At 28.8% G+C, this 43,657-nt stretch carries 36 protein-coding genes, 1 pseudogene, 1 riboswitch and 2 other annotated features; of the genes and pseudogenes, 9 read left to right on the forward strand and 28 right to left on the reverse strand.

The annotated features are described in order from the left end of the window. Positions 1-198: 198 nt before the first annotated feature. The 10 genes from I4V51_RS13765 to purR form a co-directional block, all read right to left on the reverse strand. Positions 199-1,212, reverse strand: a complete 1,014-nt coding sequence (locus tag I4V51_RS13765; RefSeq protein ID WP_195989011.1) for a peptidylprolyl isomerase — start codon at positions 1,210-1,212, stop codon at positions 199-201. 84 nt (positions 1,213-1,296) lie between these two features. Beyond that, a complete protein-coding gene (gene mfd / locus I4V51_RS13770; RefSeq protein ID WP_195989047.1) occupies positions 1,297-4,821 on the reverse strand; it encodes a transcription-repair coupling factor in 3,525 nt (1,174 codons plus the stop codon). A gap of 24 nt (positions 4,822-4,845) precedes the next feature. Beyond that, positions 4,846-5,421 (reverse strand): aminoacyl-tRNA hydrolase, encoded by a 576-nt coding sequence (gene pth / locus I4V51_RS13775; RefSeq protein ID WP_195989012.1) that lies wholly within the window; start codon positions 5,419-5,421, stop codon positions 4,846-4,848. A 202-nt stretch (positions 5,422-5,623) separates the two neighbouring features. Next, a complete protein-coding gene (locus I4V51_RS13780) occupies positions 5,624-6,760 on the reverse strand; it encodes a S1C family serine protease (RefSeq protein WP_195989013.1) in 1,137 nt (378 codons plus the stop codon). Positions 6,761-6,859: 99 nt separating this feature from the next. Continuing rightward, complete coding sequence (locus tag I4V51_RS13785) at positions 6,860-8,269, reverse strand: HAMP domain-containing sensor histidine kinase (protein ID WP_195989014.1); 1,410 nt, start codon at positions 8,267-8,269, stop codon at positions 6,860-6,862. Next, a complete protein-coding gene (locus I4V51_RS13790; RefSeq protein WP_195989015.1) occupies positions 8,270-8,956 on the reverse strand; it encodes a response regulator transcription factor in 687 nt (228 codons plus the stop codon). It abuts the gene before it with no gap. Between the two features lie 138 nt (positions 8,957-9,094). Next, the gene (locus I4V51_RS13795; protein WP_195989016.1) at positions 9,095-10,054 is read right to left on the reverse strand and encodes a ribose-phosphate diphosphokinase; all 960 of its coding nucleotides are present in this window, start codon (positions 10,052-10,054) and stop codon (positions 9,095-9,097) included. A 64-nt stretch (positions 10,055-10,118) separates the two neighbouring features. Then, the gene (glmU, locus tag I4V51_RS13800; RefSeq protein WP_195989017.1) at positions 10,119-11,492 is read right to left on the reverse strand and encodes a bifunctional UDP-N-acetylglucosamine diphosphorylase/glucosamine-1-phosphate N-acetyltransferase GlmU; all 1,374 of its coding nucleotides are present in this window, start codon (positions 11,490-11,492) and stop codon (positions 10,119-10,121) included. A gap of 165 nt (positions 11,493-11,657) precedes the next feature. Then, positions 11,658-11,939: a septation regulator SpoVG gene (gene spoVG / locus I4V51_RS13805; protein ID WP_195989018.1), complete on the reverse strand. Its 282-nt coding sequence runs from the start codon at positions 11,937-11,939 to the stop codon at positions 11,658-11,660. 120 nt (positions 11,940-12,059) lie between these two features. Next, on the reverse strand, positions 12,060-12,875 hold the full coding sequence (gene purR, locus I4V51_RS13810) for a pur operon repressor (protein ID WP_195989019.1): 816 nt from the start codon (positions 12,873-12,875) through the stop codon (positions 12,060-12,062). Positions 12,876-13,276: 401 nt separating this feature from the next. On the opposite strand from purR, the gene murC reads away from it, so the two are divergent. Together murC and I4V51_RS13820 are read left to right on the forward strand one after the other, a co-directional pair. Continuing rightward, on the forward strand, positions 13,277-14,656 hold the full coding sequence (gene murC, locus I4V51_RS13815; protein WP_195989020.1) for a UDP-N-acetylmuramate--L-alanine ligase: 1,380 nt from the start codon (positions 13,277-13,279) through the stop codon (positions 14,654-14,656). Between the two features lie 17 nt (positions 14,657-14,673). Further along, positions 14,674-15,492, forward strand: coding sequence for a purine-nucleoside phosphorylase (locus tag I4V51_RS13820; RefSeq protein WP_195989021.1), 819 nt, complete (start codon positions 14,674-14,676; stop codon positions 15,490-15,492). Positions 15,493-15,624: 132 nt separating this feature from the next. Here I4V51_RS13820 and I4V51_RS13825 read toward each other — a convergent pair whose 3' ends face one another. From I4V51_RS13825 to I4V51_RS13840, 4 genes are all read right to left on the reverse strand, one after another. Next, positions 15,625-16,635, reverse strand: coding sequence for a radical SAM protein (locus I4V51_RS13825; RefSeq protein WP_195989022.1), 1,011 nt, complete (start codon positions 16,633-16,635; stop codon positions 15,625-15,627). Between the two features lie 177 nt (positions 16,636-16,812). Beyond that, a complete protein-coding gene (locus I4V51_RS13830; RefSeq protein WP_195989023.1) occupies positions 16,813-17,085 on the reverse strand; it encodes a CD3324 family protein in 273 nt (90 codons plus the stop codon). A gap of 213 nt (positions 17,086-17,298) precedes the next feature. After that, positions 17,299-17,976 carry a DUF5680 domain-containing protein gene (locus tag I4V51_RS13835; protein WP_195989024.1) on the reverse strand — a complete coding sequence of 226 codons (678 nt, stop codon included), beginning with the start codon at positions 17,974-17,976 and terminating at the stop codon, positions 17,299-17,301. 247 nt (positions 17,977-18,223) lie between these two features. Further along, positions 18,224-19,300, reverse strand: coding sequence for a Xaa-Pro peptidase family protein (locus tag I4V51_RS13840; RefSeq protein WP_195989025.1), 1,077 nt, complete (start codon positions 19,298-19,300; stop codon positions 18,224-18,226). A 194-nt stretch (positions 19,301-19,494) separates the two neighbouring features. Between I4V51_RS13840 and I4V51_RS13845 the strand changes: the two genes are divergently transcribed. Continuing rightward, complete coding sequence (locus I4V51_RS13845) at positions 19,495-20,193, forward strand: metallophosphoesterase family protein (protein ID WP_195989026.1); 699 nt, start codon at positions 19,495-19,497, stop codon at positions 20,191-20,193. 175 nt (positions 20,194-20,368) lie between these two features. Here the strand turns inward: I4V51_RS13845 and I4V51_RS13850 are convergent, their stop codons facing one another. Continuing rightward, positions 20,369-21,076, reverse strand: a complete 708-nt coding sequence (locus I4V51_RS13850; protein WP_195989027.1) for a cytochrome b5 domain-containing protein — start codon at positions 21,074-21,076, stop codon at positions 20,369-20,371. A 98-nt stretch (positions 21,077-21,174) separates the two neighbouring features. After that, positions 21,175-21,466, forward strand: a binding site (T-box leader). Between the two features lie 79 nt (positions 21,467-21,545). Here I4V51_RS13850 and asnS point away from each other — a divergent pair. Beyond that, positions 21,546-22,940: an asparagine--tRNA ligase gene (asnS, locus tag I4V51_RS13855; RefSeq protein ID WP_195989028.1), complete on the forward strand. Its 1,395-nt coding sequence runs from the start codon at positions 21,546-21,548 to the stop codon at positions 22,938-22,940. A 295-nt stretch (positions 22,941-23,235) separates the two neighbouring features. Here the strand turns inward: asnS and nrdG are convergent, their stop codons facing one another. The 4 genes from nrdG to nrdD form a co-directional block, all read right to left on the reverse strand. Continuing rightward, a complete protein-coding gene (nrdG, locus tag I4V51_RS13860; RefSeq protein WP_195989029.1) occupies positions 23,236-23,748 on the reverse strand; it encodes an anaerobic ribonucleoside-triphosphate reductase activating protein in 513 nt (170 codons plus the stop codon). A 105-nt stretch (positions 23,749-23,853) separates the two neighbouring features. Next, a complete protein-coding gene (locus tag I4V51_RS13865; protein ID WP_195989030.1) occupies positions 23,854-25,776 on the reverse strand; it encodes an aconitate hydratase in 1,923 nt (640 codons plus the stop codon). A gap of 22 nt (positions 25,777-25,798) precedes the next feature. Then, entirely contained in the window at positions 25,799-26,953 is a 1,155-nt protein-coding gene (nifV, locus tag I4V51_RS13870) for a homocitrate synthase (RefSeq protein ID WP_195989031.1), read from the reverse strand. 313 nt (positions 26,954-27,266) lie between these two features. Next, positions 27,267-29,384: an anaerobic ribonucleoside-triphosphate reductase gene (gene nrdD, locus I4V51_RS13875; RefSeq protein WP_195989032.1), complete on the reverse strand. Its 2,118-nt coding sequence runs from the start codon at positions 29,382-29,384 to the stop codon at positions 27,267-27,269. Between the two features lie 215 nt (positions 29,385-29,599). Here nrdD and I4V51_RS13880 point away from each other — a divergent pair, with 215 nt between their 5' ends. The 4 genes from I4V51_RS13880 to thiT all read left to right on the forward strand — a co-directional run bounded on the left by I4V51_RS13880 (position 29,600) and on the right by thiT (position 32,019). Further along, entirely contained in the window at positions 29,600-30,445 is an 846-nt protein-coding gene (locus I4V51_RS13880) for a DegV family protein (RefSeq protein ID WP_195989033.1), read from the forward strand. A gap of 3 nt (positions 30,446-30,448) precedes the next feature. Further along, positions 30,449-30,904 carry a PadR family transcriptional regulator gene (locus I4V51_RS13885; RefSeq protein ID WP_195989034.1) on the forward strand — a complete coding sequence of 152 codons (456 nt, stop codon included), beginning with the start codon at positions 30,449-30,451 and terminating at the stop codon, positions 30,902-30,904. 86 nt (positions 30,905-30,990) lie between these two features. After that, on the forward strand, positions 30,991-31,194 hold the full coding sequence (locus I4V51_RS13890) for a hypothetical protein (protein WP_195989035.1): 204 nt from the start codon (positions 30,991-30,993) through the stop codon (positions 31,192-31,194). Positions 31,195-31,219: 25 nt separating this feature from the next. After that, a riboswitch (TPP riboswitch) is annotated at positions 31,220-31,320 on the forward strand. 51 nt (positions 31,321-31,371) lie between these two features. Next, entirely contained in the window at positions 31,372-32,019 is a 648-nt protein-coding gene (gene thiT, locus I4V51_RS13895) for an energy-coupled thiamine transporter ThiT (RefSeq protein ID WP_195989036.1), read from the forward strand. 39 nt (positions 32,020-32,058) lie between these two features. Here thiT and I4V51_RS13900 read toward each other — a convergent pair whose 3' ends face one another. The 9 genes and pseudogenes from I4V51_RS13900 to metG (I4V51_RS13940) all read right to left on the reverse strand — a co-directional run. Next, positions 32,059-32,247: a ferredoxin gene (locus I4V51_RS13900; protein ID WP_195989037.1), complete on the reverse strand. Its 189-nt coding sequence runs from the start codon at positions 32,245-32,247 to the stop codon at positions 32,059-32,061. 77 nt (positions 32,248-32,324) lie between these two features. Next, positions 32,325-33,149, reverse strand: coding sequence for a hypothetical protein (locus I4V51_RS13905; RefSeq protein WP_195989038.1), 825 nt, complete (start codon positions 33,147-33,149; stop codon positions 32,325-32,327). Positions 33,150-33,310: 161 nt separating this feature from the next. After that, positions 33,311-34,510, reverse strand: coding sequence for a hypothetical protein (locus tag I4V51_RS13910; RefSeq protein WP_195989039.1), 1,200 nt, complete (start codon positions 34,508-34,510; stop codon positions 33,311-33,313). 101 nt (positions 34,511-34,611) lie between these two features. After that, positions 34,612-35,454, reverse strand: a complete 843-nt coding sequence (rsmA, locus tag I4V51_RS13915; protein ID WP_195989040.1) for a 16S rRNA (adenine(1518)-N(6)/adenine(1519)-N(6))-dimethyltransferase RsmA — start codon at positions 35,452-35,454, stop codon at positions 34,612-34,614. Continuing rightward, positions 35,455-36,009: a ribonuclease M5 gene (rnmV, locus tag I4V51_RS13920; protein WP_195989041.1), complete on the reverse strand. Its 555-nt coding sequence runs from the start codon at positions 36,007-36,009 to the stop codon at positions 35,455-35,457. A gap of 124 nt (positions 36,010-36,133) precedes the next feature. Further along, positions 36,134-37,183 (reverse strand): G5 and 3D domain-containing protein, encoded by a 1,050-nt coding sequence (locus tag I4V51_RS13925; protein ID WP_195989042.1) that lies wholly within the window; start codon positions 37,181-37,183, stop codon positions 36,134-36,136. A gap of 230 nt (positions 37,184-37,413) precedes the next feature. Next, the gene (locus I4V51_RS13930; RefSeq protein WP_195989043.1) at positions 37,414-38,199 is read right to left on the reverse strand and encodes a TatD family hydrolase; all 786 of its coding nucleotides are present in this window, start codon (positions 38,197-38,199) and stop codon (positions 37,414-37,416) included. Between the two features lie 324 nt (positions 38,200-38,523). Further along, positions 38,524-40,152: a methionine--tRNA ligase gene (gene metG, locus I4V51_RS13935; protein ID WP_195989044.1), complete on the reverse strand. Its 1,629-nt coding sequence runs from the start codon at positions 40,150-40,152 to the stop codon at positions 38,524-38,526. A gap of 229 nt (positions 40,153-40,381) precedes the next feature. Then, positions 40,382-42,331 (reverse strand): annotated as a pseudogene (metG, locus tag I4V51_RS13940) (methionine--tRNA ligase); the annotation flags it as partial. Between the two features lie 155 nt (positions 42,332-42,486). Continuing rightward, positions 42,487-42,722 (reverse strand) — a binding site (T-box leader). Positions 42,723-42,965: 243 nt separating this feature from the next. Between metG (I4V51_RS13940) and I4V51_RS13945 the strand changes: the two are divergent. Further along, positions 42,966-43,463, forward strand: coding sequence for an aromatic acid exporter family protein (locus I4V51_RS13945; protein WP_195989046.1), 498 nt, complete (start codon positions 42,966-42,968; stop codon positions 43,461-43,463). Positions 43,464-43,657: the final 194 nt, after the last annotated feature.

Here is a 43,657-nt window from a genome sequence, read left to right on the forward strand (position 1 = left end):
CTAAACTACTATTATCCATATTGGATACCTCCTTGTATTATAGTTGTGGTCGGCAAACCTACTATAATTTTACAACGGAGGTTTTTTTATTTCTACTCACCGCTAGAAGCTTTCCGGAACCACAGGTCGAACCTGTGGTATTCTAAATACAAAAAGGGTCAAGCAAAATCTAAATTTTGCTTGACCTTTAATTAATAATTATAATTTATCTTCATATAACTTAACATTTAAATCTTTTTTCCATTGTTCTAATGTTGAGTTGTATACTTCTTGTTGTTTTTGACTTAATAAAGTAGACTTTATATTATCTTTAACATCATCAAGTGAAGTTACTTTACTTTCAGTTTGAACACCTTCAACTTTAATTATATGATATCCAAACGAACTTTTAACAGGCGCTGAAATTTCACCATCTTTTAAAGTCTTAAATCCAGCTAAGAAATCTGTATCAAAACCTTCTTGTTCATTTGCAACATATCCCAAGTCTTCTGATAAAGGCTTAGTTCCTGTGGATTTATTAGCTTCATATTGTGAATATAAATCTTCAAAAGTAGCTTCTCCTGAATCAATTTTACTCTTAGCTGCTTTTGCTTCTTCTTCAGTTTCAAATAAAATATGTTTAGCATTTGCCCCTGGCTTAGTTGTATATTTATCAATATTATCATTATAATATTTTTGAACTTCTTCATCACTTACAGTTACATCTTTTGTTATAGCTTCTTTAACTTTATCAGTTTTAACCATATTTTCTATAAATGAATTAAATTTTTCATCAGTCATACCATAATATTCTAATGCTTGCTTTAATCCATCTTCTCCACCATATGCTTCTGTGAACTTTGCTTTTTCTTCTTCTATTGCAGTAGCCAATTCATCATCTGATGGAATATATCCAAGTTCAGTTCCCTTAGTTATTAAAACTTTATCATTAACTAATTGTTCTAATACTTGTGTTCTAGCAGTTTTTAACTTTTCTTTTAAACTATCATCCATAGTATTTTCATAATCTTTACCATATGTCTCTACTAAATAGTCTATGTCTGCTTGTAATTCACTATTAACATCAGCCATAGTAACTTTCTCATTTCCAACCTTTGCTAAAACAGTTTTTTGTATAGCTTCTGGAGTCTTTTCTATCATTTTACATCCTGTTATAGAAAAGGCCATTGCAGTTATAGCAGCTACCACTACTATATTTTTTATTTTTCTCAATTTGTTTCCCTCACTTTACTTAAATAATAATTTGTTATATAAATTAGTATATCAGTAATATCCTTTTTATTCAAATTTTACTGTCTATTTTTTACGTGAATTTTCAATTAATTCCTTAAGAAGCTCTTTATAAAAATTCAACATCTCTTCTTTCTTAAGAGAATTAATTCTTACAGCAAAAAATGGAGTTTCTCCAAAATATAATACTACCTTATCTTTATATTTTCTTAAAAGCACTTCATATATTTTATTAATATTCTTATATCCCTTTTGGAATTTAAATCTTACTTCCTTTTGATTTTCCTTTATTTCTTCAATCAAAATAACCTTAGCTAAACTTTTAATATATGCTATATCCATTAAGTTATAAACAGCTTCCGGAACAATTGAATATCTATCTTCTAACTCTTCTTTGATATCATTATAATCATTCATATTTTCAATTGCTGCTATTTTTTTATAAACCTCAATTTTTTGTATTTCATCTTCTATGTATGAAGATGGAATATATGCATCAATCTTAATATCAACTGTAGTCTCGATAGGTTCTTGCTCTATTTCCCCTTTTATTAACTTAACAGTATCTTCTAACATTCTACAATATAAATCATATCCTATAGCAGCCATATGACCATGTTGAGAGGATCCCATCATATTTCCTGCTCCCCTTATTTCTAAATCCCTCATAGCTATTTTAAATCCTGAGCCAAGCTCTGTAAAATCTTTTAAAGCCTTAAGCCTCTTTTCAGCAACTTCAGTTAATACCTTATCTTTAGTGTACATAAAGTATGCATAAGCTATTTTATTTGAACGCCCAACTCTTCCTCTTAGTTGATATAATTGAGATAATCCCATTTTATCCGCATTGTTTACTATCATTGTATTTACATTTGGTATATCGATACCTGTTTCTATTATAGTTGTGCATACTAAAACATCATATTCTTTTTGCATAAAGTTTATCATTTCAGCTTCAAGTTCTTTTTCTGTCATCTGACCATGTATAATTCCCACTTTACATTCTGGCACTAATTCCCTTATATAATTTGCCATACTTTGTATACTTTCTACCCTATTATATACAAAATAAACTTGCCCTTCTCTTCCTACTTCTCTTAATATTGCATCTCGAATAAGTTGATCATTTTGTTCTACAACATATGTTTGAATTGGATATCTTTCTTCTGGAGGAGTTTCTATAACTGATATATCTCTAACACCAGTAAGTGACATATGAAGAGTTCTTGGAATAGGTGTTGCACTTAATGTAAGCACATCTACATTTTTCTTTAAAGACTTAATTTTTTCTTTTTGTGCAACTCCAAATCTCTGCTCTTCATCAACTATTAATAATCCTAAATCCTTAAAAGAAATATCTTTTGATACTAGTCTATGAGTTCCAATTAATATATCTACGTTTCCTTCTTTTAAAGCCTGCAAAGTCGCCTTTTGTTGCTTTGCAGTTCTAAATCTACTTATCATATCTATTTTTACTGGAAAATCTGAAAATCTTTTTTTCAAATTTTTATAATGCTGTTCTGCTAATATAGTTGTTGGAACAAGAAAAGCAACTTGCTTTCCATCCATAACAGCTTTAAACGCAGCTCTTATAGCTACCTCGGTTTTACCATAACCTACATCTCCACAAAGCAATCTATCCATAGGCTTATCTGATTCCATATCATGCTTTATTTCCTCTAATGAAGATAATTGATCTGGTGTTTCTTCATATGGAAATTCGTCTTCAAATTGCATTTGCCACTCTGTATCTTTAGAATATTTATAACCTTTTAAAGCAGCTCTAGCCGCATATAACTTCACCAAATCTTCTGCAATCTCATTTATAGATTTTCTAACTTTTGCTTTTGCCTTCTGCCAATCATTACTACCAAGCTTATTTATTTTAGGTGTTTTTCCTTCACTTCCAATATATTTTTGAACTAAATCTAATTGATCAACTGGAACATAAAGTTTATCACCCTTATCATAAACAATATCTAGATAATCTCGCGTATTACCAGCTATATCAATTTGCTTAATTCCTTTAAACACACCTATCCCATGATTTGCATGTACAACGTAATCTCCTGGCTTTAATTCTGCAAAACTAGTGATTTTACCTACACCTTTTTTCTTATTTGTCTTTTTAGGTAATGACTTCTTAGCTTCACCAAATACTTCTTTATCAGATATTACACATACCTTTAAATCTGGGTATTCAAATCCCTTTATTAAATTTCCAAATGTAACTACCGCTTGACCTAACTCAATATTATCTACTTGATCTTTATAAACGCTTTCAACATCTCTTTCTCTAAGCGTTTTTACTAATCTCTCTCCTCTAGTTCTAGTCCCTGCTAGTATTAAAGTTCTAAACCCATTTGATTTTCTTACTTTTATATCTTCAATTAATAAATCTAATTGTCCATTATAATTATTAGATGTAATTTGATTTAATTCTACACTTGTGACTGGAAATAACATATCTGATTTCGAATCAAATGGGCTTAATGTAATAACATCAGTTCCTTCTAACTTTATGAACAATTCTTCCTTATCTATTAATAATTTATTTTGCGAAGGCAATATGTCCCCTCTTTGAAGAAATGCTAAATAATTTTCATTAAATTCATAGTATATACTTTGAATTTTACCCTCACATCTCTTTAAATCATCAATAATAAACGTATATCCATCTAAATAATCAAAAAGAGATTCCATGTCTTCATAAAAGAAAGGTAAATAGCTATCTACCGTTTCAAATGTTGAAGTTTCATTTAACATCTCTAAGTTCTTATTAATTATTCTCTTTATTTTATCAACTTGATCATTATTTTTATTATTGGATTTTTCAATTATAGAATCAAGTTCACTAATCATTTTATCATTTGCTCTGTTCTTCGCTTCTTCATCTACAATTACTTCTTTTGCCGGAAAAATTTCTATAGACTTAACCTTTTCAATACTTCTTTGAGATTCTATATTAAAAGTTCTAATAGAGTCTATTTCATCACCAAAAAGCTCAATTCTATACGGATAAACAGCTGTAGGAGGGAAAACATCTAATATCCCTCCTCTAAATGAAAATTCACCTTTTCCTTCTACTACTTCAACTCTTTCATATCCACATTCAATTAATTTTTTTGAAATATCTTTTAAATCTACTTCATCACCATTTTTTATAGTAATAATATAATTTAAGTACTTTTGTCTAGGTGTATATAATGCAGTTATAGCATCTACTGATGTAACTATTATTTTTTTGTCTTTATTATTAAGTATCTCTTTTATTACCTTTAATCTTGCCCACCTAAGATCTCCTGAAATTGCATCAACATTATAAAATACAACTTCCCTTATAGGTAAAAAATATACATTAGTAGAATAAAGACTTAAATCTTCATATAAGTTTTTAGCCTCAAGCTCATTATGTGTTAATACAACTAATGAATTATCTATTTCATTAAATATTCCATCTATTATATAGCTTTTCCCAGATTCCGATAACCCAGCTATATTTATTGGAAATCTTCTATTCTTTATACTATTTATTGCTGTAATAAACTTATCATTTTCTTGTAAGGGTTGTAATAGCCCTTGTAACCTCATTTTATCACCTTCCATAAATTCTCTTTAACTTTCTTTACATGCATTAAACCCATTTAATTTATTCATAGCTTCTTTAGTATCCGATTTCATCATTATGCTTACTGCATCAGCTGAAGCTTTTATTGTTTCCCTTAAAACTTCAATTTCATCTTCACTAAATTTTCCTAATACATGTGAAACTAAATTTCCTTTTGGTGCCCCTACACCAATCTTAATCCTCGGAAATACATCAGTGCCTAAGTTAGCTATAATGCTTTTTATTCCATTATGCCCACCATGGCTACCTTTTTCTCTAATTCTTAATCTGCCCACTTCTAAGCTAATATCATCATACATCACAATTACTTCTTCATTTGAAATTTTATAAAAGTTTATTACTTCTCTAATACTTTCTCCACTTAAGTTCATATACGTAGTTGGCTTTAATAATATTACCTTTTTTCCTTCTATAAACCCTTCACCAAATACACCTTTAAATTTTATCCTATTTAATTCTATATTATACTTATCAGCAATATAATCTACAGCCGCAAATCCTATATTGTGTCTTGTCCCATCGTATTCTTTTCCTGGATTTCCTAATCCAACTATTAAAAACATTTTTATTCCTCCGTTACTTTTAAAGTGACTATTTTATATTATACCATTTTTTTCAACAATGAAAGTTTTTTATTATTTATTATGAAACACACTGCTCACTTCTATTCGCAGGTGTAAGTTCGATTAACTAAATTAAAAAATTTAGATTCTCACTTATTAAAAAAATTAGACTAACTCTTTGTTAGAATTAGTCTAAAGCTTTTTATAACAATATTTTGATATCTACATTTTTCATTTCGCCTTCACTCAATACCTTACAATGTAATATATCATCTTTTTTCTTATCTTGTAGTAATTTTATTAAATCATCAACATTCACAATTTCATATCCATTTACTTCTATGATTATATCTGTAGGTTTAATACCAGCTAAATACGCATTTCCATTTTTATCCAACTCCTGTATGTAGAAACCACTAAAATTTCTAGTTTCATCTACTATTACCCCACCCTCATTTATTCCTAGAATCTTCTTAAATGTATTTGTTGAATTAATCATATCTTGAAGCTCTTCCATTTGCATTCCATAATAAAGTCCTTCTTCATTTCGTTCTTTAGTAATAGATAAATCTGCGATTCCAACTAATTCACCATTAGAGTTACAAATTGCACCACCAGTATTTTTCTCATTAATAGGAGCATTTATTTGTAAAAGCAATTGCTCTTTTCCATCCCCTAAAATTAACTTTTCATTTTTTGATGTAATAATTCCCGGTATCGAACTCCCTATATATTCATCTCCTATAGCATTTCCTAATACAACTATTCCTTGACCTTCTTTTATAGTCTTAGGTTCTGCCATTTTTATAGGTTGTAACTCTCCTTCAAATTCTATTTTTATTATTGCTAAATTTCTAGCTTCATTTTCAACTAATATTTGAGCTTCTATCGGCATTGCTGCTACAGATGATAACTTTACATATATATGTTTTTTCTCTTTAATAGCAGAATAATTGGTTAATATTATTCCACTTGAATCTATTATAACTCCTGTTGTATTTCCTTCAAAATAACTGTTTTTAACAAGTTTTTCTTCTGAATCACTAATACTAACTAATGATGGGGATACTTCCTTTATAACTTTTGTATAATCTAATATAACCATATCTGTACTTTTTTTAATTTCCTTAACCTGCTGGATAACCCCACCATACTTATTTTTGATATTTATATTAGATATAATTGCTCCTAAAAATCCTGCTATTACTACATACAGAATTATCTTAACACCAAACTTTACTCTTGCTTGAGTATTATTTTTCTTTTCAAAAATTATATTAGATATCCTACCTTGTGGAGTATTTGATACTTTTCCTTTTCTGTCTTCTCTATTATTCATATCTACCTCCGATTATTGAAATATTGTATATTTTAAAATTAATATTTCGAATAATATAGTAAAATCTAATTTTTGATATTAAAATTGCAACTTATTCCCTTAGTTGTTCCTTCGTAATGTAAAGATAAATCTTACCCCTCTATCCTCTACATTTTCTGCCCAGATATCTTGATTATGCTGTGATAATATTAATCTAACTATCGGTAAACCTAACCCCGTACTAATCTTATTAGTTCTTGACTTATCACTCTTATAAAATCTATCCCAAATATGGTTTAAATCTTGTTCTGAAAGAGTATTACCTGAGTTAAATATACTTACAAATATTTTTTCACCCTTTGTTGATATATTAACTTCTATTTGCCCATTATCATCACTATATTTAATTGCATTTTCAAGTAAATTAGTAACAACTTGAAGTATCCTATCTCTATCACCTATTGCAAAACATCTTTTTTCATGAAATGTTGCTTTAACATTTAATCCTTTTGCTTGTATTTTATTTTCTAAATTTAATATACACAAACTTATTGTCTGATTAATATCGAACTCTGAAATGCTCATATTAAATTTTCCAGATTCCATTGCTGATATATCTAATAAATCATTAACAAGTCTAGCTAATCTATCAACTTCATCATAAACAATCTTTAAATAATAATTTTCCTTATCTCTTGGTATAACCCCATCTAATATTCCTCCAATAAATCCTTTTATTGAAGTTATAGGCGAACGTAATTCATGAGAAACATTCGAAATAAATTCTTTTCTAATATTGTCCGACTCTTCTATAGATTGGGCCATACTATTAAATGATTGGGCCAATTCTCCTATTTCATTGTTCCCATTAACCTTTACTCTCTCTGCCACATTACCTTTTGCTAATCTTTTAGCAGCCTTGTTAATTTCTTCTATTGGTTGCACTAATAATAATTGAGCAAAATACTTTACAATAGCACCTGCAACTATTATTGCTAATATAATAGATATCCATATTATAATTACTGTATGTTTTTCATTTATAGGATCATTTTCAACCATTATTATATATCCATCTAATTGATCATTAGAATAAATAGGTTTTATAAATGCCCCTACTTTTGAATCATAAGTTTCTTTTATTAGAATTTTTCTATAAACAACATTTCCATCAGTCGGCATTTGGGTATCTGGTATGTCTATATTAGTATATTTAAGGTTACTATATTCACTATTAGATACCATATATACATATCCTAGCCTATCTACCACAATACCGTCCATATCATTAGTTAAACATGTTATCTTTAACAATCGATTCACTTCTTCATAACTACCTTCTTGATATTTCAAGTAACTTCCTACTGCTTCCGAAACAACATCTAACTGCTTATTTAGTGTATCTATAAGTTCATTATGACTAATTCTATAAAAACCAACTGTTAACACTAATCCTACAAGTATTAATAACCCCCCAGTTATTGAAGAAAAAGTAATTATTAGCTTTCGTACTATACTATTTTTCTTCACCTATCTCACCTCAAACTTATACCCAACACCCCAAACTGTTTGAAGTTCCCATTTTTCTCCGCCTTTAACCTTTTCTCTTAATCTTTTTATATGAACGTCTACAGTTCTTGAATCACCAGGATAATCATATCCCCAAACTTCATACATAAGTTGCTCTCTAGTAAAAACTTTATTAGGATTACTTGCCATAAAATGAAGTAATTCTAATTCCTTAGGAGCTAATTTTACGATATTTTCTTTATATGTTACCTCATATGCTCCAATATCAATTGTTAAATCTGAATATTTAATTACATCCTTTGATTGATTATCAACAACATATCTTCTTGTTACTGCTTTAACTCTTGCTAATAACTCCTTAGGATCGAATGGCTTTACCATATAATCATCTGCACCTAATTCTAATGCTAGCACTTTATCAAATACTTCGCCTTTAGCAGTTAACATTATTACTGGCACATCACTACTTTTTCTTATGTATTTAAGCACTTCAATTCCATCTTTTCCTGGTAGCATCACGTCTAGTATTACTAATCCAATATTTTCTGATGTTACAATATTACAAGCATCATTTCCATTAAAACACTTTTTAGTACTATACCCTCCACTTTTTAAATACATATCTATAAGTTCGTTTATATGAGCATCATCATCTACAATTAATATTTTTCCCAATTTATCATCCATCTTTTATTCACCTTCCTTAATTAATATTTTATACTATATTTAAAAAAACACTAATAAAGTTTTTATAAAATTTACATTTGTAACACAATATTTAAAAACATAAAAATAGACTGCTACTTATGTAGCAGTCATAAATCATTAATTTTCAAATAACTTACTTATTGGCTCATCGTCATATATTCTCTTAATTGCCTCTGCAAATAACGGTGCAACAGAAATAGACTTAAACTTCTCTAATCCTTCTTTTTCAGGAAGAGGAATAGTATTTAACATAACTAATTCTTCAATTGCAGAATTATTTATTCTTTCAAATGCCGGTCCTGATAATACTCCATGAGTACAGCACGCATAAACATTTTTCGCTCCTAATTCTTTTAAAGCATTTGCAGCATTTGCTATAGTTCCTGCAGTATCAATCATATCATCAATTAATATACATCTCTTACCATTAATATCTCCAATAATATTCATTATTTCTGATACATTTGCCTTTGGTCTCCTCTTATCAATTATTGCAATTGGTGCATTTAATTTATCTGCAAATTTTCTTGCTCTTGTAACACTTCCTAAATCTGGTGATACAACTACTACATCATCTTGATCACTAAATCCTTTTTCAACAAAGCTCTTAGCTAATATTGGTGAACCTAATAGATGGTCCACAGGTATGTTAAAGTATCCTTGTATTTGAGAAGCATGTAAATCCATTGTTAATACTCTATCTGCTCCTGCTGCTGTTAATATGTCTGCAACTAGTTTTGCCGTAATTGGATCTCTTGATTTTGCCTTTCTGTCTTGTCTAGCATATCCATAGTAAGGAATAACAGCTGTTATTCTACCAGCTGATGCTCTTTTGAATGCATCTATCATTATTAATAATTCCATTAAGTTATTATTAACTGGTGAGCTAGTTGATTGTACTATAAATACATCTACACCTCTTACTGTTTCATTAATATCTACAGATATTTCACCATCACTAAAAGTTGAAACCTTAGCATTTCCTAGTGGTATTCCTAATAAATCCGCAACCTCTTTTGCTAATTCTGGATGCGAATTTCCTGTAAATATTTTTATTTTTTTCCCATGAGCTATCATAATTGTGAGACCCTCCTTAATTTGCAATGACTTTTGCCATACTTATCTTATAGTTTAATATATATTATTTTTTCTTAATAAGACCTTTTTTATCTACCCAGCCTTTAATATTTCTTTGCTTTGCTCTAGCAACTGCTAGTTCTCCACTCTTTACATTGTTAGTAATAGTAGAACCAGCCGCAATATATGTGTTATCTTCTACAGTAACTGGTGAAATTAAATTTGTGTTACATCCAATAAAGCTATTATCTCCTATGATAGTTTTATTTTTATTCTTCCCATCATAGTTAACAGTAACAGTTCCACATCCAAAGTTACAACCTTCACCGACCTCAGCATCACCAACATATGTTAAATGAGACACTTTAGTATTATTTCCTATTGTAGATTTTTTTATTTCTACAAAATCTCCAACTCTTACATTATTTCCAATAACAGATTCTGGGCGAATATACGCAAAAGGCCCAACTGTAGTATGATTTCCAATTTTACTTTCTAATATTACCGATGATTGTATATCTACACCCTCGCCAATAACACTATTATTTATTCTTGAATTTGGATATAGAACACAATTTTTTCCTATCACAGTATTTCCCTCAAGAACATTTCCAGGATATATTATAGTATCTTGACCTATTTCTACGTCAATTCCAATATATGTTGTATTAGGATCAATTATAGTTACACCATTTTCTAAGTGTTTATTATTTATTCTTTTTCTTAAAACAGCTTCAACTTCTGCAAGTTGCACTCTTGAGTTTACTCCTAATGTTTCTTCATAACTTATTACAAGCGCTCCAACCTTCTCATTTTTTTCTTTTAACATTCCAATTACATCTGTTAAATAGTATTCTCCTTGAGAATTATTATTAGAAAGGTTTCCTAAACATTCAACTAAGCTCTCAATTTCAAAGCAGTACATTCCTGAGTTTATTTCTTTAACTTTTAGCTCTTCATCATTACAGTCTTTATGCTCAACTATCTTTAATACTTCATTTCCTTTTCTTATAATTCTTCCGTATCCTGAAGCATCATTTAGAATTGAAGTAAGTATAGTTGCACTGTTTCCACTCTCTTTATGTGTCTTAAATAGCTCTTCTATTGTTTCTTCTGTTATTAAGGGCGCATCTCCATTAAAAATTGCAACTGTTCCCTTTTTCCCTTTTAAGAAATCGATAGCACACTTAACAGCATGACCTGTACCTAGTTGTTCTTCTTGTACTGAATAGCTAATATTTCTTGATTTAGTATTTTTCTTAACTAAGTCAGCACCTTTACCTATAATTACATTTATATCTTCTATATTTTCTTTTCTTAATGTGTCAATTACATGATTAACCATTTCTTTTCCACAAACCTTATGTAAGACTTTAGGTAAATCTGATTTAATTCTCTTTCCTTGACCCGCTGCTAATATTAGAGCACATTTATACATAAACTCACCTCTCTATAAAATTTAAGGATAAAATATAAATTTTATCCTAAAACGTTCGTGCATATTTCCTATATATTATATTGCATTAAATGAAGTATTTCAACTCTTCAAAAAAATAATAAAATAAGAGGAATATATAGATATATATTCCTCTTACTTACATTATTATTCATTTATAACAACGTTTTCTTCCTCTACTGCAGCTTCGTAAGCCTTTAAAATAGATTCTTGAATTTTTTCCCTAGTATCTGTGTTTATTGGATGAGCAATATCTTTAAATTCTCCATCCGGTGTTTTTCTACTTGGCATTGCAATAAATAAACCATTTTGTCCTTCGATAACTTTAATATCATGAACAACGAATTCATTATCAAATGTTATAGAAACTATAGCTTTCATTTTTCCTTCTGCTGCTATCTTTCTAATTCTAACGTCTGTGATTGTCATTTCACTACACCTCCAGTTGCTTTATAATAATTTATTTCTATAAAAAGTTTAAAAATCCTTTTTTTTACTTAATTTTTTTTAAATTTTTCCATATATTATTGTAAAGCAACTGTATTTATACTATTTTATAAATGCAGATGGTCTAACGTTAAGTCTTTCCTCTTCTTTATTGTATTCTAAATCAATAATTGAAATATACTCAGTAGTTCTCTTATTTTCTATTCCAACATTATCTACAAGAACTCCTGTTCCAACTAATTCACTCTCAAATTCTTTTAAAAGAGCTCTAATTCCTTCAGCCGTTCCTCCACCCCTTAAAAAGTCATCTATAAATACACATTTACTTGATGGCTTCATACATTTTTTAGCTAATGCCATCTGTTGAATTCTTCCGCTTGTACCTGATACATAATTAATTGTAACTGTTGGTCCTTCAGTAATCTTATTATCTTTTCTTATTATTACAAGCTCTATACCAAGACTTTTAGCTACTTCATAAGCTAAAGGAATTCCTTTTGTTTCAACTGTAACTATATAATCAATATTCATATTTTGAAAATGTGAAGCTAAAATAACTCCTGCTTTACTTACTATTTGTGGATTGTACATTATATCAGTTAAATAAACAAAATTACCTGGTACAATTCTTCCATCTTCTAGTAATGCTTCACATAATTCATTTGCAAAATCTTCTCTTGCCTTTTGACCCATTGCAGGAATAAATTTAATTCCTCCAGCTGCACCCGAAATAGTTTCTATAGATCCCATTTCTAATTTCTCTAATACCTCTCTCACTATTACTATATCTTCACTAATAGTAGACTTAGCTGCATTTAAAAGTTCCGAAAATCTATTTAGACCTATAACTTTATTAGGAGTTTCGATTAATATCTTTGTAATGGCTACAACTCTATTATTTCTACTTAATTTTTCCACTTAATCCACCTTCCTTTTTTTCTCAAAAACACGAATTTTTTCAATTTATTTCACCCGAATATTCATATTTTATTCTATATTCATTACATTATCAATACTTTTTTAAGTTATTTATCACTAATTCTTAATATAAGCTACTTTCTATCTTTAAATATAAAATTTTATCTTTTTTCTTCCATTTATAAATGTTTTGCTTCATATATATAATTTTGTTCTTTTTTTAATAAAATATTTTATATATTTTTTATTTTTTGTGTTCAACCTAGCAAATTTGTATATAATTATAAATATATATTTAAATGAGAGTCTAAATTTTAATTTAGTTAATTTAAGTTACATATAGTATTCTCATTAAATATTAAAAATAGGAATCTCATATTATAATTAAAGGGGTTGATATATTGTCTTTTGATTTGAATACAAGTAAAAATAGAAAAGTACATTTTATTGGAATCGGCGGGGTAAGTATGAGTGGACTTGCTGCTGTCTTATTAACAAAAGGATATACGGTATCTGGATCTGACGCCAAAGAATCTGAAGTTTTAAATAAATTAAGAGCGTCTGGTGCTGAAATTTACATAGGGCATAAAGGTGAAAATCTTAAAAATGTTGATTTAGTAGTATATACTGCTGCTATTCCTTCTACTAACCCTGAAATAATTGAAGCAAAAAATAAAAATATAGAATTAATGGATAGAGCTGAATTTTTGGGCTATATAATGAAGGGCCATAAATATAACGTTGCTGTTGCTGGTACTCATGGAAAAACAACAACAACTTCTATGCTTTCTCACATAACATTAAATGCAAATCTTGATCCTACAATATTGGTTGGTGGAGATGTTGATGCTATTCATGGAAATTATAAAATTGGTGAAAGTGAATATTTCGTAACAGAAGCCTGTGAATATAAAGCTTCATTTTTAAAATTCTATCCTTATATAGGAATAATATTAAATATAGATGCTGATCATTTAGATTATTATAGAGATATAAACCATATTGAAGATACTTTTAAAAAATTCTCTGATTTAATTCCAGCTGATGGATATCTAGTTGGTTGTGCAGAGGATAATAGAGTATTAGAAGTTCTTAATTATGCAAAGTGTAATACTCTGAGTTATGGATTTACAAAGGGTGATGTAACTGCAAATAATATTTCATTCAATAATAAAGGTTGTGCTACATTTACAGTTTGTAAAGATGGTGAAGAATTATTTGATGTAACACTAAATACAACTGGTAAGCATAATATACTTAATTCACTTGCAACTATTTGTACTTCACTAATATTAAACATTCCTAAAGAAGCTATAATTAGTGGATTAGCTGATTGTAAGGGTGCCCATAAAAGATTTGAATACAAGGGTGAATTTAAAGGTGCTACTATAATAGATGATTATGCTCATCATCCAGTTGAAATAAAAGCAACATTATCTACAGCACAACTTATTGATCACAACAAAACATATTGTGTATTCCAACCACACACTTATACTAGAACAAAAACACTTTTTGATGAATTTACAACTTGCTTCTCTTGTGCTGATGAATTAATATTAATGGATATCTATGCTGCAAGAGAAAAAGATACTGGATTAGTATCTTCTGATGAACTTGGAGATGCTATTAGAAAAACAGGATTAAATTGTATTAACCTTCATAGTCATGAAGAAGTTGCTGATTATTTAGCATCAAAGGTTCAACCGAAAGATTTAATACTTACTGTTGGTGCTGGAGATGTTGTTAAGGTTGGCGAAATACTTTTAAACACAAGATAATTAACGAGGTGATTTTAATGGATTTATTAACTCAAATTAAAGCTTCAGCTGATTATATTTTAAAGCAAAGCAAATACAAACCTGAAATAGGATTAATCCTTGGTTCTGGATTAGGATCTTTAGCTGATACAATTGAAGATGCAGAATATTATAATTATGCTGATATTCCAAACTTTCCAACTTCAACAGTAGAAGGTCATGCTGGACGTTTGGTTATTGGTAAACTTGGAAACAAACAAGTTGTTGCTATGCAAGGAAGATTTCACTACTATGAAGGTTATTCATTAGAAAAAGTAACTTTCCCTGTAAGAGTAATGAAATTATTAGGAGTTTCAAAGCTTATAGTTACAAATGCATGCGGTGCTGTTAACAAAGATTTTAAAGCTGGAGATTTAATGGTTATTACTGATCATATTAACTTCTGTGGATCAAATCCTTTATTTGGGCACAATATTAATGAGTTTGGTCCTAGATTCCCTGATATGTCTGAAGCTTATAACTTAGAACTTAGAAATAAAGTATTAGAGGCTGGTAAAGAATTAGGTATTAATTTACAACAAGGTGTATATGTTATGTTCTCAGGACCTACATATGAAACTCCTGCTGAAGTAAGATTTGCTAGAGTTATGGGTGGAGATGCTGTTGGTATGTCTACTGTTCCTGAAGTAATTGTTGCAAATCACAGTGGTATTAAAACAGTTGGTATTTCTTGCCTAACAAATATGGCTGCTGGTATCTTAGACCAACCACTAAATCATGAAGAAGTTATAGAAACTTCTACTAGAGTAAAAAATGATTTCATAAACTTAATGAATAAAGTTATTGAAATAATATAGGAAAATAAAGCTCCAATTCGTCAGAGTTGGAGCTTTTATTTTTATAATATTACTTATATATTTAGGTAAAATAATTTATTTTGCTAACATCAAAGATGTAATTATAACTAATAAAATTTAAAGTTACTATTTTTACTTAATTTTATTACAATACTTATTTAGTATATATATAATGTAATCTTCCTTATCAAATAATTTCTTGCTATTAGAACATCCGCATTCTTTAACCATTTTACTAATAGGTGTTGTTTCTCTATTTCTTTGAGCTAATGAATTATTATTAATATAATTATTTAAAACTATATCAACTCCATCTTTCTTTAAATTTCCTAAACACCATGCTGGTGATATAGCTGTGTAATTTGGATATACATCAAACTCTGAAGTAACATAAAAAGTAGGCTCTTTTGAAGCAATGGTAGCCTTAGAATTATCCGTAATAAGTTTTTCATATATACTTTTTTCAGTGGTTCCTAAATATTTATGATATTCTTTAGGTATATTCACTAAGTCATCTTCTGTTATTCTTATATCATATAACTTTTCATTTTCTCCATCGCAACTTCCTTGGTGTACAAATAATATAAATTCTTCCCCAATTTCTTTACATCTTTCACTTAAACTCATTTCATTACTTAAATTAATAATACCTTGTATATCATTAATATTATCTTTATTAATAAACATTTGCCATCTTGGAGCAATTTTATTTTTAAGTAATATTTCCGTAGCATTTATCAATTCATTAAATGCACCTTTTCTTCCAACATAATAATCAGTTTTTTCCTGAAGCCCAAAGAATGTTAACTGGCATTTTCTAACCCCAATATCATATGCCCACCTAACATATTCTTCATCTCTATTTATTCTCCAGAAACTTAATAGCTCAAATCTTTTAGGTTTTATATTCTTACTTATCTTATTATCTAATTCCCATAATTCCTTATAATTATCACGATAGTCTGGTTCTCTAAACCAACTATAAAATTCCAAACAATCAGTATATTCAGCAAACTCATTGGCTACATATTTCAAGTCATCTTCAGATATTTTTCCATTTTTTAAATGTCCTATCCAGCAATGTTTACACCTATTAGGACATCCTGCCATGTCTACTGCAATTGTAATTTTATTAAACCTCATGTTAACCCCTCCTCAATTTAAATCCCCTTTACCTGATAACAATGCTATATATAATTCTTAATACTTAATAAACAAATTATACCATTCTAAGGAATATGTAACTAATACATAAACTTTTCTGAATTATTTATGTTAAAAAAAGACGTTTGCTTTTAAACAAACGCCTTCTAATATTTATTAAAAATCTTTATATTCTCTTAAAATTCTTCTTATACTGTTTTCAACTAAATAATATTTAGTTGATAATTGCTTTACTGTCATACCATTATTAAAATCATTATATATTTTTTTATTTCTTTTAAGTAAGTCTTTTTTAATTTCAGTATTATCTCCCCAAGATTTTTTATTTTCTTCCTTTCTAGGAATATATAAATATCCACCATCCATAAATTCTTGAAGTTTAACAATTAAATCTTGTGGTAATATGTCTTGTGCCTTCTTATACTTCATAATTTTGCTCCTATCTACTATAAAACTCGTAAATATTTCTGCAAAACTGCACAAAACTCTTTTATTAGTATTTTAAATTATGCTCCTAACAAAATAGTGTATATAGTGCAGATTGCTAGGAGCTTAATACACTCTTAAATATTATCATATAACCCTCTCCTCTTTCTCAAATCAATTATACATTATTTATTAATATTTTAGAAATTTATTCCTTTAAAAAACAACCCCTCCATGAAATATACATTCATATATTTTTTTCTCATTAAAGTATATTTCTTCGTAGCCATTAAACCATTCAAATTCACCATTAACAATACAATGATATTTATAATCCCCATTTTGATATATCAATGGACCTCTATATGGATGTTCTTTAGTAACAGCTGACAATACTTCCTTTAGAAATTTTCCTGAAAAAGACTCATCTAATACTCTCCCAGAATAATTCATAGCCCAATAGGGTTTATTTGCTATCCATATTGCTTCTTCACCGCTAAATCTTTCACTACCTAAATATGTATCAATATATTTATACTCCTCTTCACAATACATTAAATCATGTGACTTAGGCCTTGATGAATCTACTTTATTACCACTACTAGCATATGTAGCTTTTTTTGCTTTACATAAAAAATCTATTATTTTCTCATCTATTTCACTATATTTTTCATCTTCTATTTTGCTGCATTCATCCTCGATATTTTTTAACAATTTATCTATACTTACTCCAAATAAATTACTCAACTTAATTAACTTATCGACCTCTGGATAAGTATTTCCTGCTTCCCATTTAGCTACTGCTTGTCTTGATACCCCTATAATTTCTGCTAAACTTTCTTGAGATAGCCCTTTTTTCTTTCTTAAGTTCTGAATTTTTATATTAAACTTCACTATTATCACCTCTATATTAAGTTTATCATGTTAACTTTTTTACTATCTATCAATTAAACCTAACACTTTTGACAACCAATAGTTGCAATATGAATTTATTAAATTAATCTAACTTGATATAAAAATTAAGAACAAAAAAAAGCACTGAATCTTGTAAAGATTAGTGCTAATTTTTATTAACTTATTATGATAACCCTAAAACATTCTGACTTATTTGCTATGCAATTCACTTTTCATTATTCTAAGTCTATAATATAGTTATTTCCTTACTAACAGAGTTTAAAACTTCACATCCATCTTTAGTTACAAGAACTAAATCCTCTATTCTAACGCCTATATTATCCTTAAGATAAATTCCAGGTTCAACAGAGAATATCATGCCAGCCTTAACTTCATCATCATTAACAGAACTTACATTACCAAAATCATGACATTCAATTCCTATACTATGCCCTGTTCTATGTGTAAAGTATTCTCCATATCCAGCATCAGTTATTAAATTTCTAGCCGCTTTATCTATATCTGAAAATTTAACCCCTTCTTTAATGATAGAAATTGCATTTTCATTTGCATTCTTTACTATATTGTAAATTTCAGCATGCTCTTTACTTGGCTCTTTACCTATAAATACAGTTCTAGTCATATCTGAACAGTAATTTTTATACTTTCCTCCAATATCTAAAACTACACTATCCCCATCTTTAATTTTATCTTTTCCTGTTCCATGATGAGGATCTGCTCCATTAGGACTTGTTGCTATTATCGGAGAAAATGAAAATCCAGAAGCCCCTTCTTCTTCATAAATTTCAGATAACATATTAGCATAATACTTTTCAGAATAACCAGACTTTAAGTTTTTCCAAAGTTTTAACATAACAGCATCATTTATTCTAGAAGATTCTTTCATTATTTGAATTTCTTCTTCATCTTTTATCATTCTTAAAGTATCTATAATAGTTGATGAATTAACAAATGTCTTTACAACATTTCTCCCCATAAGATCTATTAAAAAATGTGATGGTAAATTTTTATCTACTCCTAATACTTCACCTTTTCTAACTATATTAGATAACTTATCTATTGGATTTTCTATATCATCATACCAAAGAATTTCTACCCCTAAATCTTCATTTATAGGGAATAATTTATTTACTATGAATTTATGGTTACCATTAGAATCTAAATAAAGAGCTATTAGTCTCTCTCCTGAACGAATCATCTTTCCTGTTAAATAAAATATAGATTCTGCTGAAGTAACTATTAACTGAGGAATTTTATTTTCCTCCATTTTAATTAATACTTTTTTAACTCTAGAATCTTTCATATGTAACACCTCCATACACTATTTTTCTCTTCTTGTTTTTATAATAACTTAATTTTTTTATATTATCCATAATTTAATTTCTTACTTTTATCGTTTTTTTTATTTATAGTGATATAATTATTTTATAAATTAAATCTCTATTTTTTGGTAATAACCATATATAGTTTAACTTTAAATACTTGGAGGATTGTAAAATGAAATTAGCAGTTATATCAGATATTCATGGAAATATATACGCACTAATGAAAGCTCTTGAAGATATAGATGAACAAAATGTTGATAAAATAGTTTGTTTAGGGGATTTAGTTGGATATGGACCTCATCCAAACGAAGTTGTGGCATTAATAAAAAGAAGAGAAATTCCCTGCATAAAAGGTAACTATGATGCTTCAGTTGTAGATGGTGATTTTACATATATTAGAAATACTACAATAAACTCATTCGCTCTACCCTGGGCAAGTAACGAAGTTAGAGCTGCAAACAAATATTTTTTAGACTCATTACCAACTTCACTTAAATATACATTTAATAAAGTTAATTTTCTTTTTACTCACGGAAGTCCTTATGCAATTAATGATTATTTATTCGAAAATGCTCCTAATACATTAGAAGTTATGGAACAATTAGAAGACGATGTTTTAGTATGTGCTCATACTCACATACCTTGTGCAAAAAAATTTGAAAACAAATTACTTATTAATGTTGGTAGTGTTGGAAAACCTAAAATAGGAAAGCCTAATCCTACATATGCGCTAATTGAAATTACTGATAATAGTGAAGTTAAGGTTACATTTAGATATTTAGAATATGAATTTAAAAGAATAGTTAAGGATTGTACTATGTTAAACTTTCCCGCATCAATTACTTCTTCTTATGAAACAGGGAAAGAATAATCTTATTACTAAATTGAAAACTAAATTAAGTAAAAGTGGATAGAGAAAAGTTAAGGTTTAAACTACTATCATAGCTTCTTAAAATATATACTTTTTTTAATTCAGAATAGCTGAATTATTCCTTACCTCTTTACTATTCACCTTTACTTTTTCTCTAAAAGGTGCTTTTTTACTTTTATTCTATTATTGCTCCTACAATACGTAATTTCTTTAATATATCATTCTCATTTTTATGACACGTCTTGAAATATTCTGTTAAATCTTTGCCTGCACTTAATCCATAATGACTTCCATTAATCCATTGATTCATAGATGTAACATCATATACAGTTCCATTAACCACTACATAAGCTAAAGTACCATTTTTCCCATCAAACTTAGCTATATCCTCAATCTTATAATATCTTAGTTCATCTCTACTGTTAGAATCAGTTTTTATATTAGCCGAAGAATCCTTATTAATATTGTCTAATACCCCCACAGCTGCAGCATATTCCATTATAGCTAATTTATTTGAATGGCATTGAGCAAATTCCTTATCTAATACTTTTCCTGCTGTTATACCATAATGATTTCCTCCGCTCCATTTAGAGATAGCTGTTACATCATATATTATTCCTCCAACAGCTACATAAGCCTTTGCACCATTTTTACCATTATATTTAGCTAATTCTTCTACTGTAAAGACCCTTTGCGGTTGTATTTTTTTAGCTATAGTTTTTACCTTATTTTTTTCTTCTTCTAAATACTCTGTAATTTCATCAAAAACCTTTTCCATTACTTTAATTATTGTCTCACAATATTCTTTTGGATATGTTTGCAATAAATTTTTAAGCTGATTGATTTCACAATATTTCTGTTGTAAAAAATCCTTTTTAGTCATTATTTCCTCCAAAAAATATTCTTTAACTATATATTATGAAATTGAGTTGCAAATGTTAGCAAAGTATTGTAAAATCGTATTAATAAAATCACAAAATTTTACTGACTATGATGAGAAGAGTAACTTTTGAAGGTAGTTTTAGCGAGTAAGGGATGGTGTAAGCCTTATACGATATCAACTGTGAAGAACATCTCTGAGTTTCTAACTGAACAAGTGATAAAGGAAACACCTTTTCCTAAATGTCAAAGGTGTAAGTTCCATTAGCCAAATTTAAACTTGGAATTTCACTTAATTAGGCTTAGACGGCTAAATGTCGTTATTAATTTACTAAGTGGCCTTTTTATAGGCAATTTGGGTGGTACCACGTAAGTAATTCCTTTCGTCCCATTTTTTGGGGTATGAAGGGATTTTTTTATTGCTTTTATTTAAATTTGAAAATAATAAAATATTTTTTTAACAGGAGGTTATTATGAAAAACGTAGTTTTAGTAAAATCAATTTATAGAAACACTGATGAATACTTATCTAAAGAAGTTACAATTTCAGGATGGATAAGAACTTTAAGAGCTTCTAATGCATTTGGGTTCATAGAAGTAAATGATGGTTCTTTCTTTAAAAATATTCAAATTGTTTTTGATAACAAATTAGAAAATTTTAAGGATGTTTCTAAATTACCTATTAGTTCATCAATAAAGGTTGTTGGTACTTTAGTTCCAACTCCAGAAGCTAAACAACCATTTGAAATTCAAGCAAAAGAAGTTGTTATTGAAGGAATGTCAGACTCTGACTATCCATTACAAAAGAAAAGACATACTTTTGAATACTTAAGAACAATTGCACATTTAAGACCAAGAAGTAATGCTTTCTCTGCAGTATTTAGAGTTCGCTCTGTAGCAGCTTATGCAATTCACAAATTCTTCCAAGATCAAGGATTTGTATATACTCATACTCCAATATTAACAGGAAGTGACTGTGAAGGTGCTGGAGAAATGTTTAAGGTTACAACTTTAGACTTACACAATGTTCCACAAACTGAAGAAGGAAATATTGATTATAAACAAGATTTCTTTGGTAAAGAAACTAACCTTACAGTTTCAGGACAATTAAATGCAGAAACTTATGCTTTAGCATTTAGAAATGTTTATACTTTTGGTCCAACTTTCAGAGCTGAAAACTCAAACACAGCTAGACATGCTGCTGAATTCTGGATGGTTGAACCTGAAATAGCTTTTGCTGATCTACAAGATGATATGGAATTAGCAGAGGATATGTTAAAATATGTAATTAAATATGTTATGGATGAATGTCCAGAAGAAATGCAATTCTTTAATCAATTCGTTGAAAAAGGATTATTAGATAAATTAAATCATATAGTTTCTTCTGATTTTGGAAAAGTTACTTATACAGAAGCTGTTGAAATATTAAAGAACTGTGGTAAAGATTTTGAATATCCAGTTGAATGGGGAATTGACCTTCAAACTGAACATGAAAGATATTTAACAGAGGAAATATTCAAGAAACCTGTATTCGTTACTGATTATCCAAAAGATATCAAAGCTTTCTATATGAGATTAAATGATGATGGAAAAACTGTTGCAGCAACTGACTGTTTAGTTCCTGGAATAGGTGAAATCATCGGTGGTAGCCAAAGAGAAGAGAGACTTGATGTCTTAAAAGCTAGAATGGCTGAATTAGGTCTTAAGGAAGAAGATTACTGGTGGTATTTAGAACTTAGAAAATACGGAGAAACTAAACACGCTGGATTCGGCCTTGGATTCGAAAGATTAATAATGTACATTACTGGTATGTCAAATATCAGAGACGTTATACCATTCCCAAGAACAACTGGTCAGTCTGATTTCTAATAAATTAATAAAGAGCTAATACTTATAATAAGTGTTAGCTCTTTATTAATTTATTACTAAAATAAAATTTAAATTATTTACAAATTTCTTAGTAATTCATATGTTCTTATATGTTAATAAAAAATATTTTTTAATTTATGTATAGAAATCTAAGCTTTGGTACATAATTATAATGTAAATATAAAACCTGTAATACACAGGTTCCCATCCCCCCATTATTAAAAAAGCGCGTAAGCGCTTTTTTTATTTTCTAAATTCTATTCTATATAAGAGTCATACATATATACCTTAAATTTCATTGCACTTCAATTTCTATTATTTTATTTTTATCTAGACTTTCTTTTATATTAATTAATCTTTGATTTGTAGATCCCCTAAATTTTAATCCGTCTTTTTTATTCTTTAATTGAAATTTACCATCAACTAAAACATCTATATTATTTATCAATTCTTTTAACTCTTGGTTTTCTTCCATTCTATCCAATATTTCTTCAAAGGTATATCCCGTATAACACCATATATTTAGACCAGCTTTTTTAAAAGCCTTTGCCATATATAGAAAACTTTTAGCTTGCTCTAATGGATCACCTCCACTAAATGTTATTCCCTTTAACATAGGATTTCTTATAGCATCATTAATAAGTTCATCCATATCTTTTAATTCTCCACCATTAAAATCATGAGTATCCTTATTAAAACACCCTTCACAATTATGCTTACATCCTTGTGCAAAGTATACTCTTCTCATACCTGGCCCATTAACAAGGCTTTCATAAGCAATTCCTGCAAGTCTTACATATTTAGACATAAATAATCACTTCCAAACTTTATATATTAACTATTAATATTCTCAAAACTTTATAATTAAATGTAAAATAAGCTGTAGATTTTATTTACTACAGCTTATTAAAGTTTAGTTATTCACTTTTACATAATTAAGCCTTCCCCCAGCCTTAATTACTTCCTTTTCCTTTGTTGTTAAATCTAATTTAACTATATAACGCTCTTTCTTTGTTAAATTATTTATTAAAACCTCTCCAACTTCTAATGCCTCTTGAATATTATTTATTTCTATATCATCAAGTAAAGAGATGTTATCATAATCTTTTTCATTTTTAAATTCCATTGGAATTATTCCATTGTTAATTAAATTAGCTTTGTGAATTCTAGCAAAAGATTTTGCTATTACTGCTTTTACACCTAAATAAAGTGGTGCTAATGCAGCATGTTCTCTACTTGATCCTTGACCATAATTGTTACCTGCAACTATAAATCCACCATTATATTCTTTAGCTCTCTTAGGAAACTCTGTATCAATAGTATTAAAACAAAACTCTGATAAGTATGGAATATTTGATCTAAAAGGTAATAATTTTGAATTTGATGGCATAATATGATCAGTTGTTATATTATCTTCAACTTTAATTAATACTTTTCCATCAACTTCACAACCTAACTTTTTATTAATTGGGAAAGGCTTTATATTAGGCCCCCTAACAATTTCAACTTTAGATCCATCTTCTGCCGGTTTAATTATCATTGAGTCATCTATAATAAATTCCTTTGGCATATCTATATTTAAATCAATCACTTCTTCCGTTGGATCAGTTAATACTCCTGTTATTGCAGATATTGCTGCTGTCTCTGGACTAACAAGATAAACTTTAGCTGATAAAGTTCCACTTCTTCCATAGAAATTTCTATTGAAGGTTCTTAATGAAACTCCATCAGTTCCTGGTGCTTGACCCATTCCTATACATGGCCCACATCCATTTTCTAAAATTCTCGCTCCAGAACTTATTATATCTGCTAATGCTCCATTTCTAGCTATCATCTCCATAACCTGTCTTGAACCTGGTGCAATAACAAGGCTTACATCTGAATGAACCTTTTTACCTTTTAATATTTTTGATACTTTCATTAAATCCTCATAAGAAGAATTTGTACAACTACCAATTGCCACTTGATCAACCTTAATCTTTCCTATTTCTGCAACTTCCATTACATTATCAGGACTATGAGGCTTTGCAGCTAAAGGTCTAAGCTCATTTAAATTTATAGTTATTTCTTCATCATAAATTGCATCACTATCAGCTTTTAATTCCTTATAGTCACTTTCTCTTCCTTGTGCCTTAAAGAACTCTAATGTTCTCTCATCACTTGGAAAAATAGATGTAGTTGCTCCAAGCTCTGCTCCCATATTTGTAATAGTTGCTCTTTGCGGTACTGAAAGTGTTCTTACGCCTTCACCAGCATACTCAAAAACTCTAGAAACTCCACCCTTTACAGTTAACTTTCTTAGAACTTCTAAAACAACATCTTTTCCTGTCACCATAGGATTTAATTTTCCTACTAAATTAATTTTACATACCTTTGGAGTATTTATATAATATGCTCCACCAGCCATAGCTAATGCTACATCTAATCCACCAGCTCCCATAGCTAGCATTCCTACTCCTCCAGCAGTTGGAGTATGACTATCAGAACCAATAAGAGTATCTCCTGGAACTGTAAATCTTTCTAAAAACACTTGATGACATACCCCATTACCTGGCTTAGAAAAATAAATTCCATGCTTCGAAGCAACAGTTTGTATAAACTTATGATCATCTGCATTTTCAAATCCTTGTTGTAACATATTATGATCTATAAATGCTACTGATCTTTTTGTCTTAACTTTATCTATTCCCATTGCTTCTAATTGAAGATATACCATAGTTCCTGTTGAATCTTGAGTTAATGTTTGATCTATTCTTAAACCTATAGGCTTCCCAACTTCTAATACGCCTTCTACTATATGTTTTTTTAATATTTTATAAACTATATTTTCTCCCATTTTTTTGCCCCCTTATAAATTGCTATTTATGCATAATTTTATATTCCTTATATAATTTAACTAACTCCTTATCAAATAAAGTTCTCTTTAATCTAACAGAAGCAGCTCTAACCATTTCTAATATATCTTTAGCTTCATCATCAGATAAATGTATATTATACTCTTTAAATTTATTTATTATTCCAGCTTTTCCTGAATGCTTACCAATAACTATTTGTCTTTGTAATCCAACAACATCTGGATCAAATGCCTCATAATTCTTTGGATCCTTTATTGCACCATCAGCATGAATTCCAGACTCATGTGCAAACATGTTATCTCCAACAATAGCTTTCCAAATAGGTAGATCTCTTCCAGATGCTTGTGCAACATATTCTGAAATTTCTCTAAACATCTTTGTATCTACATCCGCCTTATAACCATAAACATATATAAGTGCCATTAGCACCTCTTCTAATGCTGCATTTCCGGCCCTTTCCCCAAGTCCATTTACAGTCACGCCAACATGACTTGCACCTCCTAATATTCCTGCAATAGCATTAGCTGTTGCCATTCCAAAGTCATTATGAGTATGCATTTCTATATCAAAGCCTGTCCTTTTGTATAATTCCTCAATATTACTTTTTATTACAAATGGTTCCATTATTCCAACTGTATCACAATATCTAAATCTATCAGCTCCAGCTTTTTTAGCTTCAGTAATAAAATCAACTAAAAATTCCTTATCTGCTCTAGATGCATCTTCCCCATTTACTGATACATATAAGCCATTTTTCTTTGCAAATTCAACTGATTTAATCATATTTTCTAATACCCATTCTCTTGATGTTCTAAGCTTATGTTTAATATGAATATCTGAAACTGATACTGAAATTGCAACTGCATCCACCCCACAATCTATAGATTGTTCAATATCTTCAATTACAGCTCTATTCCAAGCCATAATACTTTTCTTACCATTATTTCTTTTAGCAATCTGCTTAATAGCTTCTTTCTCATCTCCACCCATGGCTGGAATTCCAACCTCTAATTGATCAACCCCAAGTTCGCTTAACATATCTGCAATTGTAACCTTTTCCTCATTTGCAAATACAACTCCTGCTGTTTGTTCCCCATCTCTAAGAGTCGTATCGACTATATATATTTTTTTGTCTCCATTGACATTTGTAATAGCCATTTTTATGCCCCCTTTATTTTTATATAGCTTTTAAATTTTCTTATAATTTGACTTATAAAAAATAGAGGTAAGTTTGTACCTCTTTATTTTATATATGTCTTTTTTTACCATGATATCATATTTAATAAAATTTCTCAATAAAAAAAGAAGATTTTTTTCTAAAAATTGCAAGTTTTTTATTTTTCACTTCATTTTAAAACAGTATCATTAGAGTAATCCCAGTTATAATCTTTAAATTTGCAATTATTTTTATAATTCCTTCATTTCATTCAAAAAACCCCCATAAACATTTTCTATGAGGGTTTTATAACAACTATAGTATTTCATAATTGTTTTTATAACTTCCTGTATGAGATCTTCTATCAATCCTTTCTTCATACTTTCCTGGTCCAAATCTTTCATCAAGACTCAAATATCCTGTTACTCTAGATATTCCCTGTATATTTCTACTATTGCATTTGGAACATTTACTCTCACTACTTAATAAAGTTACTCCACAATCCTTACAATATCTAATATGAAAGTTTATTCCAATATAACTTATATCAGTATTTTTATATGCATAATTTATTATACTCATAATAACTTCTTCCGAAGGTGAATCATCAACTTCTATATATGATATATGCCCAGCATTACATAATTTGTGATAGGGGGCTTCTATATCAATTTTATTCTTTATTGATATGTTATAATTTACAGGAATATGAAAGCTATTAGTATAATAGTCTTTATCTGTTACACCTTTAATTATTCCAAATATTTTTTTATCCTGCTTTATAAATTTTCCTGATAATCCTTCTGCCGGGGTTGCATAACAACTCCAATTGAGGTTAGTTTCCTCTACTAATCTATCTGTATATTCTCTTATAAATCCAATTATTTTTAATCCTAACTCCCTAGCCTCTTTATCTTCCCCATGATGTTTTTCTAATAAAGCATATAGCGTCTCTGCTAAACCAATAAATCCAATTCCCCATGTTCCTTGTTTAAGTATTGGCTCTATTGAATCTTCAGCTTCTAATCCCTCAGCTCCTCTCATAAGTCCCTGACCAGCTACAAATGGTAAATCTTTAACTTTCAAATTTTTAAGTATATTATATCTATGAATCAAAGCTTCCTTAGCTAATACTAATCTGTCTTTCAATATTTCAAAAAACTTATCTATATCTTTATTAGCTTCTATTCCTATACGCGGAAGATTAATGGTTACAGGTGCTATATTCCCCCTACCTTTACATCCTGGTTCTCCATTAACATTTTTCATTAAATATGTGCGACATCCCATTGTTGCTGGCATATATCCTTTATCATAATATTCCTTATTAAAATCTGCATCTATATTCATGAATGTTGGATTCATCCTTTTCGCTGCTACCTTACAAGCAAGTTCATATAGATAATAATATGGATCATTTAGCTCTCTATTTACTCCTTCTTTTACTCTAAAAATTATATTAGGAAATATAGGTTGCTCTCCCTTTCCTAACCCCTTTTCATACTCCTTTAAAAATATCTCACATACTAATGCTGCATTATGTGAATATGGTATTCCTAAGTTTATAGAAGAAAATGGAACTTGAGAACCTGCACGTGAATGCATAGTATTTAAATTATATATAATTCCTTGCATAGCTTGATGTACTCGCATTCTTAATTTTTCTTCAACTACCTTCTCTAACTTTTCACCTTTAATTCCATAAGAAATTAATTCTTCTCTTATTTCCCTTCGTGTAGGCTCAATAAATTCACCTAAATCATTATCAAAATCTGGATGTGATTGTCCTCCAAACATATCATTTTGTGTAGATTGAAGCAATATACATGATAATTCTGCGGCTGTTTCTATACGTTTAGGTGGATTTATAGTTCCATACCCTGTATTAAAACCCTTTTTTAATATTTCTCCTGTAGGTATATGCAGACAATTTACAGTTAAATTATAAGAGTCAAGATCATGAAAATATACTTCTCCTACTTCATGAGCCTTCGCCAAATATTTAGGCATGTTGTAAAGATTATGCCATTTATTAGATTCTGAAGCTATTCTTAATAATTTGGAACTGAAATTATTTCCGACATTTGCATTATCTCTATCTGTTTCCACACCTATTTTTTTTATTGCCTTCATCAAATCAGATTTAATTTCTCTAATTCTTGTTCTTTCTCTTCTATATGAAGAATAGGCCCTTTGAATATTCTTATGATTACTATCAACTAAAGCCTTTTCAACTAAATTTTGTACCTCTTCTACAGACATCTTTTCTTTTCTAGAAATTTCAATATATCCAATAACTCTTCTTATACATTCATCTATTTGGTTTTCCTCTAATTTATCCCCAATCTCGTCACTTGATTTTTTTATTGCATTAGCAATTTTATTAGAATCAAACTTTACCTCTCGTCCATCTCGTTTTACTATATATAACAAGATAACCGCCTCCTATTAAATTGCACTATATATTGTATTTTTTAATGATAATATACAATATATAGTATATAATTCTATTTTTACTTTTATACATATTCAAATTTTATAAAATAAAACATTATCAATAGTGATAATACTATTGTTATCACTATTGATAATATTATCTGTTATGATATACTATAGATTATATAATTAATTTATCGGAGGATTTTTTTATGCAAAAAATTGCTTTAATAACTGATAGTGCATGCGATCTTGATTTAAATACATTAAAAGAGAATAATATAAATTTATTACCACTTAGGATAATTTACTCTAATGGTGATTATAGAGATAGAATAGATATTACACCACAAGAAGTATATGATAATTTAGAAAACGAAGTACCAAAAACGTCTCTTCCAAGTGCTCAAGAAACAGAAGAAATTTTAACTAAATTAGAAACAGAAGGATATACTCACGTAATTTGTATTTCAATTTCTAGTGGACTTTCTGGTAGCTTTAATTCAATAAGATTAGCTTTAGAAGACCATCCAAAACTTATTTCTTTTGTTTACGACTCAAAAATATTAGCTTATCCTCAAGGAGAAATAGTTTTAGAAGTTTCTAAGCTTATAAAAGAAGGTAAAAGTTTCGAAGAAATAGTTCAAGAAATACCAAAAATAAGAAAAAGAGTTATTGGCTACTTTACTATTAATACATTAGAATACTTAAAAAAAGGCGGTAGAATTGGTAGACTTGCTGGAACTGTTGGCGAATTACTTAATCTTAAACCTATAATAACTACTGATGAAGATGGTGTATATTATAATGTTGCTAAAGTAAGAGGAAGAAAACAATCTTTATCTAAAATGACTGAATTATTAAAAGGATATTTAGAGAAAGGTAAATGTGAAGTTGCTGTTTTACATGCTGGTTGTGAGGATGAAGCTATTAAATATATGAGTTCACTTAAAGATCTACCAAATGTAGAGTCTATAAAAATTGCAGAAATTAGTCCTGCTCTTGGTATTCATGGAGGCCCTGGATTAATAGGCTTCTCTGTAAAAATGGTTAAATAATCTATGAGTGATTTCGATTTTAATAACCTTGAAGATTTAAAAGCTGAAGAAAAAAGATTACATGATGAATATAAAGCTAAACTTGCCGAAATAAAAAAAGTTCAAAAGGAAAAAGAAGCTGTTGGGCAAGTTTTTACTAAAGGCTTACTACCTATTTATGTTCTTCATATCTTAAAATCCGGACCAACAAACGGTAATGAAATTTCTACTAAAGTTTCTGAAAGAACTAATGGATTATGGACTCCTAGTACCGGTGGAATATATCCCTTATTAAAGAAACTTGAAAAAGAAGGTTTAGTTATTGGCCAATGGGATGACCCTAAAAAGAAATTTCAAAAATTTTATTCTCTAACTCCACTAGGTGAAAAAGAATTTAACAATAGAAAGAACTTACTTAAACATAAAATAGAAGAGTCATTAAGAGTGTTTCAAATAGTTTATAAAGATCTTTATTTATAAAAATACACCCAAGTAAATTCTTGGGTGTATTTTTGTTACTATTTATGTGCAAACTAATATAAACTTACTTAGGACGGTGTTAAAATATGAAAGGAATGATACTAGATTATACTGGCAATGATGCTTTTATTCTATTAGAAGATGATTCTATTATAACAATGCCTTTAACATCTTTTGAAACACTTATGCCAATAGGTACCAATATAAGCTTATGTAATTTATATAATAAATCTTCAAATACCAATTATAAACCTTGCCAGATAATGAATAAAAACGTTGACTTTTTATAAATCCTTACCTAAAATTAAATTATATTTTAGTTGCTAGGGGTGCCCTAAGGCTGAGAGATGAATTTTCATCAACCCTTTTAACCTGATCTGGATAATTCCAGCGTAGGAAAGCCACCATAGAATTTTATATTCTCATGTCCAAGGTACCTCTTACGCAAAATAAGGAGGTATTTTTTTATGTCAAATTTTCTAGCAACACTATGTGAAAATTTTAAAACACTTTTTAGTAATCCACTTACACTAGTTACCCTATTAGGTTTTGCAATCCTATTAATTGCTTTTATAAAGTTTAAATCATTAAAATTTGATTCAAAATTAATAGCAAGAATAGGACTAGCCATTGCGCTTGCATTCATTTTAGATATGTTAAAAATCTATAGATTACCTAATGGTGGTGGAAGCATTTCTCTTGGAAGCATGATTCCTATAATGTTGATATCATTTATTTATGGTCCATCAATAGGTTTATTTACTGGATTTATATTTGGAGTATTTAAACTAATCCTTGATCCATATATATTAAATCCAATTCAAGTTTTATTTGATTATCCACTTCCCTTCATGGCTGTTGGTGTAGCTGGATTCTTTAGAAATAAATATGTAGGAGCTACTGTAGGAATGGTTCTAAGATTTGTATGCCATTTTATATCTGGTGTAGTATTCTTTGGTTCTTATGCTCCTGAAGGAATATCACCTATTATTTATTCACTAGCTGTAAATGGTTTTGCTGTAGGTGGCGAATTACTAATTTGCTTAATTTTATTAGCATTTTTACCTATAGAACGATTAATTAAAACATTAAAATCTAATATAATTTCAACATAAAAAAATATACCATATAGCTAAAAGCTATATGGTATATTTTTAATCTAGACTTATTGCATTTACTGGACAACTTGATTCTGCATCTCTTGCATCATCTTCATTTTCAGAAGGAACAGGATCAGTTTTTGCTACTGCCTTTCCATCATCCTCCATTTCAAATACTGCAGGACATATTGATGGACATAATCCACATCCTATACAAGTTTCCTTATCTACAGTTGCTTTCATTCTTTTCAACCCCTTTAACAAATTTCAATACTATTATTTCCAAAGTTATGATATGTTATGTAAGTTGAAAAATTTTTTTACCAATTATCAGGTTTGCTCTCTAATATATCTATATTCCACTCTTTAAATTCATTAACTGCTACAACATAATATTTATTTTCTGTATTTTCTTTTTTATTTACTACTGTTATTAAAGTTTTAAAGTTAATACTATCATATCCTCTATTCTTTACAGTAACTACAATATCAAAATCAGACTCATTATTATTTACTAATTCTATGTTAGGTGTAATTTGTTTTGCTTTTTCTATAAATGTATTTAAATCAGTAGAAAATATATACTTTAAACAATCAACATCAGTTCTTATATTTATTCCTACTTTACAGTTCTTAATATCACTACTTTTACCAGCAAGTTGTAATACATCTAAAATAGACTGATAATATATATAATCAAAATCTCTAGGCTTTCTTATAAAAGAAAGATTTTTTATAATTCCCTCATCTAACCTTTTTGAAACTGAAAATGTATTTTCATCATTATAAAAGTTTCCTTCATCTGTTCCTACAACATAGTAAAATTCTTTTACTTCATCGCCTAAATCAAACTCAAACTTATAATCTGGTTCTAATACTGACTTATTTTCACTTATCTTTGCCTTTGATAATAAATTATATATTTCCTTGATAGCACTTTCTTCAGTTACTATAAACTTAAATCCTGTATCTCTAGTACTTTGTATACTTATTTGTTCTACCTCACTAGAATTTAAGTAGTCAAAATAGTCATTTTTTAAACCTAATTTTTTCTCTATACCTTCTATTGCTGTGCATCCAGAGAAATTTAAGATACCTATTATTAAAATCCCTAATAAAATATATCTTTTAAATATTCTTAACATTTGTTTCTCCTTTTTACCTTCATACTAAAATAATAGGAGAAGCTTATGCTTCTCCTAATAAAGATAATTATAATACTTTATTCCAATATTAGCAATTTAATTCCCACATTATCTTTTATTTTCCTTTAGTTATACCTATGTTTTATGCACTAAATTTCAAACTATTGCATTGGAACAACAACAGTAGAATTTTTAAAATCGTAAAACATTAACCAACAACCATCATTATCTTTACCATTTAAGTTAACCCAAGTAACAAATCCTGTTCTTCCATCATAAGGTTGTTCATCTTTATCCTTCTTTCCTGGAATTGCATAAATTATATGTTTTAGATTTCCTTGAGAATCACACTTATATCCAATCATAAAATATCCATGCTTCTTTATATAAGGATAATAATTCAACATTGGATAATAAGCTAATGTATATTTATTATAATCAGACATATTGCACATTTCATGCAAGTCATGTACAGGTATCTTATACCATTTAGTATATTTTAATTCATCTATACTATCATAATCCCTGTCAAAGCCATCTACTATTGTTTCAAAATATTCTCCTATACTACCTCTTATCTTTCCAGTAGTAGGATTAAACTCCTTACTATCCTCTATTTCATCTTCATAATCTTCAAATTTGCCTCTCAAGTTCTCTCTTTGATAATATTCTTCCTTCGTTACTTTACCTTCATCATTATCTATAACCTTTTCTTCAGATCTCTTAATCTCTTCACTAATTATATCTTCATTAATTGTATCTTCATTTACTTTAATTTCTTCTACAACTGTAACTTTTGCCTCTTCTATAACAGTATCCTCTATAGATTTCTCCTTAGATTCCTTAACCTTAATTTCCGGCTTTCTTTGTTCTTTTTTATGTTCTTTTTCTGCAACCTTTTCAGTTGCTCTTATTTTGACTTCCTTAGCCTTAACTACAGTGTAATTTTTCCAGTTTTCTGTTGGTTGCTGTCCATTTAAGAAACCACACATTACAAATACAGGTATTCCATCTTTAAATTTTGCTATCGCAGTACCAGATATCTTATCAAATTGTATATCTAATCCACCAATATTTGATACATTGTATTCTTTTGTTACTTCAGCCTTACCTGTATCACTTACCTCTATTGGTCCCAAATTAACAATTTGCTTAATATCCTTTTTACAGCAAATAAGCATCATATAATAATTATCATTATCTTTTTTTAGATTCTGAGCATAAAAAGAAATTTTACATTTATCTCCTTTTGCCTCTATCTTAGAATATCCAGATAATGATTTATCACTGGAATTTGAGTATCCACGTTCGTCCTCCTGTAATATTACGAAGTTTCTATACAACCTATTATTACTTGCCATTCTCTAGAACCCCCACTTTATATTAATTCCATATATTATATGTTTTATATATTGAAATATGTTATTAATTTTAACAGTGAGTATTTTCATTAATATCTAAACTATAAAATTTCGTTAATACAATTTGAAAGTATTGCAAATTCTTCTATAGATAAAGTTTCGCCTCTTCTCTTAGGATCTACTCCAGCTTTTTCAAATGCAGCCTCAAGCTTTTCCTTTGCAGGACCTATACTTTTAACCCCATTCCATAAAGTCTTTCTTCTCATATTAAAAGAACTTCTTATTATATCAAAGAATAACTTTTCATTATCAACATTAACCTTTGGTTCATCTAATTTATCAAGCCTAATAACAATTGAATCAACTTTTGGTCTAGGAATAAAACAATTAGGTGGAACTCTTCTTACTATGCTAGTATTGCAATAATACTGAACTAATAAAGATAATGCTCCATAATCTTTGTTACCTGGATCTGCATTCATTCTTTCTGCAACCTCTTTTTGAATCATTATTGTTAATGACTTAAAATTATATCCTTCTTTAAGTAGCTTTACTATTATAGGTGTTGTAACATAATAAGGTAAATTCGCTACTAGCTTTACACTTTTTTCATCACCTATAACTTCATTAAAATCTACCTTTAATGCATCATTATGTATAAGTCTAAAATTAGGATTGTCTCCTAACTCTTGCTCTAATATAGGAATTAAATCATTATCTAACTCTATTGCTACTACTCTCTTTGCAGTTTTTAATAATTGAGCTGTTAAAGTACCAACTCCAGGTCCTATTTCTATAACTAAGTCATCTTTACTAACTTCTGCACCAGAAACTATATCTCTTGGAACAGAGTCATCCACTAAAAAGTTTTGTCCTAAGCTCTTTGAAAACTTAAAATTATATTTTTTAACTAACTCAGCCGTTTTTACATCTTTTATATCCATCTATTTCTCCTCTTCTAACTCTTTATTCACATAATTAATAGCTTCTATAAATTCTTCCTTAGTAATGCCATAATTATTTAATCTAGACAGCATTTGATTTGCATTTCCATAACCAATTCCCAACTTATTTCCAAGTTTTATTCTCCTTGCCTTTGCATTAGGATCTCCATTTAATCTAAAGAAAAACATATCTTGTGAATCAAAAATGTCTTCCTTTACTTCAATAGTAACTTTAGCTCTATTTAAAGCTTCTATTATAACTTCTGGTGTAGCATTTTCTACTCCTATATCATCATCTTTAATTCCATCTTCTTGTGCAATATATGCATGCTTTATTCCTGGAACTCTCTTTGCTATTATTTTTCTTATTTTTTCTCCAGCAAAATCAGGATCCGTTAAAACTATTACTCCTTTTCTTTTTTGTGCTTCCTTAATTCTTGCAATAACCTTTGCATTTATTCCAAAACCACCAACAGCTATCATTTCCGCATCAACTGCTTTTTTAACAGCAGCTACATCATCTTTTCCTTCAACAACAATGACTTCTTTAATCAAGCTTCTCGCTTCCTTTCCTCTAATATCTCCTTTTAATTTATCCTTATATTACTCTTATGTCAAACTTTATCACGCAAAAAGGCTATATCAAAACTTTATGTTTTGATATAGCCTTTTTATAGCTTTACCATTCTCCTGGATATGCTAAAATGTATACTGGTACATTATATTTTCTTCCCCATGATCTACAGTCCGATTCTGAACTAAGGAATACATCTATAATCTTGCCTTTTATAAGTCCACCAGTATCTGCTGCAATTGCTTTTCCGTAATTCTCTACGTAAACTAAAGAACCTAATGGTATTACTCTTGGGTCTACTGCTATTGTACTTATCCCACCTGGATTATAAACTGGTACTGTTCCAGTTGCAGTAATTGTATCTCCTGCATAAGCAGTAGATTCACAATAGATTAAATCTCTATACTCCATTTCACCATCTCTACTGGCAAATACTCTTCTAGTTCCTTGAGCTATAATTTCATTTACCGGTTCCTTAGTAACTGTGGATTGAACAATTTCTCTAGATACTTCAACTCCATCTTTTTTAACAACTTTATAAGTTATCTCTTTTTCACCAGCTGCACCAGCTTGTCTTACATCTTCAGTGTTAATATCTAGGTTGCCATCTTCTTCAACTATTGTCTCATAATCAATACTTTCTACTGCAACTTCATTTAACACTTCAACTTTAACTAATTGAACTTTAAGACTATCTGATATTTCAGTATCTAATGAAGGTGTTATTTCATCAACTCCTTCAATAAACTCAATGCCTTCAGCTTTTAGTTCATCCTTTTCAGCTTCTATCATATCTTCTATAGTGTCTTCCGCAGTTTTTATAACAATTATTTTGTTACCAACTACCATTTCTACATCTACAGCTTTTTTAATAGTAATAACATCCTTTGATGATATTTTTTCATTTAAAGCTGGTTGTACTTTATCCTTATGAGCTATTTCAATCTCATTTTCCTCAAGTACATCTTTAACAGTCCCTTTATATGTTATAAATGATGCTTCTTTTCCGTCTATAATTATTACTATGTTTTTTCTTACACATGTAAATGTTATCGTTAATGCTATTATTAAAACTCCAATAACACCTACCATTATTTTTGCCTTAGGACTATTAGAAAAATTGTTTTTTAAGTTTTCTTTCCATTTTTCAATCATCTACATTTAACCTCCCCTGGCAAGAGTGACCATTGAATTATATAAATAATTCTTGTTTTTGTCAAATTTTCCACCCTTGTTTTCATGAAACTGCTTTAAATGCATTTATTATGCATCATAAATATTAATTGAAATAAAAAAAATAATGGCGTTTTTACAGTTTGAAGTTTGGTATATATAGACCGAAAGTTTTTTTCTAAAATTTTACAATTGTTAATATTAATTTTACTTTATTTTCTATTTTGAATCAAGCTATGGAAATTGTCATTTACAGCCAAATTAACCTCTTTTGAGCTAATTTCTTTTATCTCAGCTATTTTTTCTATTATATATCTAATATAATCTGATTTATTCCTTTTTCCTCTATTTGGTTGAGGTGCCATATATGGGCAATCAGTTTCTACTAATAATTTTTCAAGTGGAATTTCCTTCACTACATCACAAATCTTTTTAGCATTTTTAAATGTAACTACACCTGTTATTCCTATATAGTAACCTAATTTTACACATTCTTTTGCAAACTCTACACTACCTGAAAAACAATGAACAGTTCCTCTTACATTAGGAAATTCCTTCATTATATCTAATGTATCACCATGTGCATCTCTATCATGAATTACTACAGGTAATCCCAGTTCTTCTGCCAATTTCATTTGTTCTCTAAATACTGTTTTTTGAATTTCCTTATCTGGATTTTCATCCCAATAATAATCTAAACCTATTTCTCCTATAGCAATAATTTTTTTATTACTTTTATATAATCTTACTATTTCATCTCTTACACTTTCATCATAATCATTTGCATCACTCGGATGAATTCCTAAAGCTCCATAAATAAAATCATGTTTTAAAGTTAATTCATTTGTAGTTATTAAACTTTTTTTAGAACAAGCACAATTTAATATTCCAACTACACCTGCGTTTCTTATTTGCTCTAAAACTATATCTCTATCCTCATCAAAAGCATCATCATCATAATGAGAATGTGTATCAAATATTTCATATTTAAATTCCATAATTAATCTCCCTTTTCATAACTAATAATATTATTCTACTGTTTATTATAACAAATTAAATAAAAAACTCAGAATATCCTGAGTTTTTATATTAATTTTATAGTAATATGTTGTTAAGATTTTCTTCAGATTTTTGACACCTAACTGACACAATTAAGGTTTATTATAATATTTGTAAAGTAGTTAAAGCATTATTATTTACCCCTAAAACCATCTTTTAAATAGAGCTTCCAACCTCTCTATTGTGGTTAAGAAGTTACTTTTTAAATTGGTTTCCTAGAGTTATTCGTCCCCCAAATGAAATGACTCTAGGTTTTTTTTATTCTAAATTCTTTCTTCCTTCAATCTAACCATTTCTTCTGACACTTTTTTCTTATCAATTTTATTAAATAAAATATCACACTCTCTAATTATTCCTTCTTTTTTTTCTTCAAAACTCCAAACACCATTTCCTAAATTTAATGAAGCTTTTATTTTCTCACAAGTTTCAGGCATAAATGGATACAATAAATTAGAAAGATTTATTATTATTTGAATACAATTATATATTATAGTTTTACATTTTAATGGATTCTGACTTAATAAATCCCATGCCTTATTATTCTCAAAATACTTATTTCCTTTTTTACATAAATTCATTATATCAATAAGACTTTCGCTAAAATGTCCCTCTTCGATCTTATCTCCAACATTAAAGTATAAATTTAATATTTCACCTTTTAACTTCTCATCCATATTTCCATTTGGTATTCTATTAGAATAATTTTTCTTTGAAAAAACCAATACTTTATTTACAAAATTAGATAATTCACTAACTAAGTCATTATTATGAATATTTATATATTCTCTCCAAGTAAAATCAGTATCTTTATCCTCTGGTGAATTTAAAGTTAAATAATATCTAAAGCTATCAACATTATATTTCTTACAAATATAATCAGCCCATATAGCCCAATTTTTCACAGTTGAAAATGACTTTCCTTCTAGCTTTAAATGTTCACTTGATATTATACGTAAATTGGGATTTTTTATACCAAGACCTGCAAGTATAGCCGGGAATATAACAGTGTGGAATGGAATATTATCTTTTCCATGAATAAAATAAATTCTCGAATCTTCACCTTCCCAATATTCCTTATAATCTTCTCCACGTTCTTCTAAACATTTCATACTAGCAGTTAAATATCCCATAACAGCCTCAATCCATACGAATATTTTTTTATCCTCATAACCATCTAAAGGAACATCTACACCCCAATTAAAATCTCTAGTTACAGCTCTATCTCTTAAACCTTCATCCAAATATCTTTTTAATATTTTTTGTGCATTTTCTCTCCAGCCATATTGTCTTATATATAACCTTTTTACATCATTTTCAAACTTAGCTAATGTAAAAAATAAATGTTTTGTTTCTTTTAAAATAGGCTTAGAGTTACAATTCTTACATTTAATATTTATTAATTCACTAGAGTCAAATTCTTGGTTACAATTTTCACATCCATCTCCTGTAGCTTCATTACCACATTTAGGACAACTTCCTATAATATATCTATCTGATAAATATTCATTACAATTTTCACAAAAAGTCTGTTCTACTGATTTTTCATATATATATCCTTTTTTATACAGTTGTAATATAAAATCCTTTACCTTTTCTTCGTGATATTTTGAATGTGTCTTTGAAAAAATATCAAAGGAAAATCTTAACGAATTAAAACATTTTTTAAATTCATTATGGTATTTTTCCACAGCTTCTAAAGGTGTAATCCCTTCTTCTTTTGCTTTCATTGTAACAGGTGTTCCATGACAGTCAGTCCCTGAAAGAAAAACAACTTCATCCCCCATCATCCTATGGTATCTAGCTAAAATATCCCCCGGTAATAATACTGAAATTCTACCTAAATGCAAAGGTCCGTTTGCATAAGGCCATGCATTACCTATAATAATATTCATTAAATCCCCCCTTTTAATCAATAAAAAGTTATAGTAAAAAAGTCAGCATAGCTGACTTTTTTATATTTTCTAAAGCTGATCTAAGATGACTTTATTTCTTAACTTGAAACTTGTCACTCTTAACTTAATTCACTTGCAGCTTGTTGCTCTCAATTTATAAGGAAACATACTACTTCCTTAAGTCATAGATGTAAGTTGAACTAACTAAACCAAAGATTTAGATCTTCACTTATCTTACCTGACTTCCTGTTTGTAATTCTCCTGGATTTACTAAACTTAATATGCTGTCATCATCAGTAGATGCTGCTAATATCATACCTTGTGATAATTCCCCTCTTAAAGTAACTGGTTTTAAGTTAGCCACTAAAACCACATATTTTCCAACTAACTCTTCTGGTTTATAGTGCATCGCTATTCCCGAAACCACTTGTCTTTCTTCACCATTTAAATCAACTGTTAATTTTAATAATTTTTTAGCCTTTTTAACTGGCTCACAAGCTAATACTTTAACAACTCTTAAATCTATCTTTTCAAAATCTTCTATAGTTATTTCTTCTTTGATTGGTTGCATTTTATACTCTTCTTTTGGCTTGTTAGCTTCAAGTTGAGCTAATCTCATTTCTTCTAACTCTTCTAAAGTTTTTACTACATCTATTCTTGGGAATAAAGCTTCACCTTTTTTAACTTCTGTCCCTGGAGTTGTTCCATCAAATCCAGCTAATGAGTCCCAAGTTGTTGTAGTTATATTTAATTGAGTATTTATTTTTTCACTTGTACTTGGTAAGAATGCAGATAATAATACAGATGCAAATCTTAAGCTTTCAGCTAAATTATATAAAACTGTACCTAATCTTTCTTTCTTTTCTTCATCCTTAGCAAGTATCCAAGGAGTTGTTTCATCTATATATTTATTAGCTCTTCCAATAAGTGCAAATATATCTTCTAAAGCTTCTGGAATTCTTAAATTATCAATTGCTTTTGTCACCTTGACTGGAGTTTCTAAAGCTAAGCTAATTAATTCATTGTCAATATCTTCTTTAGCTGTAGGTGCTGGTATAACTCCTCCAAAGTATTTTTCAATCATTGCAACTGTTCTTGATAATAAGTTACCAAGATCATTACAAAGGTCTGAATTAATCTTCTTTATAAATATTTCATTATTAAATAATCCATCTGCTCCAAATGGAATTTCTCTTAATAAATAATATCTAACTGCATCAACACCAAACTTATCTACTAAAACTACTGGATCAACAACATTTCCCTTAGACTTTGACATCTTTCCACCATCAACAAGTAACCATCCATGACCAAATACTTGCTTTGGTAACTCTTGTCCTAATGCCATTAACATAATTGGCCAATAGATAGTGTGGAATCTTAATATATCTTTACCTATTAAATGTACATCTGCTGGCCAGTATTTCTTATATAATTCATCATTATCTGAACCATAACCTAAAGCAGATATATAATTTGATAATGCATCTATCCAAACATAAACTACATGTCCTTCATCAAACGTTACAGGAACTCCCCAATTAAAGCTTGTTCTTGAAACACAAAGGTCTTGTAATCCTGGTTTTAAGAAGTTATTAACCATTTCATTTTTTCTCGATTCTGGTTGAATAAATTCTGGATGAGCTTCTATATACGCCATTAATCTATCTGCATATTTACTCATTCTAAAGAAATAAGCTTCTTCCTTTGATTTTTCAACTGGTCTTCCACAGTCTGGGCAATTTCCATTTACTAATTGAGTCTCAGTCCAGAAAGATTCACATGGAGTACAGTATAGTCCTTCATATGAAGATTTATATATATCTCCTTGATCATATAATTGTTTAAATATTTTTTGAACAGTTTTCTTATGATAATCATCTGTTGTTCTTATAAATTTATCATAGCTAATATCCATCATGCTCCATAGATCTTTAATCCCAGCAACAATTTCATCAACATGTTCCTTTGGAGTTATACCTTTTTCCTCAGCTATTCTTTGAATCTTTTGTCCATGCTCATCAGTTCCTGTTAAGAACATTACATCATATCCATTTAATCTTTTAAATCTAGCTAATGCATCGGCTGCTACTGTTGTATAAGTATTTCCAATGTGAAGTTTAGTTGATGGATAATAAATAGGTGTAGTTATATAATATGGTTTTTTTGTCATTTTTTCTTCCTCCTCTTTTTCGTTAACAACTTACAGCTAAAAATTTATAGTTATAAACTTAGAATATTAATTTAAAATACTTCCTAATTTTCAATATACCTTCTAACTTCTAACTAAAAACTACTAACTAAAAAAAGCCTCTATATAGGCTTATATACCCATATAGAGGCGTTATATACGCGTTACCACTCTATTTTATATTTATTTCACAATAAATATCTCACTAGGTGACTATCATCACCCTGCAATATAACGGTTGCTACCGTATTACCCTAACTATAAAGCTCAGATAATCTGCTCCAAGACCATCTTCATAAAGTTTAATATCACTAGTTTTCACCATTCCTAGCTCTCTTTAGATATCTTCCTAAACTACTCTTCTCTTCTATGCATTTATTAGTTTTATAATATTCTAAAATGTAAAAACTGTCAATAAGTTAAAGTTCAAATTTAAGATTCTCATTAAATTATACTTCTATATCTATTATTACCTTCTAATTCAATATTTAAAACTTATTTTCCTTTATATTAATAATAAATACTATATTTTTATTTGATTTTTTCTTTCAAAAATATTATGTATAATAATGCAATTTTCCTATTTATTAGATATAATATCTTAAGGATAGGAGGCTTAATTATGGAGAACTTTAAATTTCCTAAAATTGGACTTAGAACAATAAAATCAGGCATTGCAGTTTTCTTATGCTTATTACTTTTACCTAATGAGCCTTTTTTTGCATGCCTTACAGCTGTTATTTGTTTACAAGACACTGTTTACAATTCAATTCATATGGGTATTAATCGTGGTGGTGGAACCATAATTGGTGCTAGTTTTGGTTTGGTATTTCTATTATTTTTTAGAACATTAGAAAATCATATACATAATACTTATATATCAAAGCCATTAATTTATATAATTATTTCCCTGGGAATTATTTTAATGATTTATATTTGTAACATTCTTAAAAGGCCTGGTGCTATAAATATAACATGTATAGCATTTTTAGGAGTTACTACAGCTCACGCTTATAGTGATCCTCTATTTTATGCAACTAACAGAATGGTCGAAACATTACTTGGAATATTAATTTCAATATTAGTAAATAGACTAATAACTCCACCCCCACATAAATAGTTAATAGTATTAAATTAGTAGTTAAAAATGAATCTACTATATAAAAACTTCTAAAATACATATTTTCTAAACTCTACACAATCTCTTAACTATTAACTAAAAAAGGTTGTGCTTTTCTGATATGCTCCCTTTATAGTAGACAGTTTAAATAATAAAACTGTAACTATAGAGGGAGCATTTTATTATGGGAAGAA

Origin of the sequence: Clostridium sp. D53t1_180928_C8, from assembly GCF_015667795.1 — a bacterium.
GTDB lineage: Bacteria > Bacillota > Clostridia > Clostridiales > Clostridiaceae > Clostridium.

What these genes read in the sequence shown, in the direction of transcription:
- I4V51_RS13925 (WP_195989042.1), bottom strand. Translation starts at nt 37,183, where the DNA reads ATGATTGAAAAATGGAAAGAAAACTTAAAAAACAATTTTTCTAATAGT.
- spoVG (WP_195989018.1), bottom strand. Translation starts at nt 11,939, where the DNA reads ATGACAATCACAGACGTTAGAATTAGAAAGATAGCAGCAGAAGGAAAA.
- I4V51_RS13850 (WP_195989027.1), bottom strand. Translation starts at nt 21,076, where the DNA reads ATGACTAAAAAGGATTTTTTACAACAGAAATATTGTGAAATCAATCAG.
- rsmA (WP_195989040.1), bottom strand. Translation starts at nt 35,454, where the DNA reads ATGGATATAAAAGATGTAAAAACGGCTGAGTTAGTTAAAAAATATAAT.
- I4V51_RS13930 (WP_195989043.1), bottom strand. Translation starts at nt 38,199, where the DNA reads ATGGAATTTAAATATGAAATATTTGATACACATTCTCATTATGATGAT.
- I4V51_RS13865 (WP_195989030.1), bottom strand. Translation starts at nt 25,776, where the DNA reads ATGGGAGAAAATATAGTTTATAAAATATTAAAAAAACATATAGTAGAA.
- I4V51_RS13905 (WP_195989038.1), bottom strand. Translation starts at nt 33,149, where the DNA reads ATGTTAAGAATATTTAAAAGATATATTTTATTAGGGATTTTAATAATA.
- pth (WP_195989012.1), bottom strand. Translation starts at nt 5,421, where the DNA reads ATGTTTTTAATAGTTGGATTAGGAAATCCAGGAAAAGAATACGATGGG.
- I4V51_RS13880 (WP_195989033.1), top strand. Translation starts at nt 29,600, where the DNA reads ATGCAAAAAATTGCTTTAATAACTGATAGTGCATGCGATCTTGATTTA.
- metG (WP_195989044.1), bottom strand. Translation starts at nt 40,152, where the DNA reads ATGAATATTATTATAGGTAATGCATGGCCTTATGCAAACGGACCTTTG.
- I4V51_RS13830 (WP_195989023.1), bottom strand. Translation starts at nt 17,085, where the DNA reads ATGAAGTATAAGAAGGCACAAGACATATTACCACAAGATTTAATTGTT.
- I4V51_RS13790 (WP_195989015.1), bottom strand. Translation starts at nt 8,956, where the DNA reads ATGGATGATAAATTGGGAAAAATATTAATTGTAGATGATGATGCTCAT.
- I4V51_RS13840 (WP_195989025.1), bottom strand. Translation starts at nt 19,300, where the DNA reads ATGAAAGATTCTAGAGTTAAAAAAGTATTAATTAAAATGGAGGAAAAT.
- asnS (WP_195989028.1), top strand. Translation starts at nt 21,546, where the DNA reads ATGAAAAACGTAGTTTTAGTAAAATCAATTTATAGAAACACTGATGAA.
- glmU (WP_195989017.1), bottom strand. Translation starts at nt 11,492, where the DNA reads ATGTATAAATGTGCTCTAATATTAGCAGCGGGTCAAGGAAAGAGAATT.
- I4V51_RS13885 (WP_195989034.1), top strand. Translation starts at nt 30,449, where the DNA reads ATGAGTGATTTCGATTTTAATAACCTTGAAGATTTAAAAGCTGAAGAA.
- mfd (WP_195989047.1), bottom strand. Translation starts at nt 4,821, where the DNA reads ATGAGGTTACAAGGGCTATTACAACCCTTACAAGAAAATGATAAGTTT.
- nifV (WP_195989031.1), bottom strand. Translation starts at nt 26,953, where the DNA reads ATGGCTATTACAAATGTCAATGGAGACAAAAAAATATATATAGTCGAT.
- thiT (WP_195989036.1), top strand. Translation starts at nt 31,372, where the DNA reads ATGTCAAATTTTCTAGCAACACTATGTGAAAATTTTAAAACACTTTTT.
- I4V51_RS13845 (WP_195989026.1), top strand. Translation starts at nt 19,495, where the DNA reads ATGAAATTAGCAGTTATATCAGATATTCATGGAAATATATACGCACTA.
- I4V51_RS13890 (WP_195989035.1), top strand. Translation starts at nt 30,991, where the DNA reads ATGAAAGGAATGATACTAGATTATACTGGCAATGATGCTTTTATTCTA.
- I4V51_RS13795 (WP_195989016.1), bottom strand. Translation starts at nt 10,054, where the DNA reads ATGATAGCTCATGGGAAAAAAATAAAAATATTTACAGGAAATTCGCAT.
- I4V51_RS13825 (WP_195989022.1), bottom strand. Translation starts at nt 16,635, where the DNA reads ATGAGGTTTAATAAAATTACAATTGCAGTAGACATGGCAGGATGTCCT.
- I4V51_RS13910 (WP_195989039.1), bottom strand. Translation starts at nt 34,510, where the DNA reads ATGGCAAGTAATAATAGGTTGTATAGAAACTTCGTAATATTACAGGAG.
- I4V51_RS13820 (WP_195989021.1), top strand. Translation starts at nt 14,674, where the DNA reads ATGGATTTATTAACTCAAATTAAAGCTTCAGCTGATTATATTTTAAAG.
- I4V51_RS13945 (WP_195989046.1), top strand. Translation starts at nt 42,966, where the DNA reads ATGGAGAACTTTAAATTTCCTAAAATTGGACTTAGAACAATAAAATCA.
- I4V51_RS13780 (WP_195989013.1), bottom strand. Translation starts at nt 6,760, where the DNA reads ATGAATAATAGAGAAGACAGAAAAGGAAAAGTATCAAATACTCCACAA.
- I4V51_RS13900 (WP_195989037.1), bottom strand. Translation starts at nt 32,247, where the DNA reads ATGAAAGCAACTGTAGATAAGGAAACTTGTATAGGATGTGGATTATGT.
- nrdG (WP_195989029.1), bottom strand. Translation starts at nt 23,748, where the DNA reads ATGTCTAAATATGTAAGACTTGCAGGAATTGCTTATGAAAGCCTTGTT.